The sequence below is a fragment of the Ruegeria sp. H7 genome (assembly GCF_056532945.1).
The window spans coordinates 1-55,267 of sequence record NZ_JBQFNZ010000007.1 but is presented as its reverse complement, the minus strand read 5'-3'; the positions used below and the strand labels follow the sequence as shown (position 1 = coordinate 55,267).

The 55,267-nt window shown below is 59.7% G+C and carries 56 protein-coding genes and 1 tRNA gene (1 of these 57 cut by a window edge); 31 read left to right on the top strand and 26 right to left on the bottom strand.

Annotated features, from left to right (window positions below; translation table 11 throughout):
• On the top strand, nt 1-981 hold the 3' portion of the coding sequence (gene gltX / locus ACR0AC_RS15215) for a glutamate--tRNA ligase (protein ID WP_480874534.1). Its footprint begins 345 nt before the window's first position; the window shows 981 of its 1,326 coding nt (coding positions 346-1,326); its start codon lies beyond the left edge, outside the window; it ends in the stop codon at nt 979-981.
• 14 nt (nt 982-995) lie between these two features.
• Here the strand turns inward: gltX and ACR0AC_RS15210 are convergent, their stop codons facing one another.
• Nucleotides 996-1,607, bottom strand: a complete 612-nt coding sequence (locus ACR0AC_RS15210; RefSeq protein WP_480874531.1) for a gamma-glutamylcyclotransferase family protein — start codon at nt 1,605-1,607, stop codon at nt 996-998.
• Nucleotides 1,608-1,700: 93 nt separating this feature from the next.
• Between ACR0AC_RS15210 and ACR0AC_RS15205 the strand changes: the two genes are divergently transcribed.
• A complete protein-coding gene (locus ACR0AC_RS15205) occupies nt 1,701-2,147 on the top strand; it encodes an Rrf2 family transcriptional regulator (RefSeq protein ID WP_170455522.1) in 447 nt (148 codons plus the stop codon).
• A 2-nt stretch (nt 2,148-2,149) separates the two neighbouring features.
• Here the strand turns inward: ACR0AC_RS15205 and ACR0AC_RS15200 are convergent, their stop codons facing one another.
• Together ACR0AC_RS15200 and ACR0AC_RS15195 are read right to left on the bottom strand one after the other, a co-directional pair.
• Nucleotides 2,150-4,678, bottom strand: coding sequence for an ABC transporter permease (locus ACR0AC_RS15200; RefSeq protein ID WP_480874528.1), 2,529 nt, complete (start codon nt 4,676-4,678; stop codon nt 2,150-2,152).
• Nucleotides 4,675-5,370 (bottom strand): ATP-binding cassette domain-containing protein, encoded by a 696-nt coding sequence (locus tag ACR0AC_RS15195; protein ID WP_170455518.1) that lies wholly within the window; start codon nt 5,368-5,370, stop codon nt 4,675-4,677. Before ACR0AC_RS15195 ends, ACR0AC_RS15200 begins: the two co-directional genes overlap by 4 nt.
• A 12-nt stretch (nt 5,371-5,382) precedes the next feature.
• Here ACR0AC_RS15195 and ACR0AC_RS15190 point away from each other — a divergent pair, with 12 nt between their 5' ends.
• Nucleotides 5,383-6,063, top strand: coding sequence for an arylesterase (locus tag ACR0AC_RS15190; protein ID WP_480874524.1), 681 nt, complete (start codon nt 5,383-5,385; stop codon nt 6,061-6,063).
• 3 nt (nt 6,064-6,066) lie between these two features.
• Entirely contained in the window at nt 6,067-6,681 is a 615-nt protein-coding gene (locus ACR0AC_RS15185; RefSeq protein ID WP_480874522.1) for an SOS response-associated peptidase, read from the top strand.
• 8 nt (nt 6,682-6,689) lie between these two features.
• Here ACR0AC_RS15185 and ACR0AC_RS15180 read toward each other — a convergent pair whose 3' ends face one another.
• The 5 genes from ACR0AC_RS15180 to ettA form a co-directional block, all read right to left on the bottom strand.
• Entirely contained in the window at nt 6,690-7,244 is a 555-nt protein-coding gene (locus ACR0AC_RS15180) for a L,D-transpeptidase (RefSeq protein WP_170455512.1), read from the bottom strand.
• A 163-nt stretch (nt 7,245-7,407) separates the two neighbouring features.
• On the bottom strand, nt 7,408-7,614 hold the full coding sequence (locus ACR0AC_RS15175; protein WP_170378838.1) for a cold-shock protein: 207 nt from the start codon (nt 7,612-7,614) through the stop codon (nt 7,408-7,410).
• 217 nt (nt 7,615-7,831) lie between these two features.
• Nucleotides 7,832-8,611, bottom strand: coding sequence for a hypothetical protein (locus tag ACR0AC_RS15170; RefSeq protein ID WP_480874520.1), 780 nt, complete (start codon nt 8,609-8,611; stop codon nt 7,832-7,834).
• Entirely contained in the window at nt 8,608-9,036 is a 429-nt protein-coding gene (locus ACR0AC_RS15165; protein ID WP_480874517.1) for a hypothetical protein, read from the bottom strand. Before ACR0AC_RS15165 ends, ACR0AC_RS15170 begins: the two co-directional genes overlap by 4 nt.
• Nucleotides 9,037-9,111: 75 nt before the next feature.
• Nucleotides 9,112-10,779 (bottom strand): energy-dependent translational throttle protein EttA, encoded by a 1,668-nt coding sequence (ettA, locus tag ACR0AC_RS15160; protein ID WP_170327107.1) that lies wholly within the window; start codon nt 10,777-10,779, stop codon nt 9,112-9,114.
• 138 nt (nt 10,780-10,917) lie between these two features.
• Here ettA and ACR0AC_RS15155 point away from each other — a divergent pair, with 138 nt between their 5' ends.
• The 3 genes from ACR0AC_RS15155 to dacB all read left to right on the top strand — a co-directional run bounded on the left by ACR0AC_RS15155 (nt 10,918) and on the right by dacB (nt 13,586).
• Complete coding sequence (locus ACR0AC_RS15155; protein WP_480874514.1) at nt 10,918-11,388, top strand: MOSC domain-containing protein; 471 nt, start codon at nt 10,918-10,920, stop codon at nt 11,386-11,388.
• Between the two features lie 32 nt (nt 11,389-11,420).
• Complete coding sequence (locus ACR0AC_RS15150) at nt 11,421-12,041, top strand: nicotinate-nucleotide adenylyltransferase (RefSeq protein WP_480874511.1); 621 nt, start codon at nt 11,421-11,423, stop codon at nt 12,039-12,041.
• A gap of 66 nt (nt 12,042-12,107) precedes the next feature.
• Complete coding sequence (dacB, locus tag ACR0AC_RS15145; RefSeq protein ID WP_480781289.1) at nt 12,108-13,586, top strand: D-alanyl-D-alanine carboxypeptidase/D-alanyl-D-alanine endopeptidase; 1,479 nt, start codon at nt 12,108-12,110, stop codon at nt 13,584-13,586.
• Nucleotides 13,587-13,591: 5 nt separating this feature from the next.
• Here dacB and ACR0AC_RS15140 read toward each other — a convergent pair whose 3' ends face one another.
• The 5 genes from ACR0AC_RS15140 to ACR0AC_RS15120 form a co-directional block, all read right to left on the bottom strand.
• Nucleotides 13,592-14,014: a tellurite resistance TerB family protein gene (locus ACR0AC_RS15140; RefSeq protein ID WP_170455499.1), complete on the bottom strand. Its 423-nt coding sequence runs from the start codon at nt 14,012-14,014 to the stop codon at nt 13,592-13,594.
• Nucleotides 14,015-14,162: 148 nt separating this feature from the next.
• The gene (nagA, locus tag ACR0AC_RS15135; protein ID WP_480874507.1) at nt 14,163-15,302 is read right to left on the bottom strand and encodes an N-acetylglucosamine-6-phosphate deacetylase; all 1,140 of its coding nucleotides are present in this window, start codon (nt 15,300-15,302) and stop codon (nt 14,163-14,165) included.
• Nucleotides 15,299-16,327: an SIS domain-containing protein gene (locus ACR0AC_RS15130; RefSeq protein ID WP_170455496.1), complete on the bottom strand. Its 1,029-nt coding sequence runs from the start codon at nt 16,325-16,327 to the stop codon at nt 15,299-15,301. The genes nagA and ACR0AC_RS15130 overlap by 4 nt, the downstream gene beginning before the upstream one ends.
• A gap of 19 nt (nt 16,328-16,346) precedes the next feature.
• Complete coding sequence (locus ACR0AC_RS15125) at nt 16,347-17,096, bottom strand: GntR family transcriptional regulator (RefSeq protein WP_480874504.1); 750 nt, start codon at nt 17,094-17,096, stop codon at nt 16,347-16,349.
• Nucleotides 17,093-17,971 (bottom strand): glucosamine kinase nucleotide-binding domain-containing protein, encoded by an 879-nt coding sequence (locus ACR0AC_RS15120; protein WP_480874501.1) that lies wholly within the window; start codon nt 17,969-17,971, stop codon nt 17,093-17,095. Before ACR0AC_RS15120 ends, ACR0AC_RS15125 begins: the two co-directional genes overlap by 4 nt.
• A 161-nt stretch (nt 17,972-18,132) precedes the next feature.
• Here ACR0AC_RS15120 and ACR0AC_RS15115 point away from each other — a divergent pair, with 161 nt between their 5' ends.
• The 6 genes from ACR0AC_RS15115 to ACR0AC_RS15090 all read left to right on the top strand — a co-directional run bounded on the left by ACR0AC_RS15115 (nt 18,133) and on the right by ACR0AC_RS15090 (nt 24,135).
• A complete protein-coding gene (locus ACR0AC_RS15115) occupies nt 18,133-19,017 on the top strand; it encodes an N-acetylmuramic acid 6-phosphate etherase (RefSeq protein ID WP_480874499.1) in 885 nt (294 codons plus the stop codon).
• Nucleotides 19,018-19,038: 21 nt separating this feature from the next.
• A complete protein-coding gene (locus ACR0AC_RS15110) occupies nt 19,039-20,292 on the top strand; it encodes an ABC transporter substrate-binding protein (RefSeq protein WP_480874496.1) in 1,254 nt (417 codons plus the stop codon).
• 69 nt (nt 20,293-20,361) lie between these two features.
• Nucleotides 20,362-21,276, top strand: a complete 915-nt coding sequence (locus ACR0AC_RS15105; RefSeq protein WP_170455486.1) for a carbohydrate ABC transporter permease — start codon at nt 20,362-20,364, stop codon at nt 21,274-21,276.
• Nucleotides 21,273-22,112 (top strand): carbohydrate ABC transporter permease, encoded by an 840-nt coding sequence (locus tag ACR0AC_RS15100; protein ID WP_480874493.1) that lies wholly within the window; start codon nt 21,273-21,275, stop codon nt 22,110-22,112. Before ACR0AC_RS15105 ends, ACR0AC_RS15100 begins: the two co-directional genes overlap by 4 nt.
• The gene (locus ACR0AC_RS15095; protein WP_480874491.1) at nt 22,109-23,143 is read left to right on the top strand and encodes a Gfo/Idh/MocA family protein; all 1,035 of its coding nucleotides are present in this window, start codon (nt 22,109-22,111) and stop codon (nt 23,141-23,143) included. Before ACR0AC_RS15100 ends, ACR0AC_RS15095 begins: the two co-directional genes overlap by 4 nt.
• Entirely contained in the window at nt 23,140-24,135 is a 996-nt protein-coding gene (locus tag ACR0AC_RS15090; protein WP_480874488.1) for an ABC transporter ATP-binding protein, read from the top strand. The genes ACR0AC_RS15095 and ACR0AC_RS15090 overlap by 4 nt, the downstream gene beginning before the upstream one ends.
• Before the next feature lie 7 nt (nt 24,136-24,142).
• Here the strand turns inward: ACR0AC_RS15090 and ACR0AC_RS15085 are convergent, their stop codons facing one another.
• The 3 genes from ACR0AC_RS15085 to ACR0AC_RS15075 are packed head-to-tail and all read right to left on the bottom strand — an operon-like array spanning nt 24,143 to nt 26,198.
• A complete protein-coding gene (locus ACR0AC_RS15085) occupies nt 24,143-24,937 on the bottom strand; it encodes an iron chelate uptake ABC transporter family permease subunit (RefSeq protein ID WP_170455477.1) in 795 nt (264 codons plus the stop codon).
• Nucleotides 24,937-25,683, bottom strand: coding sequence for a metal ABC transporter ATP-binding protein (locus tag ACR0AC_RS15080; RefSeq protein ID WP_480874485.1), 747 nt, complete (start codon nt 25,681-25,683; stop codon nt 24,937-24,939). Before ACR0AC_RS15080 ends, ACR0AC_RS15085 begins: the two co-directional genes overlap by 1 nt.
• Before the next feature lie 2 nt (nt 25,684-25,685).
• The gene (locus tag ACR0AC_RS15075) at nt 25,686-26,198 is read right to left on the bottom strand and encodes a transcriptional repressor (protein ID WP_170455473.1); all 513 of its coding nucleotides are present in this window, start codon (nt 26,196-26,198) and stop codon (nt 25,686-25,688) included.
• A gap of 56 nt (nt 26,199-26,254) precedes the next feature.
• Between ACR0AC_RS15075 and ACR0AC_RS15070 the strand changes: the two genes are divergently transcribed.
• The 8 genes from ACR0AC_RS15070 (at nt 26,255) to ACR0AC_RS15035 (ending at nt 35,783) form a co-directional block, all read left to right on the top strand.
• Nucleotides 26,255-27,406, top strand: coding sequence for a zinc ABC transporter substrate-binding protein (locus tag ACR0AC_RS15070; RefSeq protein WP_480874482.1), 1,152 nt, complete (start codon nt 26,255-26,257; stop codon nt 27,404-27,406).
• Nucleotides 27,407-27,649: 243 nt separating this feature from the next.
• Entirely contained in the window at nt 27,650-28,810 is a 1,161-nt protein-coding gene (locus tag ACR0AC_RS15065) for a LacI family DNA-binding transcriptional regulator (protein WP_480874480.1), read from the top strand.
• Nucleotides 28,807-30,162, top strand: a complete 1,356-nt coding sequence (locus ACR0AC_RS15060) for an extracellular solute-binding protein (RefSeq protein WP_170455467.1) — start codon at nt 28,807-28,809, stop codon at nt 30,160-30,162. The genes ACR0AC_RS15065 and ACR0AC_RS15060 overlap by 4 nt, the downstream gene beginning before the upstream one ends.
• A 66-nt stretch (nt 30,163-30,228) precedes the next feature.
• The gene (locus ACR0AC_RS15055; RefSeq protein WP_170522410.1) at nt 30,229-31,464 is read left to right on the top strand and encodes a carbohydrate ABC transporter permease; all 1,236 of its coding nucleotides are present in this window, start codon (nt 30,229-30,231) and stop codon (nt 31,462-31,464) included.
• Nucleotides 31,464-32,672 (top strand): carbohydrate ABC transporter permease, encoded by a 1,209-nt coding sequence (locus ACR0AC_RS15050; RefSeq protein WP_170455463.1) that lies wholly within the window; start codon nt 31,464-31,466, stop codon nt 32,670-32,672. The genes ACR0AC_RS15055 and ACR0AC_RS15050 overlap by 1 nt, the downstream gene beginning before the upstream one ends.
• Before the next feature lie 5 nt (nt 32,673-32,677).
• Nucleotides 32,678-33,925, top strand: coding sequence for an MGH1-like glycoside hydrolase domain-containing protein (locus ACR0AC_RS15045; RefSeq protein ID WP_480874476.1), 1,248 nt, complete (start codon nt 32,678-32,680; stop codon nt 33,923-33,925).
• Complete coding sequence (locus ACR0AC_RS15040) at nt 33,925-34,977, top strand: sn-glycerol-3-phosphate ABC transporter ATP-binding protein UgpC (RefSeq protein WP_170455459.1); 1,053 nt, start codon at nt 33,925-33,927, stop codon at nt 34,975-34,977. The genes ACR0AC_RS15045 and ACR0AC_RS15040 overlap by 1 nt, the downstream gene beginning before the upstream one ends.
• 131 nt (nt 34,978-35,108) lie before the next feature.
• The gene (locus ACR0AC_RS15035) at nt 35,109-35,783 is read left to right on the top strand and encodes a glutathione S-transferase (protein WP_480874473.1); all 675 of its coding nucleotides are present in this window, start codon (nt 35,109-35,111) and stop codon (nt 35,781-35,783) included.
• Nucleotides 35,784-35,823: 40 nt separating this feature from the next.
• Here the strand turns inward: ACR0AC_RS15035 and ACR0AC_RS15030 are convergent, their stop codons facing one another.
• The gene (locus ACR0AC_RS15030) at nt 35,824-36,837 is read right to left on the bottom strand and encodes a helix-turn-helix domain-containing protein (RefSeq protein WP_480874470.1); all 1,014 of its coding nucleotides are present in this window, start codon (nt 36,835-36,837) and stop codon (nt 35,824-35,826) included.
• Nucleotides 36,838-36,962: 125 nt separating this feature from the next.
• Between ACR0AC_RS15030 and ACR0AC_RS15025 the strand changes: the two genes are divergently transcribed.
• The 4 genes from ACR0AC_RS15025 to ACR0AC_RS15010 are packed head-to-tail and all read left to right on the top strand — an operon-like array spanning nt 36,963 to nt 41,618.
• On the top strand, nt 36,963-38,360 hold the full coding sequence (locus tag ACR0AC_RS15025; protein WP_170455453.1) for an amidohydrolase family protein: 1,398 nt from the start codon (nt 36,963-36,965) through the stop codon (nt 38,358-38,360).
• A 26-nt stretch (nt 38,361-38,386) separates the two neighbouring features.
• Nucleotides 38,387-39,151 (top strand): DUF3299 domain-containing protein, encoded by a 765-nt coding sequence (locus ACR0AC_RS15020; protein ID WP_480781284.1) that lies wholly within the window; start codon nt 38,387-38,389, stop codon nt 39,149-39,151.
• Nucleotides 39,148-40,326, top strand: coding sequence for a carbohydrate porin (locus tag ACR0AC_RS15015; RefSeq protein WP_170455449.1), 1,179 nt, complete (start codon nt 39,148-39,150; stop codon nt 40,324-40,326). The genes ACR0AC_RS15020 and ACR0AC_RS15015 overlap by 4 nt, the downstream gene beginning before the upstream one ends.
• A 50-nt stretch (nt 40,327-40,376) precedes the next feature.
• Nucleotides 40,377-41,618: a dipeptidase gene (locus ACR0AC_RS15010; protein WP_480874465.1), complete on the top strand. Its 1,242-nt coding sequence runs from the start codon at nt 40,377-40,379 to the stop codon at nt 41,616-41,618.
• 256 nt (nt 41,619-41,874) lie between these two features.
• Here ACR0AC_RS15010 and ACR0AC_RS15005 read toward each other — a convergent pair.
• Nucleotides 41,875-41,950: transfer RNA gene (locus ACR0AC_RS15005), tRNA-Val, on the bottom strand.
• Nucleotides 41,951-42,196: 246 nt separating this feature from the next.
• Between ACR0AC_RS15005 and modA the strand changes: the two genes are divergently transcribed.
• The 4 genes from modA to ACR0AC_RS14985 all read left to right on the top strand — a co-directional run bounded on the left by modA (nt 42,197) and on the right by ACR0AC_RS14985 (nt 45,264).
• Nucleotides 42,197-42,976 carry a molybdate ABC transporter substrate-binding protein gene (gene modA, locus ACR0AC_RS15000; RefSeq protein ID WP_170455445.1) on the top strand — a complete coding sequence of 260 codons (780 nt, stop codon included), beginning with the start codon at nt 42,197-42,199 and terminating at the stop codon, nt 42,974-42,976.
• 5 nt (nt 42,977-42,981) lie between these two features.
• Nucleotides 42,982-43,674: a molybdate ABC transporter permease subunit gene (gene modB, locus ACR0AC_RS14995; protein ID WP_170455694.1), complete on the top strand. Its 693-nt coding sequence runs from the start codon at nt 42,982-42,984 to the stop codon at nt 43,672-43,674.
• Nucleotides 43,671-44,771, top strand: coding sequence for a molybdenum ABC transporter ATP-binding protein (gene modC / locus ACR0AC_RS14990; RefSeq protein ID WP_480874461.1), 1,101 nt, complete (start codon nt 43,671-43,673; stop codon nt 44,769-44,771). The genes modB and modC overlap by 4 nt, the downstream gene beginning before the upstream one ends.
• 85 nt (nt 44,772-44,856) lie before the next feature.
• Nucleotides 44,857-45,264 carry a hypothetical protein gene (locus ACR0AC_RS14985; RefSeq protein ID WP_170455441.1) on the top strand — a complete coding sequence of 136 codons (408 nt, stop codon included), beginning with the start codon at nt 44,857-44,859 and terminating at the stop codon, nt 45,262-45,264.
• Between the two features lie 3 nt (nt 45,265-45,267).
• Here ACR0AC_RS14985 and hemF read toward each other — a convergent pair whose 3' ends face one another.
• Genes hemF through clpS form a run of 4 tightly spaced genes read right to left on the bottom strand, consistent with a single transcriptional unit; the run spans nt 45,268 to nt 48,334 of the window.
• On the bottom strand, nt 45,268-46,152 hold the full coding sequence (hemF, locus tag ACR0AC_RS14980; protein WP_480874458.1) for an oxygen-dependent coproporphyrinogen oxidase: 885 nt from the start codon (nt 46,150-46,152) through the stop codon (nt 45,268-45,270).
• Nucleotides 46,153-46,158: 6 nt separating this feature from the next.
• Nucleotides 46,159-46,959 (bottom strand): SDR family oxidoreductase, encoded by an 801-nt coding sequence (locus ACR0AC_RS14975; RefSeq protein WP_170455437.1) that lies wholly within the window; start codon nt 46,957-46,959, stop codon nt 46,159-46,161.
• Between the two features lie 37 nt (nt 46,960-46,996).
• The gene (locus tag ACR0AC_RS14970; protein ID WP_480874456.1) at nt 46,997-47,962 is read right to left on the bottom strand and encodes a class I SAM-dependent methyltransferase; all 966 of its coding nucleotides are present in this window, start codon (nt 47,960-47,962) and stop codon (nt 46,997-46,999) included.
• A gap of 30 nt (nt 47,963-47,992) precedes the next feature.
• Nucleotides 47,993-48,334: an ATP-dependent Clp protease adapter ClpS gene (clpS, locus tag ACR0AC_RS14965; protein WP_170455433.1), complete on the bottom strand. Its 342-nt coding sequence runs from the start codon at nt 48,332-48,334 to the stop codon at nt 47,993-47,995.
• 93 nt (nt 48,335-48,427) lie between these two features.
• Between clpS and ACR0AC_RS14960 the strand changes: the two genes are divergently transcribed.
• Nucleotides 48,428-49,129, top strand: coding sequence for an HAD family hydrolase (locus ACR0AC_RS14960; RefSeq protein ID WP_480874452.1), 702 nt, complete (start codon nt 48,428-48,430; stop codon nt 49,127-49,129).
• Between the two features lie 282 nt (nt 49,130-49,411).
• Nucleotides 49,412-50,806, top strand: a complete 1,395-nt coding sequence (locus ACR0AC_RS14955) for a D-alanyl-D-alanine carboxypeptidase family protein (protein WP_170455430.1) — start codon at nt 49,412-49,414, stop codon at nt 50,804-50,806.
• A 69-nt stretch (nt 50,807-50,875) separates the two neighbouring features.
• On the opposite strand, the gene ACR0AC_RS14950 is transcribed toward ACR0AC_RS14955, so the two are convergent.
• From ACR0AC_RS14950 to ACR0AC_RS14935, 4 genes are all read right to left on the bottom strand, one after another.
• A complete protein-coding gene (locus ACR0AC_RS14950; RefSeq protein ID WP_480627301.1) occupies nt 50,876-52,123 on the bottom strand; it encodes a hypothetical protein in 1,248 nt (415 codons plus the stop codon).
• Between the two features lie 141 nt (nt 52,124-52,264).
• Nucleotides 52,265-53,026, bottom strand: a complete 762-nt coding sequence (locus ACR0AC_RS14945; RefSeq protein WP_170455425.1) for a 5-oxoprolinase subunit PxpA — start codon at nt 53,024-53,026, stop codon at nt 52,265-52,267.
• Complete coding sequence (locus ACR0AC_RS14940) at nt 53,027-54,037, bottom strand: 5-oxoprolinase subunit C family protein (protein ID WP_170455423.1); 1,011 nt, start codon at nt 54,035-54,037, stop codon at nt 53,027-53,029. It abuts the gene before it with no gap.
• Nucleotides 54,034-54,783, bottom strand: a complete 750-nt coding sequence (locus ACR0AC_RS14935) for a carboxyltransferase domain-containing protein (RefSeq protein WP_170455421.1) — start codon at nt 54,781-54,783, stop codon at nt 54,034-54,036. Before ACR0AC_RS14935 ends, ACR0AC_RS14940 begins: the two co-directional genes overlap by 4 nt.
• Nucleotides 54,784-55,267: the final 484 nt, after the last annotated feature.

The following is a 55,267-nucleotide window of genomic DNA, read 5'->3' as shown; positions in this document are numbered from 1 at the left end:
CCGCCGGTCTATGACCGCGCTGCGCTGAATCTGTCGGATGCTGAAAAAGAGGCGCTGCGGGCCGAGCGTGGCAATGGCGTCTGGCGGTTCAAGCTGGATCATGAGCGGATCGAATGGACCGATGGCATTCTGGGTGACATTTCCATCGATGCGGCGTCCGTTTCGGACCCGGTGCTGATCCGTGGCGATGGTCAGGTTCTTTATACGATTGCGTCGGTGGTGGATGATACCGAGATGGGTGTGACGGACGTGGTACGGGGTTCGGACCATGTGACCAACACCGCGACGCAAATTCAGATCATCGAGGCGCTGGGCGGCACTTGCCCCCGCTTCGCGCATCATTCGCTGCTGACCGGCCCGCAGGGTGAGGCGCTGTCGAAACGTCTGGGCACGCTGGCGTTGCGCGATCTGCGCGATCAGGGCGTGCAGCCGATGGCGCTGCTGAGCCTGATGGCACGGCTGGGGTCGTCTGATCCGGTCGAACTGCGCTCGGACATGGCCGAGTTGATCGATGGGTTTGATGTGAACCGCTTTGGGGCTGCGCCGACCAAGTTTGACGTGCAGGACCTGTTCCCGCTGACTGCGAAACACTTGCAATCGCTGCCGCTGGCGGAAGTTGCTGATGCTGTGACCGATGCAGGCGTTCCTGCCGAACTGGCCGAGCCGTTCTGGGCCATGGCGCGTGAAAATATCACCACGCTGTCCGATCTGAAAGGCTGGTGGGAACTGTGCCGGGATGGCGCCGAGCCTCTGATCGCGGATGAAGACCGGGCGTTCATCTTGGACGCCATGGCGCTGCTGCCCGAAGGCCCGTTTGATGGTGAAACCTGGGGTGTATGGACCAAAGCGGTAAAAGAGGCGACGGGCCGCAAAGGCAAGGGCCTGTTCATGCCGCTGCGCAAGGCGCTGACGGGGATGGAGCGCGGGCCGGAAATGGCGGCGCTGCTGCCCTTGCTGCAGGTGATCCGCGCGCGGGGCTGAATGCCCCTGAAAATTTAGAACTTGAAAGAGGCAGGCAGTTCGTCTGCCTCTTTTTGTTGTTGTGGTTGGATGATCTTCACCGACGCGCGCTGCAGGCGGTCATCCACAAAGGCGATCTCGTCCGGTTTGAGTTGTTGGTGGCGCGGATACCTCGGTTCGGCCCGGTCATTCAACACAGGTGCGTCCCAGCCATCGGTTGTGGCAAAGAACCGGTCCACCCCGTCTGGTCCGAAAATACGCAGGTACCCTTGCACGACAACGTCAATGTAGCTGAGCAGTAAAGGATGGTGATTGGTCGGTGCATTATGCCGGGCTTGCGGGACGGCATAGACCGCGATTTCAACGTCATGGGTCAGCGGATGTGTGACCGATTGCGTCACGGGTATCCGGTCATAGGCCCATTCTCTTTCATCTAGCGCGACCCAGTCGTTCTTGGGAACATGCGCGATCATGCCTTCGATCTCGGACTCGGGGTCCGGGACCGCCGTCAGAAAGGCGACCGGGCGCAGTTCGGTGTGTTTCCAGGCCCGCCGCCAGCCCTTCAGTTTTGCCGGTCGTGGGTCGGGAAAATCATGGGTGGCCAGGTTCACAAGGCTGCCATAGCCAAAGAAATAGGGGTCTGCCATCTGCGAACGCGCCTTTCGATCGATTGATGTATGTCAAACCGCTTTTTTCCCGGACATGCAATAAGGCTGCATCATTATGTGAGGGAGGCCCATATGCGGATTACCAAACGAACGAATATTGCTGTGCGCCTGCTGATGTATTGCGCGGCACACCCGGAGCGGCTGGTGACGAAATCCGAGATCGCCGAAGTGTGCAACATCTCGGAAAACCATCTGGCGCAGGTGATCAATCAACTGGGTCAGTTGGACTATCTGAGCACGCAGCGCGGCCGGAATGGTGGCATGTCTCTGGCACGCCCGGCGGATCAGATCCGCATTGGTGCCGTATTCCGGCATGTGGAAGGATCGCTGCCGATTGCCGAGTGTTTTGCGGATGCCGACAATACCTGTCCGCTGACCGACGCCTGCCGCTTGCGGGTGGCCTTGCAGGACGCCGCCGAGGTGTTTTACGCATCGCTCGACGACATCACGCTGGATGCGCTGGTCTGCGATAATGATCCGCTGCTGAAAATCCTGCAGCCGGTCGCCTGTATGCGTTAAGCTCAGTCGCTGGCGCGCAGAATGCGGGCGGGTCGGACGGATAAGGGGCGCAGCGCAAAGATCAGCCCCGCGACAAGGGTGACGATGACCCCTGTGATCACGATGCCCAGTGCCGAGGGCCAGATCACCGCGAACCCGGTGTCGAAGATATAGGTCGCCACAGCCCAGCCGCCCAAGATACCGACCAGCAGGGCGACGAAGCCTGCCGCGGCACCCAGCAACATCGCACGCAGGGTGAAGCTGAGCAGAATGCGGCGACGGTCGGCCCCGATTGTTTTCAGGATTGCAGCCTCGTACCGTCGGGCCGGTTCACCGGCAGCGGCTGCGCCGATCAGCACCAGAAACCCAGTCAGCAGCGACACCCCGGCCCCGTAGGATGTCGCCGAGGCCAGCCCTACCAGCAGGCCCGAGACACGGTCTATGGCATCGCGCACCCGGATGGCGGTGATATTGGGAAACTGACCTGCCAGATCGCGCAGGATCGCGGCCTCGGCCTGCTCCTCGGCATAGACGGTGGCGATGAAACTATGTGGCGCACCGGCCAGCGCCGACGGGTTCATCGACATGATGAAGCCGATGCCGGCGGTCGAAAAATCAACCTCGCGAAAGGATGTAATCGTCGCGGTGATGTCGCGGCCCAGAATGTTCACGGTCAGCGTATCGCCAAGTTTCAGGCCCATTTCCTCGGCCTCTTCGGCGGCAAAGCTGATCTGGGGGTCACCTGCATAGCCCTCAGCCCACCATTCGCCCGCCGTGATGCGCGCATTCTCGGGCGGGAGGGCAGAGTAGGTGATGCCCCGGTCTCCCTCCAGTACCCAGTGGCTGCCTGCAACCTCGCGGGCGGGCTGGCCGTTGATCCGGGTGATGATCCCACGCAGCATCGGGGCGCTTTCAAGGCGACTGACAGCGGGGTCGGTTTCCAGACGCTCGGTAAAACCGGGCATTTGATCCTTCTGGATGTCGACAAAGAAATACGAGGGCGCAACGTCCGGCAGATTGCCCGAGATGGCATTGCGCAATGTACCATCGATCTGGCCCACGGCGGCAAGCACAGAAAGGCCCAGACCAAGGGACAGAACCACAGACTCCGCGCCTTCGCGTGGGTCCGAGATGGCGGCCAGCGCCCATCGCAGTGGCGGGCGGCCGCGCGACCACGGAACGCCCTTGCGGGCCAGCCAGCGAATTGCGAAAGCGGCCAGTGACAAAAGGAACAGCGCCCCGACCAACCCGCCACTGGTCCAAAGCGTCAGCCGCGCCGAGCCGCTGAACCACGCCGCCGCTGCGATCAGAATGGCCAGACCCAGCCCGGTTGCCAGAACGTAAATCAACCGGGGTATCTGCCGGGCCGAGGTCAGGGCGTCGCGGAACAGGGTGGCGGCGCGCACCTTCTCGGTTCGGGCCAGCGGCCAGAGGGTGAACAGAAACGCTGTCAGCAAGCCATACAGGGCAGCCTCGGCCAGGGGTTGGGGATAGATCGAAAACACCGCCGGGACGGGCAATTGGCTTTCGATGATGGGGGCCAGCAGGACAGGGGCCAATCCACCCAGGGCCAATCCAATGACGATGCCGATCCCGGACAACAGCCCGATCTGGATCATATAGGTCTGAAACACGGTCGCCCGATCCGCCCCCAATGTGCGTAGTGTGGCGATGGTTTCCGTTTTCTGCGACAGGTACGCCCGTACGGCGGCGGACACGCCGATACCGCCCACGGCCAAGCCAGACAGGCCCACCAGAACCAGAAAGGCGCTGAGCCGCCCGACGAATTCGGCAATGCCGGGCGCTCCGTTTCGGGCATCCGTCCAGCGCATTCCGGTGCCTTCAAAGGTCTGGGCGGCCTCGGTTGCGGTTACCTCAAGATTGGCTGTTTCCGGAAGGTCCAACCGGTATTTGGTCGAAAACAAAGTGCCGGGTTCCAACAAGCCAGACGCGCTAAGATCTGCGGTGCGAACCAGCGTTCTGGGGCCAAGGCCAAACCCGTCTGCGGCCCCGTCAGGCTCGGCGGTCAGGGCGGCCCTCAGAACGAAATCCTGCGTTCCCAGCGCAAATACATCGCCCACCGAAAGGCCAAGCCGGTCCATCAGGACCTGTTCCATCACCGCGCCCGGTAGATCGTTGTGCCCCTCCAACGCATCAGACAGCTGCATGTCAGGGTTCAGCCCGACCTCACCAAGCAAGGGATAGGCGGCATCAACGGCCTTCACCTGCGTCAACGCGCGCTCGGTGCCCGTTTCAAGCGGGGCAACCGCCAGTGATCGGAAATCCACAACCTCCGAGACCGCCTCGGCGGTGTTTTCCATCCATGCACGCTCTTCTGCGGTGGCAAAACGGTAAGTGAATTCCAACTCGGCGTCGCCGCCCAGCAGTGCCGCGCCTTCCTGTGTCAGCCCGGTCTGGATGGCGTATCGGACCGATCCCACAGCGGCGATAGCCGCGACCCCAAGGGCCAGACAGGCCAGAAAGATACGAAATCCGCGCAGGCCTCCGCGCAGTTCCCGCCGCGCCAGCCGCCCGGCCAGTCGTAGGCTCATTCTGCAGCCTCTTTCCGTGCATCCTCGGCAATGCGCCCGTCGCGCAGGCGGACAACGCGGTCGCACCGGTCGGCCAGTGTATGGCTATGGGTCACGAGGATCAGCGTCGCGCCGTGTCTGTCGCGCAAGCCAAACAGCAAATCGACAATGGCGGCCCCGTTTGCCTCATCCAGATTTCCCGTGGGTTCATCCGCCAGCAGGATCTGCGGGCGCGGGGCCGAGGCCCGGGCCAGTGCCACGCGTTGCTGCTCACCGCCCGACAACTGCGCCGGATAGTGGTCGCGCCGATGCGACAGGCCAACCGAATCCAACTCGGCCTCGGCCCGGGCAAAGGCATCCTTGTGACCGGCCAGTTCCAGTGGCGTGGCTACGTTTTCCAGCGCAGTCATGGTCGGGATCAGGTGGAAGTTCTGAAACACCACACCCATCGTATCGCGCCGGAACCGCGCCAGATGATCCTCGTCCATCCCGGTCAGGTCCTGCCCCAAGGCCGTGACGGAGCCTCCGGTCGCCTGTTCCAGCCCACCCATCAGCATCAGAAGGGATGACTTGCCCGACCCGGATGGCCCAACCAGCCCCAAGGTCTCACCCTGCTTTACCGACAGCGTGATGCCATGCAGAATATCCACACGCCCGGCATTGCCATCCAGCGACAAAGCGGCATTTTGGAGCGAAAGAACAGGCTGAGTCATAGGTCTTTCCAAATGGAGGCAACACTTGTGGGATATGGAGCGGATACGACTTTGCGCAAGACTTTGATCGCAGGCCTTTTTGCAAGCTGCGGTTTTGCGGCCACAGCCGAACCTGTGATTATCGCCGCATTGGGGGACTCGCTGACGCAAGGCTATGGGCTGGTTGAAGAGGACGGGTTTGTTTCGCAACTGGAACGGTGGCTGCAGGCGCAAGGCGCGGATGTCCGGTTGATCAATGCGGGTGTTTCGGGCGATACCACGGCCGGTGGTGCTGCGCGAGTGGACTGGACCCTGACGCCCGAGGTGGATGGGATGATCGTCGCGCTGGGCGGCAATGATCTGCTGCGCGGGATCGACCCGGATGTGTCTCGATCAAACCTCGAGAAGATCCTGACCACCGCGCAAGCGGGGGAGGTTGAGGTGTTACTGGTGGGCATGCAAGCCCCCGGCAATTATGGCCCGGACTACAAGCAGAGCTTCGACAGCATCTATCCCGATTTGGCGCAGCAGTATCAGACGCTTTACGCAGACAGCTTCTTTGAAGGGCTGACGGCGGTTGACGATCTGAATGCTGTTGGCGCGTTCATGCAGCCCGATGGCATTCATCCCAACGCCAAGGGCGTCGCCCTTATTGTCGAGGCTTTGGGGCCAAAAGTGCTGCAACTGGCCAACGAGGTCGCAGAACAAGGGTAGCTCATGCCGGGACGGTTCTTTCTGACGCGACCTATCGCCGAAATCGCCGATTTGCTTGGTGTTTCGGCGGATGTCCCCGAACAACCGCCCCGCAGCAACATCCAGCCTGGTCAAGAGATGCTGGTGCTGACGCAATCCGGGCTGGTACCCATGCGCTGGGGCATGATCCCCGTCGGTCGGGTCAATGCCCGAGGGCGCCCGGTGATGGAGACCATCATCAACGCCCGCTCCGAGACCGTCTTCGACAAGACCGCGTTTGAGGGCGTTGGCCGCGCAGTTATCCCGGTGGATGGGTGGTACGAATGGACCGGAGAGAAACGCCGCAAGACAGCGTGGCGTATCTTGTCGGCTGACGGTGCGCCACTGTTCTTCGCGGCGATTACCGATACATGGCAGGCCCCGGGCGGGTTGCAGGTCGATCAGTTTGCAGCCGTCACCTGCGAGCCGAATGGCGACGTGAAACCCATCCACCACCGGATGGGTGTGCTGCTGGATCGCGCAGGCATCGATTCATGGCTGACCGGCTTGGAAGATCAGGCCAAACAGTTAACGCGCCCGTGGCCAGACGGGCTGTTGCATATCGAAGAAGCAACAGATGTTGACTGGGCCGCGCCCTGACCAGCCGGTCAGACCACGGTTACAACCGTTCCAATCGGAACCCGGTTATACAGATCGACCACATGTTCGTTCAGCATACGGATGCAGCCGTTCGAGGCCGCCCGCCCGATGGTCTGCGGCTGCGTCGTCCCATGAATGCGGAAATAGGTATCGACCCCGTTCTGGAAAAGATAGAGTGCACGAGCGCCCAGAGGATTGTCCCCTCCGCCCGGTTGCACATAGTCGTTGTCCTTGAACTTGGCGTAAGCCACCGGATCACGTTCGATCATCTCATCGGTGGGCCGCCACGTGGGCCATTCCTTCTTGACGTCGATGGTTGCGGTGCCCGTGAACTCCAGTCCCGCCTTGCCCACACCGCAGCCGTAACGGATCGCCTTGCGCGGTTCGGTCACGTAATAGAGGTAGAAGGATCGGGGCACGACCAGCAACTGACCGGGGACGAATTGCTTCTTGATCCGCACAAATTGCGGTGTCGGATCATACTCGACCGCCTTCTTGGCGCTGGCGATACCCGGCAGCAGGCTGGCAGCCGTTCCGGCAAGAAACACACGGCGTGTGAACATGGGTGAGCCTCTTCAAATGACCAATGCAATCATGACTATACTGTCAGGATGATAGCAAATCTGGTCATTTCTAGGGCAAATATAACGAAAACGTGATGTGTTTCGCTCGCGCGCTGCGCCGCACGAAAAAAGGGTGAGGATTGCGCCTCACCCTGTGACCGGCTTAGGCCAGCTCGATATTGTCTGCGCTTTCGCGCCCGTCACGACCCGAGCGCAGCTCGTATGTGACTTTCTGGTTGTCGGCCAGACCTGTCAGGCCCGAACGCTCGACAGCCGAGATGTGAACGAAGATGTCTTTGCCGCCATCTTCGGGTGCGATAAAGCCGTAGCCTTTGGTGGTGTTGAACCATTTTACGGTGCCTGCGGGCATATCCGTTGTCTCCTGATTGGTGCTGCCCACGTGGATGCGGCAGCCTGGCGTCGTAGTCTGGATCGAATGACTGAGCGCCGTGGAAGGAGACAGTAGGTCGAAATAGAAAAACGTAAGCCCTTTGCATATGGCATTGGGGTGGGCATGTGGCAAGGGTGGATTCCGTTGATCTGCAACATATTGATGACATACAAGGCGCTACCGGACTTTACTTTTCTTATCTAATCTCTTGCTGAGAAATTGGCTGTAGCCACTTTGATCCTATGTCATCACCAAACGGAATAATTTTATTGTTAAAGTCCTTTGCGAGCCACCAAAATTTTTGAAAAATGTGTGGAAGGTCCTGATTGCTATCAAGTCCAAGGATTATGTTATTTCTCACGTTTGATAGGCGTCGGAATGGAGGTTCTTCTCTAAAGTCTCCTTGAATTTCGTCTTGAACTATACTGCGGGCAAATTCTTGGTACTTCCAAAAAGGGTTTATTGTGCACGGTCCATCTGCTGATCTAAAGATTAGCTTTTCACGTTGAATTTTACTCTCGGCAAGAAACTTTGACGCCTCTTTGCCGAGAATTATCCGTGGGTAGTTTGCGATACGCGCTTCCAAATGGTAGGCGCGATTAATTGCAGGGCCGAAAATCTTGTTGCCTTGGTGATAAGCCGGTCCTATCGCGATACCGCCACGAACTAAGAAACCCCTCGATAGCATTTCCTCTGAAATCGATTGGGCAGCTGCCAGCACAAAATGAAAGTTTTTTTCTGAGCGTTCGTTTGTTGCTCTCGTCAACGGAGCGCTAATAAAACAAGCATCAGAGAAGATGCAGTATTGGACATCTTCAGCATCGAATTCAGAAGCACTGTCAGCGAAATCAGAAATGTAGTCTAGCGTGGATTTTATTGTTGAAAACAGGTCTTCAGCTTCAAGAGTAAGCTGGTTGACTTGGCTTTCGAAGCCAAGAATGTCTAGGAAAGCAATGGCTCGATTCCCAATGCTCAATGTGCCACCGTTGTCATATCGTACAATACTTCGCCATCGTACTCCAAACGGTAGATACAATAAGTATCTTCCCCAACCGGTTGCTCGAAACGCCTAACAACCATTTCTCCAACCGACGAGTCTGGCGTAGTCTCTTCAACTATACTAAACACAAAGAAGCGCTTTCTGTATCGACCCATTACCTGAGTTCGGTCTTTCGAGCGGTCTCTCACGAGTTTATAAATCCCATCTTGCGTAGAAATTTGAGTGAGCAGTTTGGTTATTCCAAGGTTGCCGCTATCGAGCAGACGGACAAGCGTTGGCATTTTGTTGGAGTTTGCCCCTGTCAGAACACCAACGCTCTTAAACTCTCTGGCAACAAATGCTCTCTCGTGATTGCGAAAACCCTTTGAAAACTTTGTCTGCTTTAACAAACGCTTTGGCATACGGCGAATCCCCCAATGAACAATTCGATTACGTATACAGTGTTTGCGGAAAAAAAACACTAAGTTTGGGTTAACCTACCGCGCAAACTTCTTATGCTTCAACCGCTTGGGCTCTAGCGCATCCGGTCCCAGCCGCCGCTTTTTGTCCTCTTCGTAATCCTCGAAGTTGCCCTCGAACCATTCCACATGCGCGTCCCCCTCGAAGGCCAGAATATGCGTGCAAATCCGGTCGAGGAAGAAGCGGTCGTGCGAGATGACGACGGCGCAGCCGGCGAAATCGACCAGCGCGTCTTCCAGCGCGCGCAGGGTTTCGACGTCGAGATCGTTGGTCGGTTCGTCGAGCAGCAGGACGTTGCCGCCCTCTTTTAGCAGGCGGGCCATGTGGACGCGGTTGCGCTCACCGCCTGACAGCAAGGAGACCTTTTTCTGCTGGTCGCCGCCCTTGAAGTTGAAGGACGAGCAATAGGCACGGGAATTGACCTGCGCGTCGCCCAGTTGGATGATCTCGGCACCGCCGGTGATCGCTTCCCACACGGTGTCGTTGTCCTTCAGGTCGTCGCGGGACTGGTCGACATAAGACAGCTCGACCGTGTCGCCCAGCGTGATGGTGCCGCTGTCGGGCTGTTCCTGACCTGTCAGCATTTTGAACAGCGTCGATTTACCCGCGCCGTTGGGGCCGATGACGCCGACAATGCCGCCCGGGGGCAGGGCGAAGTCCAGCCCTTCGATCAGTTGCTTGTCGCCCATATGTTTCGACAGGCCCTCGACCTCGATCACCTTGCCGCCAAGGCGCTGGCCGTTGGGGATAACGATCTGGGCGCGGGTCAGCTTTTCGCGCTCGGACTGCTCGGCCAGCTCGTTATAGGCGTTGATCCGGGCTTTAGATTTGGCCTGTCGGGCCTTTTGACCCTGACGCATCCATTCCAATTCGCGCTGCAGGGTCTTCTGCTTGGACTTGTCCTCGCGCGCTTCCTGCTCCAGCCGTTTGGCTTTTTGTTCCAGCCATGCAGAGTAGTTGCCCTCGTAAGGGATGCCGCGGCCGCGGTCGAGTTCAAGGATCCAGCCGGTGATATCATCCAGGAAATAACGGTCGTGGGTGACGATCAGGATGGTGCCCTTGTAGTCGATCAGGTGCTGTTGCAGCCAGGCGATGGTCTCGGCGTCCAGGTGGTTGGTCGGTTCGTCGAGCAGAAGCATGTCGGGCGCTTCCAGCAGCAGCTTGCACAGCGCCACGCGGCGTTTCTCACCACCCGAAAGGTTGGCGATATTGGCATCGTCCGGCGGGCAGCGCAGGGCCTCCATCGAGACGTCGATCTGGCTGTCGAGGTCCCACAGGTTTTCGGCGTCGATGGCGTCCTGCAGGGTGGTCATTTCCTCCATCAGCTCGTCCGAGTAGTTCTCGGCGATCTCCATGGCAATTTCGTTGAACCGGTCGACCTTGGCCTTTTTCGCGGCCACGCCCAGCATGACGTTTTCGCGGACGGACAGGGATTCATCCAACTGTGGTTCCTGCGGCAGATAGCCGACCTTGGCGCCCTCGGCGGCCCATGCCTCACCGGTGAAGTCGGTATCCAGGCCAGCCATGATCTTCATCAGCGTCGATTTACCCGCGCCGTTGACGCCGACGACACCGATTTTCACACCAGGCAGAAAGCTCAGGTGGATGTTTTCAAAGCACTTCTTGCCACCGGGATAGGTCTTTGAGACACCCTGCATGTGGTAGACATATTGATAGGCGGCCATGTCGCGTCCTCTGGGTCGGGGAAATTGGGTTGGAACGCTGGATATCTGAGGCGGGCGGGCGGGGCAAGCTGGTGGTTTTGTGAATTTTGTTCGCGGATCGTGGCGGTTACTGTGGTCAAGTCCGAAAGGGAGAGTGATTTGTCACAACTGGCAGAGTTGATTGCGGGGTGGGCGCAGCCGGGGCGCGTTGAATGGATCGGGCTGCGCCCTGACCGGCGGGCCGCAGTGGTCACGGCGAAAGAAGCCGTGATCTCTGAGGCCGGGCTGGAAGGCGACCGCAGTCGCGCAGGCAAGCGGGCCGTGACTCTGATCCAGCAGGAGCATCTGGCGGCGATTGGAGCCTATCTGGGGCAGGGGGCGGTTGCGCCGGAAATCCTACGACGCAATCTGGTGGTGTCGGGGATCAATCTGGCAGCACTCAAGGGCCGCGAGGTGCAGGTGGGAGAAGCCATTCTGCGCTTTACCGTGATCTGTGCGCCGTGCAGCCGGATGGAGGAGGCGCTGGGCAAAGGGGGTTATTCTGCCGTGCGGGGGCATGGTGGTTGGTGTGCGGTAGTCCTCCGGCCCGGGCGCGTCAAGCTGGGCGATGCGGTGCAACCGGTTGATTGACAACGCCCCCCAGTTCTGAACATCAGCGAGGGATGGAGCGATACCATATTCCATATGCGCGGCCCGGGCAGGTGATTGGGTTGTTCGGCGGGTCCTTTGATCCGCCGCACAAGGGCCATGTGCATGTGACGCTTGAGGCGATCAAGGCGTTTGGGCTGGATCGGGTGTGGTGGTTGGTGTCTCCGGGAAATCCGTTGAAGGAGCGCGGACCGGCCCCTCTGGCGCAGCGGGTCAAGGCCGCGCGGGGGGTTATACAGCACCCGGATGTCGAGATCACGGATATCGAGGCGCTGACAGGAACGCGGGCGACGGCGGACACTCTGGCGGCGCTATGCCGGTTATATCCGCAGGTCAAATTTGTCTGGCTGATGGGGGCCGATAATCTGGCGCAGTTTCATCGCTGGAAAGACTGGCGGCAGATCATGGACAGCGTGCCGGTGGGTGTGGTGGCGCGTCCGGGGGATCGGATCAGTGCCCGGATGTCGCCTGCGGCGCGACTCTATGCCCGCTACCGGATCGACGGGCAGGCGCGGCATTTGCTGGGGCGGGCACAGGCTCCGGCCTGGTGTTTCGTGAATGTACCGATGGTCGATGTCAGCTCGACCGAGTTGCGCAATCGCGGCGATTGGCGCAACGGAGTGTTGCCGGAATAGCCACATCACCTGCATATTATCATGCGATGGTTGTCTGATTTTAATCTCTGGGATTTTAATTGCCCCATGGTTGATCGCATTTCACGACGGTTTTTTCTGGGGGGTATCGGGGCGTCCCTGATCCCGGCGACGGGATTGGCGCAGGCCCCTTTGGTCTCGCTTCGGCCGCAGGCGCGCGGGCCGCAGCTGACCGGCGCCGAACGTCTTGTCCGGGCGGCCGGTCTGAAAGGCGACGTCGTGTTCGCGGTGGCCGATGTTGGCACCGGTGCGCAGCTTGAGGCGTTTCAGGGCGAGATGGGATTGCCGCCCGCCAGTGTGGGCAAGGCGCTGACCGCGCTTTACGCGCTGGACGTGCTTGGACCCGATCATCGCTTTGAAACAAGCCTGATCGCGGCTGGGCCAATTGAAAACGGCATATTGCAGGGGGATCTGATCCTGGCCGGCGGAGGTGATCCGTTGCTGGACACCGACAATCTGGCCTCGATGGCGGCCAATCTGCGCGAGGCGGGCATTACCGAGGTGCGCGGCGCGTTCAAGGTTTATGACGGCGCGCTGCCTTTCGTGTTCAGCATCGACCCCGGACAGCCGGATCATCTGGGCTATAGCCCGGCCATCAGCGGTATTTCACTGAATTTCAACCGGGTTCACTTTGAATGGAAACGGGACGGCACCAATTACGACGTCACAATGGACGCCCGCACCGCCAAGTATCGCCCGGATGTTGACGTGGCGTCGATGCGGGTCGAAGGGCGCAGCCTGCCGATTTACACTTATCAACCCAGTGCGCGGCAGGACCGCTGGTCCGTCGCCAAAGGAGCCTTGGGCAACGGCGGTGCCCGTTGGTTGCCGGTGCGCAAACCTGCACTTTATGCGGGGGATGTGTTCAAAACTCTAGCCCGTGCCAACGGGATCGTTCTGGACCGGGTTGAAGTCACGCGCGAGGCGCCGCAAGGCACCACCCTCATTGTCCATCAAAGCGATCGTTTGGACAGTATCCTGCGCGGAATGCTGAAATACTCGACCAATCTGACAGCCGAGATGGTGGGAATGGCAGCGACCAAGGCGCGCGGAGTGATGCCGCAGGACCTTGCGGAATCGGCGGCAGAGATGAACCGCTGGGCGCTTGAGGTCTATGGGGTCGATCAGATTGCAATGGTGGATCATTCCGGGCTGGGCGACGCATCGCGCATGGCACCGGAGGCTTTGGTTGCGGCCTTTGTTCAGGCGCGCAAGGCCGGGGCGCTGCGCCCTTTGTTGAAGCCGTTTTCCCTGACCGACAAGAATGGCACGCCCGTAAAGGATCACCCGATCAAAGTGGATGCCAAAACGGGAACGCTGAACTTCGTTTCAGGTCTGGGCGGCTTTCTGACAACGGCGGATGGATCGGAGCTGGCCTTTGCGATCTTTACTGCAGATGTCGATCACCGCGCGACGATCCCTCGTGCCCTTCGCGAACGCCCCGAGGGCGCGCGCGCCTGGAACCGGCGGTCGCGCAAATTGCAACGGGCGCTGATTGAGCGCTGGGGCGCGCTTTACGGCAGTTGAAACCGTCAGACCACGTGACGGGCGCGTGCGCCACGCTCGATGGCGGCGGCGTGCAGGCGGTCAATGCTCAGCTCATACCGGATTTCTTCCAGCAGGCGCAGCTCGGTCTCGGCCAGTGATCCGTCGGCAGCGGCCACGTCGCAGGCCAGCGCATAGGCGGTTTCGTTCAGACGCTCGGGCAGGTTGTCCCGGATCAGGCCAAACAAGGCGTCCAGACCATCCTCTTGCTCGAACAGGTCGAACACGATTTGCGAGACATGCCGGGTGCGGTCCGCGTCATACCCGGCAAAGACCGGCAGCATGTTCACCGCGCCCTGGATCTTGACCAGCTCAGCCGTGCGGATGTTTTCGTCCGATGCGGAGACCGCGACCATGATCGCCACAAGGCAATCCTGCGGGGACATGGGATGAGGGGTTTGATCGGTCATGAGCTACGTCCTGATTGAAGGCCTTCAGAGGCGCACGATAGGCACCGCTGCGCGCGGGTTCAACAGCTTGTTTGGTCGCAGATCGAGTACCGATAAGAATTGATAAGGACCTGAGCGGGATGGGTCATCCCGGTCTTGCGCGTCATTGTCAGTCGAACGTGGAGACTGATGAGAAGTCCGAGGCGACGCGGATCATACCCGACAACTTGCCCTCACCGATCTTGAGGTCCTCGCATTGCTGTCCAATCAAGGCGGCAGGGACCGAGGTTGCAGCTTGCAAGGCGTCCTCCGGCGGGATGCCGACTTTGTTGACCATCACGCCCAGTGCTGTGGTCAGATCCAGATCAGCGCCCGCCAAAGTGCCATCCAACAAGGTGAGGATCCCGTCACGACGCAGGATCGTGCGCCCGTTCAGTTGGAACTCAGTTTCGCTTGTCCCGGCCACAGCCATGGCGTCGCTGACCAGATACAGCCGACCCGGCCCGCTTTTGGCCGCCCACGCGGCGCGGATTGTCTCCGGGTGAACGTGGACGGCATCGGCAATCAACCCGGACGAGGCCGCACCATTGGCCAGAACCGCGCCAACCAACCCTGGTTCGCGATTGCCCAGCTGGCTCATGGCGTTGAACAGATGCGTCGCACAACGCGCACCAGCCGCGAAGTAGCGCATGCAGGTGTCGAAACCGGCGTCTGTGTGCCCCAGCGAAACCAGCACCCCGGCCTCGATCAACGTGCTGACCTGCTGTTCGGACACAGATTCCGGGGCGATTGTGACTTTGAGACACGGCAATTGGGCGGCGGCAGACAACAAGGCATCAAGATCGTGCTGCTCCATCGGTCGGATCAGGCTGGCGTCATGCGCGCCTTTTCGGGCAACCGACAAATGCGGCCCTTCCAGATGCAAACCCGCAATGCCGGGAATACCCGCGCGAACGGCTTGGATGGCAGCATCTATGGCAGCCTGAGTTTTGTCGGCGGTATCCGTAATCAGTGTCGGTAGCAGCGAGGTGACCCCCAAACGACGATGGGTGCGACCCATTCGGCGCAGCGTGTCTACCGAGGGATCGTCATTGAACAACAGCCCATCGCCGCCATTGACCTGCAGATCGACATAACCGGGGCTCAGAATATCTCCGCCAAGGTCAACGACATGTCCCGCGTCAGAGATGCGCGTATCCGGCCCGAACTCTGCCACGTGCCCATCGACGACCCGTAACGCGTGGTTCTGCCACAGCTTTGACCCGTCAAAAACAAGCCCGTTCCGGAATGTCACCACATCCTGTGTCATACCGTTTCCGTCACCTTGTTCAGGTGCCGCGGCGTGTCAGGATTGATCCCGCGCTGGACCGCTACGGTTTCAACCATCCCGTAGAACGAAACGATGGCCGCAATCGGGTCGGTCAGCCAGTGATCTGTTCGCACATAAGGCAGACGCGTCGCCGTGTTGACCTTGTCGGACAAGGCAAAAACGCGCGCGCCCTTGGCGGCCATTGCGTCCGCCGTCTGCGCGACGCTGTCTTCAGCGTCGTCTGCGGCAGCGAAGGCGATCACGGGAAAATCCTGCTCGACGATCGAGACCGGGCCGTGCAGAACCTCGGCCGAAGAATAGCTTTCGGCGTGGATCAGGCAGGTCTCCTTGAACTTCAGCGCGGCCTCGTTCGAGATCGCCCAGCTTGGCCCCCGGCCCAGCGTAAACAGCGACCGGCCGTCGACGGCCTCTGCCGCAGCGGACCAATCGCATTGGGTCGCCGCCTCCAGCCTTTCCGGAAGGGTCTTGATCGCAGCGATCAGCGCGGCGTCCTTTTTGATTTCGGCTATCAACCAAAGGCCCGCGACCAGCGAGGTGACGAAGGTTTTTGTTGCCGCGACGCTCAGCTCGGGGCCTGCATGGATCGGCAGCGTGGTGTCGGCAATTCCGGCCAGTCGGGAGGCCGAGTCATTGGTGATCGCAACCGTAAATCCGCCAGTCTTTCCCAGCGCTTCGGTCATGCGCGCAATGTCGGGGCTTTGCCCGGATTGCGAGATCGAGATGCACAGGGCACCTTCGGCCTGCAACGCGACATCGTAGATCGAACTGACGGATGGGCCGACCGATGCCATGGGGCGTTTCAGGATCAACTCGCTGGCGTATTTCAGATAAGTGCAGGCGTGATCCGAAGACCCCCGCGCCACGGACAGCAAATAGCGCGGGTCGATCTGCCGCGCTGTATCGGCGGCTTGCGTGATCGCGTCACCGCCCTGGGTCAGAAGCCTGTCGACAGCGCCGGGGATTTCCAGAATCTCGCGGCGCATCTGCGTGGTTTGATGTGGCATTCAGATCGGCCTTTCCGGTCTACAAGCGCAATTCGGCGACGAAATCGTAGGCATCGCCGCGATAGATGGAGCGGGTGAGTTCCGCGACCCGCCCACTGTCAAGGAATGAGGTGCGTTCGATCCTCAGTCCGGCATCCCCTTCGGCAACATCCAGCAACTCGGCCTCGCGCGCTTCCAGATTGATGGCCGAGATTTTCTGCACCGCGCGCGTCGGGCGGTTGCCGGACTTGGCGAGCAGATCATACAGGGACGTGGACACCTCGGTCGGATTGGGCAGCAAATCCAGCGGCAGCGCTGCGCGTTCCAGCGCCAGCGGGCGTCCATCCGCCTCGCGCAGGCGATAGATGCGCGAGACCTGATCGCCTGCTGCAAGGTCCAGCACCGACACTTCCTCAGGTGTGGCCATGAATACCCCGCGTTCCAGCCAGCGAGAGGTCGTCTCCATCCCCCGCCGGGTCATGTCTTCGGTGAATGAAGTCAGTTGCTTGAGCGACTGTTCCATCCGGGTCACCGGTTCGCGAATGAAGGACCCAGAGCCCTGCCGCTGTTCGATCAGCCCTTCGCGCACAAGTTCCTGAATGGCTTTGCGGACGGTGACGCGGGACAGGTCGGTAATCTCGGCCAGTTCGCGTTCGGGCGGCAGGGACGAGTTCGGTGGTAGGATTCCCGAGGCGATGCCCTCTTCCAGACGCCGCCTGAGCTGCACATAGCGTGGCCCGCCGGTTTCGCCGAGCCAGGTTTTCGACCGCAGGAATTCGATGGCGCTCATGCGATGACCTCCTCAGCGAAATCACGGGCCAATGACAGAGCACCGTCCAGAGGCGACTTGAGCGGTTGGGTCACGCAGTCCTGCATCACGGCCGGTAAATAGGCGCGGAATTCCGGGCCGATCCCGCCGGTCAGGCAGACGGGAAGTCCGGGTGCCCAGCCAATCTGTTTCAGGCTGCGTTCAATCTCATCCGCGCCGGCCTTCATGGTGGATTGGGCTAAATGATCGCCTTCTGCCGCGAGTTCGGTGACGGTTTTCGCCAATTCGCCAAACTCATGTGGGCGGGCGGTTGCGGCGAAGCGAACAAGCCCAGCTGGGGATTGGAATTGGGTCAGAAAACGTTGGGCCATGGGGGCGTCGGGAATGCGACCATCCACGCTTTCCAACGTCAGGCGCAGGGCGTTTCGGCCGATCCATTGTGCCGAGGCTTCATCCCCAAGAACAGGGCCCCAACCGCCTGCGAATTTCGCGGTTGCACCAAACTGTGCGGCATAAAACGACCCCGTCCCGCAATGGGCCAGAACGCCGTCTTGCCGTCCCAATGCGCCGCGCAAAGCGGCGCGCCGGTCGTCTTCGATGCGCAGGTATGACAAGGGCAGGGCCTGTCGCAACCGATCCGCGATGGCTGGCCCGGTCACGCCTGCCAGCCCGACAAAGGCCGGTGTGTTGTGGATCACGTCTTGGGGCAGGCCGGATTTGGCTGCCAGCAAGTCCAGACCTTGCACAATCGAAAGGACGGTGCCGTCAAAATCGCTGGATACATTGGCCGAACCAGTCTCGACCGAGGTCACGGTTTGCCCCTGCGCCAGCGCGATCCGGCACCGGGTGCCTCCGCCATCGATGGCGAGAATTGGGGTTTGAGATTCGGCAGCCATAGGAGACTCCATTAAGATACCTGTGCGGGTAAGTAAATACCTTTTAAATACCAAAATCGCGAAAATCGCCTGTATTTTACCGCCAAACAGGTCTCAAAAAGATTCTTGTGGACAAAAGGTATTATAAAGGTATTGTTTCCGGAGTTGGAGGGGGGAATCAGGTGCATTCCACACAGACAGAAGCGTTGCACGGATTGGCAAAGGGGCTGGATGCACGCCCGTTGGCCGATGTTGCGGCTGTGCTGGCGGATGCGCAGATCGAGGCCGCGACGGCGGCCCGGGCTGCTGTTCCCGAAATTGCTGCCGCAGCCGCGCAGATGGCGGAAACCATTCGCGGCGGAGGCGTTCTGCACTATGCGGCGGCCGGATCGTCCGGGTTGATGGCGGCTGCGGATGCGCAGGAGCTGGGCGGAACCTTCTCGATCCCGCCTGCGCAGTTGCAGATCCATTTCGCGGGCGGTTTGCCAACGGGCGTCGAAATGCCGGGCGCAACCGAGGACGATACCGCCGGGCTGGACCGTGACCTTGAGACCCTGACGGCGCGTGACCTGCTGATCGGCGTCTCGGCCAGCGGCACGACGCCCTTTACCGTCGAAGCTGCCCGGATCGCCCGGTCCCGTGGGGCCGCCGTTGTGGGGATCGCCAATAATGCGGGCTCTGCCTTGCTGGAGCTCGCGGATCACGCGATTTGCCTGAGCACGCCGCCCGAAGTGTTGTCCGGCTCGACCCGAATGGGCGCGGGGACGGCACAGAAAATTGCGCTGAACATGCTGTCGACGCTGATGGCGATGGAATTGGGTCATGTTCATGACGGGATGATGGTCAACCTGCGGGCGGATAACGCAAAACTGCGGGCGCGCGCGGCGTCGATGGTGGCGCGGATCGCGGGCGTTGATGTTGCTGCGGCATCCGCCGCGCTGGATCAGATCGGGGGGCAGGTCAAGCCCGCTGTTCTGGTGGCAAACGGGGTTGCCCCCGATGCGGCCCATGCGCTGCTTCATGAAACCGAAGGAAACCTGCGGGCCGCGCTGTCGCGGCTTGAATGACAATAACCTGGGAGGACTATGATGAAACGCAATTCACTAACGCTGGCGCTGGCCACCACTGCCCTTGTGGCAACGGGGGCCTATGCCGAGGACGTCACGCTGACCATTGAAAGCTGGCGCAACGATGACCTGACACTGTGGCAGGACAAGATCATCCCGGCCTTTGAGGCCAAGCATCCCGGTATCAAGGTCCAGTTCACGCCCTCCGCACCTGCCGAGTACAACGCGGTTTTGAACTCGAAGCTTGACGCGGGGTCTGCGGGTGATCTGATCACGTGCCGTCCCTTCGATGCCTCTTTGGCGCTGTATGAGTCGGGGCACCTGACTGACCTGTCCGATCTGGATGCGATGGGGAACTTCTCGGACGTGGCGAAATCGGCATGGCAGACGGATGACGGATCGGCCAGCTTCTGCGTTCCGATGGCGTCGGTGATCCATGGGTTTATCTACAACAAGGATGCCTTCGCCGAACTGGGTCTTGAGGCACCGACCACCGAAGATGAGTTCTTTGCGGTGCTCGATGCGTTCAAGGAAGACGGCAATTACATCCCGATGGCCATGGGCACGAATGACCAGTGGGAAGCGGCCACTATGGGTTATAACAATATCGGCCCGAACTATTGGAAGGGCGAAGAAGGCCGTCTGGCCCTGATCGCGGGCGAGCAGAAGCTGACTGACGCCCAATGGACTGCGCCTTACGCGACACTGGCGCGCTGGGCGGACTATCTGGGCGACGGGTATGAGGCGCAGACCTATCCCGACAGCCAGAACATCTTTACCCTTGGGCGTGCGGCGATCTATCCTGCCGGTTCGTGGGAGATTTCGGGCTTCAACGCGCAGGCCGATTTCGAGATGGGCGCGTTCAAGCCGCCGGTCCAGAATGCGGGCGACACCTGCTATATCTCGGACCACACCGATATCGGCATCGGCATGAACGCGGCCAGCGAAAATTCCGAGGCCGCGCGCACCTTCCTGGCCTGGGTTGCCAGCCCGGAATTTGCCGAGATTTTCGGAAATGCCCTGCCGGGTTTCTTCCCGCTGTCCTCGACCCCGGTCGAGTTGGAAGACCCGCTTGCAAAGGAAATCGTCGGGTGGCGTGGCGAGTGTGAAAGCACGATCCGTTCGACCTATCAGATCCTGTCGCGCGGTACGCCGAACCTTGAGAATGAAACCTGGGGTGCCTCGGTTGCCGCCATCAAGGGCAGTGCCTCACCGGACGAGCTGGGCCAGCAGCTTCAGGATGGTCTGGCCAGCTGGTACGCCCCGCATCAGTAAGCCCACCGCTGTTGCACACATCCCGGGCGCATCTGTCGCCCGGGTCCTTCTACCCCCGGAGATCGAACCATGAACCCCGGCCGCATTCGCTGGCATATCGTCGTATTCCTTGCGCCAGCCGTGATCGTCTACACCGCCGTGATGATCTTTCCCCTGTTCAACACCCTGCGTCTGGCGCTGTATTCGCGCATCGATCAGGAGAGGGTGTTTGTCGGGCTCGACAATTTCAGAACGCTGTTTTTCGATCCCATCTGGGCCGAGCAATTCTGGAACGCGCTGGGCAACAATTTCTGGTTCTTTCTCATCCACATGCTGGTACAGAACCCGATCGGCATCGCGTTGGCTGCGCTGCTCAGCCATCCGCGCCTGCGCTTTGCTGCGCTTTATCGGTCGGCCATCTTCATCCCAACGATCCTGTCTTTTGTGATCGTCGGGTTCGCCTGGAAGCTGATCCTGTCACCCATCTGGGGCATCGCGCCATCAATGCTGGATGCGGTCGGGCTGAAATTTCTGTTCGCGCCGTGGCTGGGCAAAGAGGAATACGCCCTGACGACGCTGGCGCTGATCTCGGTCTGGCAGTTTGTCGGTATTCCAATGATGCTGATCTATGCCGCGCTGCTGACCATACCCGAAGAGATTCTTGAGGCCGGAGAGATTGACGGCATCACCGGAATGTCTGCGTTCTGGAAAATCAAGCTGCCGCTGATCCTGCCCTCGATCGGGATTATCTCGATCCTGACTTTCGTGGGGAACTTCAACGCGTTTGACCTGATCTATGCCGCGCAGGGCGCGCTGGCCGGGCCTGACTTTTCAACCGATATTCTGGGCACCTTCATGTACCGCACCTTCTTCGGTTTCCAGTTGCAACTGGGCGACCCGCATATGGGATCGGCCATCGCCGGGGCCATGTTCGCGATCATTCTGGTGGGCGTCTGTATCTATCTGTTTGGTATCCAGACCCGGATGCGGAGGTATCAGCTATGAGCAAAGCGCGTACGAATCCATTGAACGCATTCGGTATGCACGGGGCGTTGATCCTGTACACGCTGATCGCGCTGTTCCCCGTCTTTGTCATCCTGATCAACAGTTTCAAAACCCGCAAAGCGATCTTTCGTCAGCCGCTGGCCTTGCCCGATGCCGACAGTTTCTCGCTGATTGGCTACCAGACAGTGATGAAACAGGGGGATTTTTTCCTCTACTTCCAGAATTCGATGATCGTGACGGTCGCGTCGCTGTTCCTCATCCTGCTGTTCGGCGCGATGGCGGCCTACGCGCTGAGTGAATACCGTTTCAAAGGCAACCTGCTGATGGGCCTGTATCTGGCGCTGGGCATCATGATCCCGATCCGCATCGGCACCGTTGCGATCCTTGAGATGATGGTGGCCACCGGTCTGGTCAATACGCTATGGGCGCTGATCCTGGTCTACACGGCGCAGGGGTTGCCGTTGGCGGTGTTTATCCTCAGTGAGTTCATGCGGCAGGTTTCAGACGATCTGAAAAACGCGGGCCGGGTCGATGGGCTGTCGGAATACGCGATCTTCTTCCGGCTGGTCCTGCCACTGGTGCGCCCGGCCATGGCGACGGTTGCGGTGTTCAACATGATCCCGATCTGGAACGACCTCTGGTTCCCGCTGATCCTTGCCCCGGCTGAGGAAACCAAAACGCTGACGCTGGGCTCTCAGGTCTTCATTGGCCAGTTCGTGACCGACTGGAACGCAGTCTTGTCGGCCCTGTCGATGGCGATCCTGCCGGTGTTGATCCTGTACGTAATCTTCTCGCGGCAATTGATCCGCGGTCTGACTTCGGGGGCTGTCAAATGATCCGTGTTCTTGTTGCCGGTCTTGGGAATATGGGCCTGAGCCACGCGCTGGCCCATCACCACCACCCGAAGGCCGAGATTGTTGGCCTGGTGAACCGCAGCGGAGAGGTCTCGCATCCCGATCTGGCCGGGTATCCCGCGTTTGACGATTTCGAGGCGGCGCTGGCGGACACCACTCCGGACCTTGCCGTTATCGCAACCTATACCGACACCCACGTGGACTATGCCTGCAAGGCGATGGAGGCAGGGGCGCATGTGTTTGTCGAAAAGCCTCTGGCCATGACCGTGGCCGATGCCAAACGGGTTGTCGAAACCGCGCAGCGCACCCGGCGCAAACTGGTCGTCGGGTACATCCTGCGTCATCACCCGTCGTGGATTCGGTTGATCGAAGAGGCGCGGGGGCTGGGTGGGCCATATGTCTTCCGCCTGAACCTGAACCAGCAATCCTCGGGCGCGGAGTGGGAGACGCATAAGGCGCTGATGCAGACCACCAGCCCGATTGTGGATTGCGGCGTGCATTACGTCGACGTCATGTGCCAGATCACCGATGCCGATCCTGTCCGCGTGCATGGCATGGGCCTGCGCCTGACCGACGAGATACCGGAAGAGATGTACAATTACGGCCAGTTTCAGGTCGTCTTCGCGGATGGCTCGGTCGGGTGGTACGAGGCTGGCTGGGGTCCGATGATGTCCGAGACAGCGTTTTTCGTAAAAGACATCGTCTCGCCCAACGGATCGGTCTCGATCACGGACGGCAACAAAGGCGCGTCTGCAGATATCGACGGTCACACCAAGGTTGGCAGCATTCTTGTGCACAGACCGGATGGTGACACCACCGTCGAGATGCCGGATGAGCCGGGCCATCAAGAGCTCTGCGATGCCGAGCAGGCCTACATGTTGCGCGCCATCACGGACGACATCGACCTGACCCGCCACATGAACGACGCCGTGCAATCGCTGGCCATATGCCTGGCCGCGGATGAAAGCATTCGCACCGGCCACCCTGTATCTCTGAAGGAGGACGCCACATGACCGCGCTGACCCTGAAAGATGTGAACAAGTCCTTTGATGAGGTTCACGTTCTGAAAGACATCAATCTTGACGTCGAAGAGGGCGAGTTCGTCGTTTTCGTCGGCCCCTCGGGTTGCGGCAAATCCACCCTGCTGCGTGTGATCGCGGGGCTTGAGGATGCAACCTCGGGCGAGGTGCGGATCGGCGATGAGCTGGTCAATCTGACCCCACCGTCCAAACGCGGGATCGCAATGGTGTTCCAAAGCTATGCGCTCTATCCGCATCTGAACGTGCGCGGGAACATGACGCTGGCGCTGAAGCAGGAAGGCCAGTCCAAGGCGGTGATCGAAGAGCGTATCGCCAAGGCCAGCCAGATGCTGGATCTGGGTCCCTATCTGAACCGCTACCCATCCGAGTTGTCCGGTGGACAGCGTCAGCGCGTGGCTATTGGCCGGGCCATTGTGCGCGAGCCCAAGCTGTTCCTGTTTGACGAGCCTTTGTCCAATCTTGATGCGGCGCTGCGCATGAATACGCGGTTGGAGATTGCAAACTTGCATCGTCAGCTTGGCGGATCGATGATTTACGTCACCCATGACCAGACCGAGGCGATGACCCTGGCCGACAAGATCGTTGTCCTGCGCGACGGGCGCGTCGAACAGATAGGCTCGCCGATGGAGCTGTATAACAACCCGGCCAACCAGTTCGTTGCCGGGTTCCTGGGCTCACCTTCCATGAACTTCTTCCCCGCCGGGCTGATGCAGGAAGGGGATGACAGGACCATGGGTGTGCGCCCCGAGGATCTGGTGCTGGACGACAACGGCGCGCTTCAGGCACGGGTCAGCCATGTCGAGCATCTGGGCGGTGACACCAACGTCATTGCCAAGGTTCAGGACCACCAGATCACCGCCCGCCTCTTCGGGCAGCATCGGGTCGAAGAAGGGCAGGACATCCGCCTCGCCTTCGATCCGCAGAGCGTTTACATGTTCGACCAAAGCGGCGCGCGGTTGTCCTGAGCTTTGATCAGGTCTTGCGCCCTTGCCAGCCCAGCAGGCTGAAACAGGCGAACAGCACAGCCGCCACGCAGACGATTGAGGGGCCGGCTGGCGTGTCGAACACATAAGCCGCCCTCAGGCCGACGATCGATGAGGTCGTCCCGATAAGGGCGGCAATCACGGCCATGGACTCGGGCGATCGCGCCAGACTGCGCGCGGCGGCAGCGGGGATGATCAGCATGGCGGCGATCAGCAACACGCCGACCACCTTGATCGCAACCGCGACTGTTACCGCCAGCGACAGGGTCAGGATCAACTGCTCGCGTTTGGGGTTGTAGCCGCTGGCATAGGCCAGTTCTTCGTTCAGCGTCGCGGTCAGCAGGTGGGACCAACGCCAAGAAATCAGGGCCACCACCAAAGCGGCTCCACCCCAGATGACGGCCAGATCGCTTTTGGAAACGGCCAGAATATCGCCAAACAGATAGGCCATCAGGTCGATCCGCACCCCGGACAGGAACGATACGGCGACAAGGCCGAAAGCCAGTGCGGAATGGGCCAAAACACCCAGCAGAGTGTCCATGGCATAGCCTTTGCCGGACAGCAGCGTGACTGCCAGCGCCATCACCAAAGCAACGGCCAAAGCCCCGGTGAACACAGACATCTGGAAGGTCAACGACAAGGCCACACCCAGAATTGCGGCATGGGCGGTTGCATCGCCGAAATAGGCCATTCTGCGCCAAACGACGAAACAGCCCAGCGGGGCGGCGGCAAAGGCCACACCAACGCCAGCAAGCGTTGCGCGGGTCATGAAATCATCAAGCATTATTCTGCAGCTTCCTGAGAGTTCGGGCCATGATCATGTTCGTGATCATGATCATGGTCATGACGATACAGCGCCAACGCGCCCCCCGTGCCTGTCCCAAACAACGCCCGGTATTCAGGGGCCGAGGCGACCACGGCGGGCGAGCCTTCGCAGCAGACATGACCGTTCAGACAGATCACGCGGTCCGACGCGCTCATGACCACATGCAGTTCATGGCTGATCATCAGGATGGCGCATCCGGTTTCCCGGCGCACGTCTTCGATCTGGCGGTAAAAGGCGGCAGAGCCGGGTTGGTCCAGCCCTTGAGTGGCTTCATCCAGCAGCAGAACTTCGGGTCGGTTGATCAGCGCACGCGCCAGCATGACCCGCTGAAACTGACCGCCAGATAGCTGCGACATCTGCCGTTTCAGCAGGTCCGAGACACCGGCGGTTTTCAAGGCCGCCGCGCAATCCTGTTTTGAAACCCGATCCGTCAGGCGCATGAACCGCTCGACCGAGATCGGCAGCGTCGGATCGATATGCAGCTTCTGCGGCACATACCCGATCCGCAGCCCTTTTTTGAGCGTGATATGCCCCGCAGCGGGTTGGGTCGCGCCGATGATGGCGCGCAGCAGGCTGGTTTTGCCCGACCCGTTCGGACCCACGATGGTCACGATCTCGCCCGGCTCGACGGCCATGTTTACGTGGCGCAATACGGTGTTTGCGCCGTAGCGGACGCTGAGATCCTTTACAGAAACCAAAGTCATGATCAGGCTTTCTCGGTGCAGTCGGGGCAGATGCCTTCGGCTTCGACGACGGTGCGTTCGATCTCGAACCCGACGGCGCGCGCGGCAGCACCAAGCGCGCCTTTGGCGGGGGCAGAATACGCCTCGGCCACGGCATCGCATTTGCGGCAGATCATGAAGGCCGGGGAATGTGAAGCCCCGGGATGCGCGCAGGCGACAAAGGCATTCAGTCGCTCGATCTTATGGGCAAACCCATGCTCGACCAGAAAGTCCAGCGCGCGATAGGCCACCGGCGGTTGCGACCCGAAGCCTTCTTCGCGCAAACGGTCGAGAATCGCATAGGCCCCAAGCGCCCGATGCTCTTGCAGCAACATTTCCAGAACCTTCTGCCGCACAGGTGTCAGGCGCAGCCCTTCTGCCTGACAATGCGCCTGGGCATTGGCCAAACCGGTTGCAACGCACGAGGCGTGGTCGTGCTTGTTGAACCCAAGCAGAGTGGCTTCTTCGGCCGTGGCGGGCGGTGTCTCACTTGTCATGTTATTATATATCATGTATTTCGCTGGTAACGTTATAAAATCACATAGGGTTCCCGATGTCCAGAAAGCTCCTTCCCGTTTCGATCACAGCCGCGTTGATGGGGGGCACGGCGATTGCCGATGTGCCGAATGTGGCAGTTGATATTGCGCCGGTGCATTCGCTTGTGGCGCGGGTCATGCAAGGCGTTGGCGAGCCGGACTTGATTATCCCGGCCGGGGCCTCGCCGCACGAATACAACCTGCGCCCATCCGAAGCTGAGGCGCTGCAAGAAGCGGATCTGGTGTTCTGGCTGGGTGAGGATCTGACGCCCTGGATGGAAAGCGCGGTGGAAACACTGGCCGAAGGTGCAACTGTTACGGCGTTGCTTGAGGCCGATGGCACCGTTCTGCTGGATTTCCGTGAAAGCGCGCTGTTTGAGGCGCATGATCACGGGGACCATGATGATCATGATGATCATGACCACGAAGACCACGCGGATGACGATCATGACGACCATGATCACGACGATCATGAAGATCACGCCAAAGACGAAGACCATGACCATGATCACGAAGATCATGCGGACTCGGATGGTCACGACGACCACGATCACGACGACCACGATGATCATGCCGACGCCAAGGATCATGATGACCATGACCATGAAGACCACGCGGGACATGATGACCATGACGATCACGACGGCCATCACCATGGCGCGCATGACCCGCACGCCTGGCTGTCGCCCGAAAACGCCGGAACTTGGTTGAACGTGATCGCGGCCCAACTGTCGGCGGCAGACCCTGACAATGCCGGTGCCTATTTCGCCAATGCGGCCGCCGGCCGGGAAGAGCTTGAGGCGCTTTCGGCCGAAGTTGCACAGATGTTGGACCCCGTTCGCGGTGGCAGTTTCATCGTCTTCCACGATGCCTATCAGTACTTTGAGGACGCGTTTGATTTGCCCGCCTCGGGTGCGATCTCGATTGGCGACGCAGCCGATCCCAGCCCCGCGCGGATTACCGAGATTCAAGGCCGGATCACGGAAGAGGGGATCGATTGCGTTCTGGCCGAGCCGCAGTTCAACCCGGGGATCATTGAAACCGTTCTGGGCGGCACCGACGCAAATACCGGCGTCATCGACCCGCTGGGCTCGGACCTTGAACCCGGCGCGGACCTGTACCCTCAGGTCATCCGGAACATGGCAAAGACCCTGGCCGAGTGCCTTTAATTCCTGATCATTCCGGACAATGCCGAGAGAGTTGTCCGGGATATCCAAAGTTGGGGGTGACGCGGGTTAATTGTTCCATTTCGTCAAAAGTGGCGTTGCCCCCAACAACCGGCTGAGGCCGGCTGATAACCCCGGCAAATCCTGCATTCCTACCACGTGAAGTTGTGCCCTTGATTGGCGCGACAGCGCGGCTGATAAGATTTTCTGTTGCCGAAACCGGTTTCGGAAACAAAAAATGAAGACATGGGAGCGAATCTTACAAATCGGCAATACGAAGCGGCGGGTGAAAATCCGCAATCTTCGCGCCGTGTAAAGATCGATGAACTTGCGGCCCGTCTGGGCTTGTCCAAAAGCACGGTTTCGCGGGCTTTGAACGGTTATCCGGACATTTCCGAAACCACCCGAAAGCGGGTCGAAACCATGGCGCGCAAGCTTGGGTATCGTCCGCTCAGCCACGCGCAGGCCATTCGGACCGGGCGTGTTCGGGCGCTGGCCATGGTGCTCAACACAGATGAGCCGGACGGTCACAACCCGTTCCTGCAAGAGTTTCTGGCAGGCGCATGTGAGGCGGCCAGCGGTTTCGGCTGGACCATGACGATCTCAACGGCGCATTCGGAGCAGGACACGCTCAAGGTGCTTGGCCGTCTGGTCGAGGAACACAAGGCAGACGGCTTTATCCTGCCGCGTACCGCCGTCAACGACGCGCGGGTTCGGTTCCTGCGTAATCTGGGCGTGCCGCATATCCTTTATGGGCGCACCGGCTATGGCGGGGCCAAAGTGCCGGATGATATTTCGTGGTTCGATATTTCGGGCGAATCCGCGATGCTCAAGTCGGTTCTGCGGCTGGCAAGCCATGGGCATACGCGCATCGGCTATGTCGGCAGCGATCCCAAGTTCAACTACAGCCATCTGCGCCGGGACGGGTATATCGAAGGGCTGCGCATCGCCGACCTGCCATTCGACCCCGATCTGATCCGTGAAGGCGCGCGGACACGCGAAGAGGGCGCAATCGAAGCGCGTGCCCTAATGGCGCTGGACCGTCCGCCAACTGCCATCATCTTTGCCACCGATCTTGCGGCGTTGGGCTTCTATCCCGTTGCCGCCGACCTTGGCTTGCAGATTGGCCGGGATGTTTCGGTGACCGGATATGACGGCGTTCCGGAGTGCCAATACGCCAACCCGGCCCTGACAACCTTCAGCGTCGATTCTCGCGCTGCGGGTGAGCGTCTGGCCACCCTGCTTATCCGTCAGATAAGGGGCGAAGCACCGGGCACACTGCGCGAGCTGGGTGAGGCGATGCTGATCGAACGGGCCTCGGACGGTCCGCCGCTGCTTGGCTCGGACGCGCTGGCAACGAAAATCAAAGAGACGACAGAAAGCAAATTGGGAGGAAACCAATCATGAAACTCACGCCGAAAGCAGCCAAGCTGATGTTAGGCTCGTCCCTGGCATTGGCGCTGACCGCGCTGTCCGTGCAGGCGGATACGATCCGCTTCTGGACCACCGAAGAACAGCCCGAGCGTCTGGCCAAGCAGCAAGAGATGGCCGATCAGTTCAAGGCCGAAACGGGTACGACGGTCGAGGTCATTCCGATCACCGAAAGCGATCTGGGCACGCGCGCAACAGCCGCGTTCGCCGCTGGGGATCTGCCCGATGTGGTCTATCACCCGCTGCAATACGCGCTGCCCTGGGCCGAGGCCGGAATTCTGGACACCGAAGCCGCAACCGAAGTGATCGAAGAGCTGGGGGCAGATACGTTCGCTCCTGGCGCGTTGGGAATGGCGGCGTTTAACGATGAAACCGCATCTGTTCCGGTGGATGGATGGACCCAGATGGTGGTCTATCGCAAGGACCTGTTCGAAGGGGCCGGTTTGGATGCACCGGACAGTTTTGCGGGCATTCAGGCCGCGCTGGAGGCTTTGCATAACCCGCCCGAGATGTATGGCTTTGTCTCGGCCACCAAGGTTGACGAGAACTTCATGAGCCAGGTGCTGGAGCATGTCTTCCTGGCCAACGGCGTCTCGCCAGTTGGTCCTGACGGGTTCCAGCCGCTGGATGAGGCCAAGACCACCGAGGTTCTGGATTTCTACAAAGCGATCTCGCAAGCGTCTCCTCCGGGTGAGCTGTATTGGAAGCAGTCGCGCGAGCTGTATTTTGACGGCAAGGCCGCGATGATCATCTGGTCGCCCTTCATTCTGGACGAACTGGCCGGCCTGCGTGACAGCGCCCCGCCGACCATCAACGACGATCCGACCTCGCGCGATCTGGCCAGCAAGACCGGCATCGTGACCAAACTGTCCGGCCCGTCGAACCCTGACGGTGCGGCTTGGGGTGATGTGCGGTACTTCGGCATCACCAACGACGCGGATACCGACGCGGCGATGGAGTTCGTGAAATTCGCGATGGACGAAGGCTATACCCAAACGCTTGCCATCGCGCCCGAGGGCAAATTCCCGGTCCGTCGCGGCAACGCCGACAACCCGACCGCGTTTTCCGAGGCCTGGGCAGACCTGCCCGTGGGTGTCGACCGCAAAGCGCCGCTGGGTGAGCTGTACGAACAGGCCATGATCGACGAGATCGTCGGCGGTCTGGACGTGGCACAGCGTTGGGGCGTGGCCGAAGGCCAACTGGCGCTGGCCTCGAAAATGGTCAACAGCCAAGCGATTAACCGCGTTGTCCGTCAATATATCGACGGCGAAATTGACGCCGCAGCTGCTGTTGCAGCCATGAACGAAGAACTCGCCAAGGTCGAGTAACGCCACCTTCCAATGGCACTGCAGCGGCGTTCGCGCCGCTGCCCCCATCCCTTCGAGGTATCCCAAATGTCTTCGGCCACCCCACCGACCGGAACCGGGGCGTTAGCCAAACGCGAGGCGCGTCTGGCCTGGACGCTGCTGGCTCCGACCGTGATCAGTGTATCGCTTGTGGTGATCCTGCCTTTGCTGGCGATCATCTGGATCAGCTTCAAGCCTTTCACACTGTCCGACCTGCGCCCACCCGCGCCTGTTGTCCGCGAAAGCCTGCGCGGATCGGGCGACGATCTGCAAATCGAATACCGCCTGCGCAATTCCAGCCAAGAGATCGCCATCGACGGCGTGACCCTCAGCGATGTGTTGCCGGATGGCGTTGCACCAATTGGCGAGGTCGCAGCGCCCTGTGCCCTGAACGGGCAAGAGTTGTTCTGCGATTTCGGAACGCTGGAAGGCGGTCAGCGCGAGCGCATCCGCATCCCTGTCTCCGTCGATGGCGACCCGGACGTGTTCGAGGATCTGGTCGAAGGATCCGAACCGGCCACCACCGGCAGCGGGCCGAGCGTTCTGACGAATTTCGAATTCAGCCTTGAAAACTTCGCCCGCGTATTTGATGGGTCTGAATTCTGGGGCGTGCTTTGGGTCACCCTGTTCTACACCGTCTTTGGCACCATCGGCGCATTGGTCATGGGCCTGTTCGCGGCGCTGCTGCTGAACAAGAGCTTTCGGGGGCAGGGCTTTATCCGCGGCCTATACCTGTTCCCCTATGTGGCGCCTGTCATTGCCGTGGCCTTTACTTGGGTGACGCTGTTCGATCCCTTCTCGGGCTCGGCCAATGCGCTGCTGGTGCAGATGGGCCTGACCAGTGATCCGATCAACTTCTTCGGCGAACGCCCTCTGGCCCTGATCATGGTCACGGTGTTTGAGATATGGCGCTATTTCCCGTTGTCTTTCCTGTTCATCCTCGCGCGGATGCAATCCATCGACTCCAGCATGTATGAAGCGGCGGATATGGATGGCGCTTCGCCCTTCCAGAAGTTCTGGCTGCTGAGCATACCGCAACTGCTGGGCATCCTGTCGGTCCTGTTCCTGCTGCGCTTCATCTGGACGTTCAACAAGTTCGACGACATCTTCCTGCTGACCGGCGGCAATGCGGGCACCCGCACGCTGACCGTGAATGTTTACGAGCAGGCCTTTGCGGTCTCGAATATCGGGGCGGGCGCGGCGGTGGCCGTGGTGATCCTGATGTGCCTGATCGCGTTCAGCTTTGTTTTCTTCAAATTCATCAGCCGTGAGGAGGGTTTGTGATGCGCAACGGCTTTGTCACCGGCCCCGTACTGGGCGCGCTTTGGTTGGTGGTGATTGCCACCACCATCGCGGTCACCATGTCCTTCGCAACAGGGGCGGCCTTCCGCCCACAGGTTCTGCTGAGCCTGATCTGGGGCGCGGTCGCGGGTCTGGCCTATGTCCGGTTCCCGGAACGCCATGCCCCGGCACGTCTGGGCGTGTCGGCCCTGTTGGGCCTGTCCTGCCTGACCGGCTTTGGCCCGGTTCTGATCGGATCGGACACCACCCTGCAAGCCACGCTGATCACCGTGATTTCGCTTGCGGTGGTGATGCACCTGTCGATGGCGGAAATCCTGAAAGAGCTGCCGTTCGGCGAACTCACCCGCCATGAATTCGAGGACGCGGTGATCCGGTTCTGCACCGGCTTTGGCTACATCTTTTTCACCGCCATTGTCATCATCCCATTCTACGTCATGGTGATGACCAGCCTGAAATCACAGCAGGCATTGCTGCAAAACCCGCTGGATTTCTCGGTTGATCTGTCACAGGGCTGGGCGCTGTTGCGCAGCTATACCGAGCTGTTCCGGGACTTCAACTTCGGCACCTATCTGTGGACCTCGTTCTACGTTTCGGTCCTGACGGTGTTCATCACGCTGGCCTTCAGTGTTCCGGGGGCTTACGCGGTGGCGCGGTTCCGGTTCAAAGGGCAAAAGGCGTTCTCACGCTCGATCCTGCTGATCTATATGGTGCCGATGATCGTTCTGGCGTTGCCGATCTACATCGCGTTCTCGCTGACCGGCCTGCGCAACTCGATCCTTGGCATCGTGATGATCTACCCGGTCACGACGATCCCGGTCGCGCTGTATATGCTGCAAGGCTACTTCCGAGGTCTTCCGACTGAGGTGGAAGAGGCCGGTCTGATGGATGGCCTGTCGCGTCTGGCCGTGATCTGGAAGATTACCTTGCCGCTGAGCCTGCCTGCGCTGGCATCTGTGTCGCTTTACGTCTTCATGATCGCCTGGAATGAATTCCTGCTGGCCTTCATGCTGCTGGACGATCCGTCGAAATTCACCCTGACCCGAGGGGTGACGATGCTGAACTCTTCCGAAATCCCCCGACAGCACCTGATGGCCGGTGCGGTGATTGCCACAGTCCCGATCATGGCGCTGTTCCTGGGGCTTGAACGTTTCATGACCAAGGGCCTGACTGCGGGGTCTGTCAAAGGATGACCGAAATGAACCAACATACCAACCCCGACCGCGAGGCGCGCAACATTCTGGTTGCCAATGATCGCGGCGGTTACACCATCCCCACCGAAGGGCTGTATCCCTATCAGTGGAACTGGGACAGCGCGATTGCCGCACTTGGTTTTGCCGAGTTCGACATCGACCGCGCCTGGGTCGAGCTTGATACGTTGTTCTCGGGCCAGTGGGATGACGGCATGGTGCCGCATATCCTGTTCCACCAACAGGATGACGGCTATTTCCCGGGTCCCGATGTGTGGGGCTGCCACGGGCCGATCCCGTCCTCGGGCATCATCCAGCCGCCGATTGCCGCGACGATGGCGCGCAAAATCTGGGAACAAGACCCAGACGCGGGTGAGGCGCGCATCCGGGCGCTGTTTCCGGCCATGCTGGCGTGGCATCGCTGGATCGTGAAATGGCGTCTGGACGAGCATGACGCCGTATGCACAACCCATCCCTGGGAGGCCGGTCGCGACAATGCGCCCGACTGGGACAAGACCATGGCGCGCATGGACGCATCCGATGTGGGTGAATACCAGCGCCGCGATACCGCCCATGTGAACAGCGAGGATCGCCCAACCAAGTTCGACTATGACCGCTATATCAAACTGGTGCAGATTGGACGCGATGCCCAATGGGATCAGCAGAGATTGCTGGCGGACAACCCGTTCCGCGTGGCCGACCCGACCATGACATTCACCACATTGCGCGCCGCCCGGGATTTGCTGGCGGTCAGTGAGGCGTTGCATCTGAACTACGATGGTTTGGCGGATGACATAGCGCGGCTTGAGGCCGGCGCGCTGTCGCTGTGGAACGAGGATCTTGCGTCCTTCGACTCGCGCGATGCCCATTCGGGTGAATGGTCGGGCACTGTGTCTAACGCGTCCTATATGTGCTGGTTCGCGGGTGTCCACTCGGATACCATGCTGGACCGGATCAGGACGGTGCTGAACACCGTCCCGCATCCGGTGCCAAGCTACGATCCAACCATGCCCGGCTTCGACGCCCGCCGCTATTGGCGCGGGCCGACCTGGGCAATCATGAACATGATGATCGGCTTTGGCCTGGAAGACATGGGCCATACAGCCGAGGCAGACCACTTGCGCCGCAAAACGGCCGAGCTGATCTCGACCTTCGGGTTTGCCGAGTACTTCGATCCAACAACCGGCAGCCCCGCTGGTGGTAACGCATTCACCTGGACAGCCGCTGTCTGGCTGCACTGGGCAGGGAGGTCCTAATGGGTAGCATCGAACTTAAAGGCGTCGAAAAGTGGTTTGGCACCGCGCAGGTCATCAAAGGCATCGACTTGCAGATCGAGGAGGGCGAGTTCGTCGTGTTTGTCGGCCCGTCAGGCTGCGGCAAGTCCACGCTGTTGCGCATGATCGGCGGGCTTGAAGATATCTCGCGCGGTGAGCTGTTGATCAACGGCAATGACGTCACGGATCATCCGCCCTCCAAGCGGGGCCTGACCATGGTGTTCCAGTCCTATGCGCTTTATCCGCATCTGACCGTGGCCGAGAATATGGGCTTTTCGCTCAAGGTCGCAGGGGTCGCCAAGGCCGAAATTCACGAGCAGGTCGGTAGGGCGGCCGAAGTTCTGAAACTGGAACCGTTTCTGGAACGGCGGCCCAAGGATCTGTCCGGTGGCCAGCGGCAGCGCGTTGCCATCGGGCGCTCGATCGTGCGGGATCCGACCGCGTTTCTGTTCGATGAACCGCTGTCGAACCTCGACGCCGCGTTGCGGGTCGAGATGCGGTACGAGATCGCGAAACTGCACCAGAACCTCAAGCGCACGATGATCTATGTGACCCACGATCAGGTCGAAGCGATGACGCTGGCAGACCGGATCGTGGTGCTGGAATACGGCAAGATCGCTCAGGTCGGTACGCCGCGCGAATTGTATGAACGCCCGGCCAATCTGTTTGTCGCCCAGTTCATCGGCAGCCCGAAGATGAACATCATGCCCTGCACAACACGGGATGGTGCCTATCATCTGGATAATGGCGGGTCCGGCACGTTCGACCTGACGGGCGAAGCGACCCGCGTGGGCATCCGCCCCGAACATATCGAGGTGGTCGCCCCCGGTGCAGGTCAGACGGATGGCACCATCGAAGTGGTCGAGTATTTGGGTGCCGATACGTTCCTGATCGTCGATTGCGGCTTTGAAGAGAAAGTGACGGTTCGTCTGAACGGCGATACGGATCTGACCGCAGGAACCGGGATCGGGCTGCATTTCCTGCCCGAAAAACTGCGTTTCTTCGATGCGGACGGGCAGGCTGTCGAGGGTTAGGGCAACGGTATAAATCGGGTACCCCGACGCGCCGATCACCCGGCGCGTCGCTGACACTGATGTCTTGCGGCGGTTGCGCATGGTGTCGCAAAGTGCAAGTTGCGCCTGTCTCCGTTAAGGGTATTTGCATCATGGCCCACCCGCCGATCCTTTGGTCTTTTCGCCGCTGCCCCTACGCAATCCGGGCGCGCCTTGCGATCCTCAGCGCCGGCGTGCAGGTCGAATTGCGGGAAATCCTGCTGCGGGACAAACCCGAGGCTTTTCTGGACACATCTCCCTCGGCCACGGTTCCGGCCCTACGGATGAAAGGCGGGGTGCTGGATGAAAGCCTTGAGGTCATGCTCTGGGCCCTGAACCAGAATGACCCGGCCCGTCTATTGGACATGCCACAGGCAGGTTGGGATTTGATCGAAACCAATGACGGCCCGTTCAAAGCGGCTTTGGATCATACGAAATACGCAACGCGGTATCCGGATCTGAACCCCGCCACCGAACGCGGAAAAGCGTCAGCGCATCTCTTTCAGCTTGATGCGCAACTCACCGGACAGCGCTGGCTGTTTGGCGAGCGTCCAACGCTGGCCGATCTGGCCATTTTGCCCTTCGTGCGCCAATTCGCTTTCATCGACAAACCGTGGTTTGACGCACAGCCCTGGCCGAATTTGATCGGTTGGCTGAACCGGTTTCTGGAGAGCACATCTTTCGAACAGGTTATGACAAAATACCCGACATGGTCAGAAGGGGACGCACCTGTTTGGTTTGGCTTATCGACCCAGCCAATGCCCGGGGCGCGGGAAGCCAGGGTCTGACACGCGCCGACTGACGCCGGGGCGCTATGGCTGCTGTGCGTTACGGTCCAAGGCGGAATTTGGTCGGCGTCATGCCGGTCTGGCCACGAAAGAAACGCGTGAAATGGGACTTGTCTGAATAACCAAGCATGAGACCGATCTCGGCAATTGTCCTCTTGTTTTCTCTAAGATGCTCTTTGGCCACATCGACACGCAGCCGTTTGACCTCGCGGGTCAAGGTTGTCCTTTGGTGCCTAAGGGCTTTCAGTAACCGCTCGGGCTGTATGCCCAACAGCCCGGCCACCACCTCTGGCCCCAGATTGGTTTCGTCCAGTTTGTCCCGCAGGACGGATCGCAATGCAGCCACCACAGTTACGTCCTCGTGTCGCCGGGGTGAAAACTCTGCCATGGTGGATTCTTGTGAGACATGGTGCAAAAACAACCATTCCACAGGAAAGCTGATCTGCATTCCGGGATCGGTTCCAAGACCAACCTCAATCCCCTTGTAGCCAATGGGCAGGCCATTAATGTATCTGCTTTCCCATCGCACCCGGGACGGATCCCATGACGATCCGACGACGGTCTGCAAGAGGCGCACATAGATAGCGGCGCCGAAGCCGGTCACCTGAACAGGTGGGACTGTTGGTTCCTGTTGCCTCTGGATCCGATAGATCGCTTTGTCCGCGTCAACGACAAGGCTGTGCCTTACAGAATTAGACTCGCGCGGGACAAGCCCCACGAAACGGGCGAAAAATTCGAATAGGGTATGTGTCGATTGCAGGGCCTGAGCGAACGGAGGCCACGCCTGCAGGTCGAACGTTTCCCCCACGTTCAACCCAAGATACCGGTCCCCGGCCAAGTCCGCGAAGGCATTTATCAGACCATAGACCAGTTCTGAATGGACATAGACAGATGGGTCAGACAGCAGCTCAGCCTTCAATCCGACCTGATCCAGGGCGGGTTGCGGATTGATTTTGCGGTCAGTGAGATATTGCAAAAACGGAGCCGCCAAAGCGAGACGGATAAAGCCTTCGCTATGTTCCGAAGTCGAGGAGTTGAAAGGCAAGCTTGTCACCCTTTGTCGGTTTGTTCAGTGGCCACTTTTACAGTCACATTCGAACATCCTAATTCGAAACTGGCAACCGGGCCAAGAAATTCCGGGCTACAGTTAGGAATTGGTGAATATGAAAGGGAGACCCTATGCCCGGCTTACAATTGCCCCTTCGCACAACGGTGATCTTTGCGGCGGCCCTGACAGTGTCGGCGCCCGCACAGGCTCAGGACCAAGCGGAACCTCAAACGCTGTTTACCAACGTCCACGTCTTTGACGGTGTCAACGAACAGCGTATCGAGAATGCCAGTGTTCTGGTCGAAGGCAATCTGATCACGTCGGTTTCAACGGATGCTATCGATGCCCCTGATGCCATCGTGATCGACGGCGGCGGGCGCACGCTGACACCGGGCTTTATCGAGAACCACGCGCACCTGATGCTCATGGGGCCATCGATTGCTGAGATGGAAACCAACTCGACCTGGGAGGATTTCGCCATCCACGGGACCCGGATGGCCGAAATGTACCTGATGCAGGGCTTCACGACCGTTCGTGATGCCGGGGGCGCTGGCGGCGGGCTGCGGCGCGCAATAGACGCCGGCCAAATCGTCGGCCCCCGCTTTTATCCTTCCGGGGCATTTCTCGGAACACGTGGTGGTCACGCCGATTTCGCATCCTTCACATCTCCGCCGGGCGGGGTGACCAATTTTGGCACTCTGAATATGGCCCAACAGGTCAACGGTGTTGACGAAATTTACATGTATGGCCGCAACAACTTGCGCATGGGTGCCACGCAACTGAAGTTCATGCAATCGGGTGGGGTGATTTCGGCATTCGATCCATGGCAGTTGCTCGCCGGTTCGAAGGAAGAGATTGAGGCCGCTGTTCAGGTTGCCAACGAGTACGGCACCTATGTCATGGCACATTCCTACCGCAAAGAAGCGATCATCAATGCCCTGAATGCAGGGGTTAGAACCATTGAACACGGATTTCACTTTGACTGCGAAATTTCTGCTTTGATGAAAGAAAAAGGAGCGTACATCACGACGAACATCACGGCATTTGATCCGGGCCTTCTTGACGTTCCGTCCGTGAAAAACAACCCTAACAGTTTGAGGAAAGCCAAATCGGCCTCGGCGACCTTCGAAGCCTATATTCCCAGCATGAAGGAATGCCCGGCGCCGCGCGGATTCCAAACCGATTGCGTGGGCTCAGTCGAAGCGTGCAACATCCAGATCGCCTACGAGAAACATTTGAACAACCATTTCTTCGGCCCCTATGCGTCGATGGTAACCCTGACTTCGGTAGGTGGCGAGATCGCGGCACTTAGCGGTGATTTCATGAACCCCTATCCGGAAGGAAAACTGGGCGTGATCGAGGAAGGTGCCTATGCCGACATCCTGCTGATAGACGGCAACCCGCTTGAGGATTTCTCGGTCGTTGGCACCGGCGACCAGTGGTTCGGCGCAGACCCGAGGCCCGAAAGCCCTGAAACGATCCGTCTGATTATGAAAGACGGCGTGATCTACAAAAACACATTGGATTGATCGGTAGATAGACGTTGGAGAGTTTCATGCGTCAATGGCTCCAAGTTTTTACCATCGCAACGCTAGGAATGGGGTGTCATTCCGCCATGGCGGCATCCGGCACTTCGCTGGACTGGTCTGACCTGCCGGATCCGTCAACACAGATCTTTGACGACCCGTATCGCGATCTTGCCCCCGAACAGTTCGACGATGTCCTTTTCGTCGTGCGCCTGCGCGGCAGACTGCAGCAGAATGTCGGCAGCGTTGAGGAAAGACAGAAATGGCAAGAGCTGCTGACTGAAACCGAAGGCGCATTGTCGGCAGACGGAATTGATGTCGACTGGCTGCTCGATCAGCGAGAGGTTGTGACAGAACGCCGAAGAAAGGCTGGCACACAAGGAAACCCGCAATTCGATGGTCAGACAATCACACTTGCGGGCTTTGCCATTCCAGCCCCGACCGATCCTGACGGGCGATCTGTGGTGTATCTGGTTCCGGAACGTGGGATGTGCAGTCACATGCCCCCGCCGCCGCCGAACCAGATGATCCGCGTGCGGTTGAACGGCGATTGGACGCCCAGCTATTTTCATGAACCGGTGAGACTTACAGGAACGCTGACGATTGACCCCTCGGTTCAAAACATGATGGTCGTGGATGGCTTGATGCCCATGAGTGCGACTTTCCAGTTGGAGACGGATACAGTCGAAACGCTGGAGACTGAGGCAGACAGGCTGGAATGGAAACAACGTGCCGCCGATCGCATTCGCGCGGCGGAGAATCGCAAGACGGGTGGGGCGCGCGCATCGGAATGATCAGAAGCCTGCTTGCCTTATTTTGTTTTGCCTTTGCTGGTTCAGCTTTGGCGCAGGGATTATCCGGGCCCTCTTCCGTTGAAGCTGATCTTGAGCCCGGAGATGGTCTGACCGACCCGCAGTATCGCTCGGATTTTCCGCGCAACATCGCTGCTGGCTGGTTCCAGTGGAAGGACAGGCTGGCCGAGGACGGGTTTCGGTTCAACATTGATTACCTGGCGTTGGGCCAAACAACGAATGCCGATCCGGGAACCGGCGAAGCGGCCAGTGGAATTGCGCGTATCTATGGCAGTTGGCGGGCGACGGAACGGGGTTTGCTGACGTTCAAGATCGAAGACCGGCACAGTTACACGGATGTTTCCCCGCAGTTTCTTGGCTTGGATGGCGGCGCGCGCGCGATTACGGGAACAGCATTCAACGACAACGGTTTGCTGTTGACCAACCTGTTCTGGACCCAAAGGGCCAGAGATGGCTCTTGGACATTGCAAATCGGGCAAATCGACGTGACGGACTTTGTGGATATCTACGGGCTGGTCAGCCCTTATAGTGGGTTCCAGAACCTGTCCTTCAACACCAACCCGACCATTAACACGCCCAATCAAGGTCTTGGCGTTGCCGGTGGGATAAAGCTCAGCAAAAACGTCTATGCCGTCGCCAGTGTCTCTGACGCAAACGCCGACCCGTCTGATCCAAATTTTGATGTGTTCAGCGATGGCAAACTCTTCAAATCACTCGAACTTGGCTACACCTCTGGCTTTGATCGCATCTATTTCGACAATATCCACCTGACCCTCTGGCATGCGGATGCCGCCGACGATGGCAGCCGTCCGGAAGACTATGGTGCCGCGTTTTCCGCGGCCTGGTTTGTCGACAACAGATGGATGCCATTCTTTCGGGCCGGGGCCTCAAAAGGGACGGCCGCGCTTTATGACCGGTCCGTCTCGGCCGGTTTGGGCTATTACGGTCGCAATACCGATCTGGCCGGGCTTGGCCTGAATTGGGCCGAGGCAAGAGGCATAGACGGCACACAGTTCACGCTTGAGGCATTCTATCGCTTTTCAATCTCACCCGGGCTGCAGATCACACCGTCGCTGCAGTTCATTTCCAACCCGCTCGATAACCCCGATCAGGACAGCATCACGCTGTTAGGTCTACGAACCCGGATCGTTTTCTGATGCCGGTATCACGCAGCATCTGTCTTGGATTTCTGTCTGGAGGTACCGCAATGAAGACCCTGTTGACCGCAAGCATAGTCGCTTTTGCTTTTGGTGGCGCATTGCACGCAAGCGAAGAAAGCAAGACATGGGACGCATCAGATGAAGCGAAGCAATTTGTGCAGGACACAATCGTGCTTGGCATGTTGGCCAGCCCTTACGGGACCGGTTGGACCGAGTATGAGCAGCTTCATACTTATTTCGCACGCGCTCGGGACAGCGGCATCACGGGGCATGAGATGACGCTCGCTGCGGCGGATATGTCCTTTGAGACTTTTCTTGAACAGCATTACCATTTCCGCGCGGCGATGGCGCAGCAGCCGGAAAACTACCTGATCGTGAACGAAACCCGCGATATTGAAGCCGCCCATATTCAAGGAAAGACGGCGGTCATCTGGAACAGCCAAACGGCCACGATTCTGGACGGCGATCTGACGAAGATCGCCCTGCTCAAGGATATGGGGATCAAGAGTATGATCCTGGCCTACAATGACATCTTCCGAACCGGATCAGGGCAATTGGCGGCCTACAACGGGCGCGACATCGGGCTGACCCCTTGGGGGAAGTCTGTCATCGATGAAATGGTGCGGTTCGGTATCCTGCTGGACCTCAGCCATACCGGTTCCAAAACGGCCAATGACGCCATGGATTACATGGATGAGACCTACCCCGGTGTACCCTATGTTTACACGCATTCAGTCCCTGCCGGTCTTTATGCGAACGAACCCAATGCCACGCCGCGCGGGTGTTATCGGGCCATTCCCGATGATGAGGCGCTGCGCGCGGCCAAATCGGGGGGATATGTTTCTCCGACATTCACCGAATGGATGATGGACGGTGTCTGGCCCGAGGATATCTCTCCCAAACAAGCCGCTGATATGATCGACTACTACGTTCAACTTGTGGGCGTCGACCATGTCGGGATCGCAACGGATGACATGTTCTCGCTCGAACTGGTCGTGGAGTTCGCGACTGCAAACGCGAGCATGTACGATGACGGAGGGTACATGATCGATGCCTTCAACAAAGGGGCGACCGGCAACGGCGAACTTGCCAAAATTCTGGCCGCGATTACCGATGATCTTTGGGCGCGTGGCTATTCCAACGAAGACCTTGCAAAGATCTATGGCGGCAACAAGATGCGGGTCTACGCGCAAGTCTGGGAAGGCAAACCGCCCGAGCAGTTTCTGAAGGAATACCCCGAGCGTTTGCGCCTCAGGCAAGAGCTTCGTGATGGGTTCTATTCGCGATAGAAACGCAAGCGTGTGCATGAAGCTGGTCGACTAGGCGTGGCCAATTTCATTTTGGGCAAGTTGGCCCGGCTCTCAGCCTTTCAACGCATCGACAGCCGTTTTCAGCCGCGTGTTCGCCCACAGGTTAGCTGCCGCCGCGGAACGGATATCAGAGTTGAACAAACCCATCGGACCCATCACCGCGGGCCGGAACCCGCGCGCAGAAACCGGCGAGGTGACTGTCAGGCAATCCACTGGTGCAGTGCTGGGATGGGGATGGTGGGTGATGAGAGACTCGAACTCCCGACATCTTCGGTGTAAACGAAGCGCTCTACCAACTGAGCTAATCACCCGTGACGGTGCATGTAGCCAAGCCTGCGGGCGGGCGCAAGAGGGTGGGGTGGAATTTCTTGAATAGATTTGTTTCACCGGGAACGGTGGGAGGACCGCACGCCCAATGCCTGGGCCTTTGGCCAAAAACGTTGTCCGATCGAAGTTTTTTCTACCTTATCCAAAGTGCGTCAGGAAACGCGCTTGCGTGGTCCATGCAGCCTCCGATATTCCCAAACAGGATGGTAACTTTCCAGTCGGGAGTTTTAATGGCCCTTTCAATGGCCCGCCGAACAGTTTTTGCCTCTATGGTTCTGATCGCAGTTCTGCTGGCTCCGATACGGGCTGGGGCAGAGGGGATATTGGTATTCGCTGCAGCCAGCCTGAAAACCGCGCTGGATGAGATTGCGTTGGACTACACGCAGCAGACGGGCGTGGATGTGATCGTGTCATATGCGGCCTCGTCGGTCTTGGCGCGCCAGATTCAATTGGGTGCGCCGGCGGATGTGTTTATTTCCGCAAACCGGGATTGGATGGACGCGCTGCAAGGGGGCGGATGGATCGACCCTAAATCGCGGGTGGATCTGTTGGCAAATGGGCTGGTTCTGATTGGACCGGCGGACCGGGCGTCGGATGGACAGCTTGCCCCCGGATATGATCTCTCGGGTCAACTGGCGGGCGGTTATCTGGCTATGGCTTTGGTGGACGCGGTGCCTGCGGGCATTTACGGCAAAGAGGCGTTGCGGACTCTTGGCTTGTGGGATGCGGTGCAGGGGCAGGTGGCGCAATCGGACAATGTCCGCGCGGCGCTGGCTTTGGTTGCAACCGGCGCAGCCCCGCTGGGGGTTGTCTACCGATCTGATGCTATCGCTGAAACGCGTGTCGGCGTTGTGGGCACGATACCGTCCGAGGCGCATCAGCCGATTGTCTACCCTGCTGCTTTGACCGGTGCTGCCAACAAAGACGCCGCAGGGTTTCTGGATTATTTACAGACCAAGGACGCTGAGGTCGTGTTTCTGAACCAGGGCTTTGCCCTGCCGGGCGAGTGACGCAGATGGAGTGGTTGGGTCCGGCAGAGTTGGAGGCGTTGAAGCTGTCATTGCGCGTGTCTTTCTGGGCGACGCTGGCAACTTTGCCCTTCGGCATATTTGTGGCCTACGCGCTGGCGCGCTGGCGGTTTCCGGGTCGTCAGGTCCTGAACGGGTTGGTGCATTTGCCGCTGATCCTGCCGCCTGTCGTCACTGGATACCTGTTGTTGCTGACCTTCGGCATTCAAGGCCCGATGGGCCGGTTTCTGGCCGAGTTTGGAATTGTCGTCGCGTTTCGCTGGACCGGGGCGGCTTTGGCCGCAGGGATCATGGCCTTTCCACTGATGGTCCGCGCCATTCGCCTGTCGATCGAAGCTGTGGACCCACGGCTGGAACAGGCCGGGTCAACGCTTGGGGCCTCGCGTCTGATGGTATTCGCGACTGTAACTCTGCCGATGATCCTGCCGGGGATCATCGCGGGCTCGATCCTCGCGTTCGCCAAAGCGATGGGAGAGTTCGGGGCAACCATCACCTTTGTGTCCAACATTCCGGGGCAGACCCAGACCTTGCCCTCGGCCGTATACGCCTTCCTGCAGGTTCCGGGCGGTGAGGCCGCTGCGACCAGATTGGTGATCATTTCGATCATCATCGCCATGTCTGCGCTGCTGCTCTCGGAATATGTAGGGCGGCGCGCCGCTGCCCGGGTGGCCGGGACATGAGCCTTTCTGTTCGCCTGCAACACAGCCTGCCGGGGATCGATCTGGATCTGACCTTTGACGCGCCGCCGGGGGTGACGGTTCTGTTCGGACGCTCCGGGTCGGGCAAAACCACGGTGGTCAACGCCGTCGCCGGGTTGCTGCGGCCACAGGCCGGTCGGGTCGCCGTGGATGATTGGGTTTTGTTCGACACCGATCACCAGAACTGGCTGCCCCCGCACAAACGGCGTCTGGGCTATATCTTTCAAGAGGGGCGCCTGTTCCCGCACCTGACCGTGCGCCAGAACCTTGCCTATGGCCGCTGGTTTGCGCCGCGCAGGGCAAAGCGGGAAAACCCCGACAAGGTCATCGAGATGCTGGGCATCGGTCATCTGCTGGATCGCCGTCCGGCCATGCTGTCGGGCGGTGAGAAACAGCGCGTTGCCATCGGTCGGGCCTTGCTGGCCAGCCCGCGCCTGATCCTTGCGGACGAGCCTCTGGCCGCGTTGGATGACGCGCGAAAGGCTGAGATCCTTCCCTATTTCGAACGCCTGCGCGATGAAGTGTCGGTCCCGATCCTTTATGTTACCCATTCGGCGGCCGAGGTTGCGCGTCTTGCGACGTCGGTGGTCGCGCTGCAGGACGGCAAGGTGGCGCGTCACGGTCCGGCGTCCGAGGTTCTGTCCGACCCGTCCGTCGCCCCTGCCGGTATTCGCGCCGTGGGGGCCGTGCTGCAGGTGCGGGTGCGGGAACATCATTCTGACGGTTTGACCGAGTTGGATGCCGGTGGCGAGCGGTTGTTCCTGCCGCGCATCGCGCATCAGGTCGGGGAAACCCTGCGCATTCGTATCCCCGCGCAAGAGGTTATTCTGTCCAGCAACCCGCCCGAGGGTCTGTCGGCCCTGAATGTGCTGAGCGGGCAGGTGGATTCGATCCGCGCGGGTGATGGGCCGGGGGCGATTGTGTCGGTAAAAACGCCAGCGGGCATTGTTCTGGCGCGGGTCACGCGACGCTCGGTCTCGGCGTTGGGTCTGCAACCCGGCGTGGCGTGCCATACGGTGATCAAAACCGTTGCGCTGGCACCGCAGGATGTTGGCGGGCGGATCTTGCAGGACAAATGACAGGGGGTCCTCTGACCGCTTTACTCATGCTGCACGACATCTATGTTATTGACAGAGAACGGAGTTCATTCAGGGTGTTTTGCCTATGAGACTTTTATCAGCTCTTTTGGTCACAGGCGGGATGGTTATGCCCGATTTGGCGCAAGCTGTCGGATTTGGCCTGAGCGTTCAGCCCCAGTACCGGACCGAGATCACTCAGGTCGGTGAGGGAACCTACAGCGTCAAAGCCATCGGTTCGTCCGCCCCTGTGAACTATTGGTGTGGCATTGGCGATTTTGCGATCCGTTCGCTGGGCGTGCCGAACAACCAGCGGATTTACATCTCGAAAGCCTATGAGCCGGGTGTGCGGACGGTTGAGTTCTCGCTGACCCCGCCGCCTGGTGCGGATACGAACCCCGGATACTCGATCACCGTCAAACGGGTGGGCGAGAATATGTCGGCATCCTCGGCGCAGAACTACTGCTATGACAACTTCATAGATTTCGGGTTCTGAGCTTTAGATCCATTTCGCCAGAGGCGGCAGGCTCATAAGCACGGCATCCGGGTCATGCCCGGTCTCCAGACCGAATTTCGTGCCTCGGTCATAGACCAGATTGTATTCGGCGTAGAGGCCGCGATGCACCAGTTGCGTCTCTTTATCGGCGTCCGAGAATGACTGCACCCGGCGCTTTTCAACCAGCGGCAGGAAGGCAGGCAGAAAGGCTTTGCCGATGTCCTGCGTCAGGGCGAAATCGGCCTGCCAGTCGCCAGTGCAGTAATCATCCATGAAGATACCGCCAACGCCGCGGGCGCGTTTGCGGTGGGGGATGTAGAAATATTCGTCGGCCCAGTCTTTCAGGCGCGGGTAATGGCCGGGGCCGTGCGGGTCCAGATGGGTCTTTTGCGCCGCGTGGAAATGGGCCGTGTCCTCATCATACTCGATGCAGGGGTTCAGGTCTGATCCACCGCCGAACCACCAGGCGTGCGGGGTCCAGAACATGCGCGTGTTCATATGCACCGCCGGGACATGCGGGTTCTGCATATGTGCAACCAGACTGATGCCCGATGCCCAGAACCTTGGGTCTTCGGTCATTCCGGGGATACCCTTGCGCGCCGCCATTGCCTGCTGCGCACGTTGGCCCAGCGTGCCATAGACGGTCGAGACATTGACCCCGACCTTTTCAAAGACACGCCCACCGCGCATCACCGACATCAGGCCGCCGCCTGCGTCCGAGCCATCCTCGGAGTGGCGAGTGGTTTCCTTGACCTCGAACCGGCCCGGTTGGGCGTCCGAGAACGGGCCTGTGTCGTGGCTGTCTTCCAGCGCTTCAAAGGCGGCAACAATGTCATCGCGCAGTTGACGGAACCAGGCAGAGGCAGCGGTTTTTTCTGTATCGAACATTGGGTCTTAGTGCGCTGGCGCGGCAACAGGATCCAGCAGGGTCCGGCCACCGTCGATTGTCAGGATTTGCCCGGTTATGAAGCCGGCTGCGTCGGATGCGAGAAACTGGGCCGTTTCCGTCAACTCGGTGGGTGCCGCAATGCGGGCCAGCGGGGTATGTTTTTCAATGTCATCCCGAAAGTCGCGGTTTTCCTTCAGGGTGGACTGCAAGGATGCACTCATGACCGATCCCAGCGCGATGGAATTCACGCGTATCCGGTTCGGGGCCAGTGCAACGGCTAGCGAGCGTGTCATCTGATCCAGCGCAGCCGTAGACACCGAATAGGCCATCAGATCGGGATGGGTTCGGCGGGCGGCAATCGAGGACAGGTTTATGATCGATCCGGCCGGGTTTTCGTCCTCGTCCCCGGCCTGTTTGATCATGCGCTTGGCCACCAACTGGCTGAGACGCAACGCGGGCATCAGGTTCTGGTTCAGCAGCGAGCGGACCGAGTCGTCATCGGGGTCCAGCGGATCGGACGGGATCACCTGCCGTGCGCCGTTGATCAGAATGTCCACCTGATCGAACGCGTCCAGCGTGGCCGAAAGAAGGTTGGCGATGGTCAGCTTCTCGCGCAAATCGCCTGCAAAATAGCGAATATTGCTGTCATCTGCCTGCTCGCCCAGTTCCTCGACCAGACGCTTTTCGTCCATATCGGCGAACATCACATTCGCCCCGGCATCGGCAAAGTGGCGTCCGATGGCCAGCCCGATCCCATTGGCCCCGCCTGTGACGATTGCTGTCTTGCCAGCTATGGAAAAGGACATCCGAATCCTCCTGAGTTGGTGGGCAGGTTAACGGGCCTCAGCGTCGAGGGCGAGAGGCATGAAAGACCTTGAACCGATTGTCACCGGCAACCTCTTCCACATGCGCGAAAGTCTCGGCCAGCGTGGCTTCGTAGGGCAGGTGGCGATTGGCGACCATCCACAGATTGCCATTGCGCGTCAGGTTGCGGGCGGCAGAGGTGATAAAGCCCTGACCCAGCGCGGGATCAGCGCTGCGCGAGGTGTGAAAGGGCGGGTTCATGACCACGGTATCGCAAGGCTCGCTGGCCTTCCACGTCACGGCGTCTGCCCAGTGAAATGCAGCCCGGTCGTCGGTCACATTCGCGCGGGCACAGTCGAGCGCCGTGTGATCCGCTTCGACCAGATGCAAGGATGTGATGCGGTCGCGCTTTAGCAATTCGGCTGAGAGATACCCCCAACCGGCCCCCAGATCGGCAACGCGTGGCCCCAGTTTTTCGGGCAGGGCATGCAACAGAAGCGCCGAGGCTGGATCGATGCCGTCCGCTGAGAATACGCCGGGTGCGGTCCGGTACCCGTCGACCAACTGCGCCTTGGGCGCGGCCCAATCGGCAAAGGCCTGAGGCTCGGATTGGAACCAGAATATCTTGCCATGTGCCTTGGACAGCGGCCCTTCGACAGACACACGCTTGCGCACGTCTTTCAGGATACTGTCCACGCCATTGGTTTTGGCCCCGTCAACAACAACCAGACCACTGGCACGGGTGCAGGCCTGATGGATCAGCGCGCGGGCCAGAGCCTTGGCGCGGGGCAGGAAAACAACTGTGTCGTTGCAGGGTGTGCCCGCTTCGGGCACTGCGGCAAAACCCAGCGACGCAAAGTGATCGTGAAATGGTTTGAACGACTGCACGACCTGCGTATCACGCGGCAGGTCGGACAGATCCTGTTCGGGCGTCGGGCCGATCACTGTCAGCGGGTGCGACAGCGTCAAACCGCTTTGCAGTGCGAGATCGAGGCGAGGGGACATCTTCGAATGCGTCGAACAGCAGCGCGGGGCTTACTCTTCGCGCTCCATTGTACATTGCAGCGGGTGCTGATGGCGGCGGGCAAAATCCATCACCTGACCCACCTTGGTTTCGGCAATCTCGTGGCTGAACACGCCGACAACGGCGACGCCCTTCTTGTGCACGGTCAGCATGATCTCGAACGCCTGCGCATGGGTCATGCCGAAGAAACGTTCCAGAACGTGAACCACAAACTCCATCGGAGTGTAGTCGTCATTCAGCAGCAACACCTTATACAGCGGAGGGCGCTTGGTCTTTGGCCGCGTCTGAACCAGAACGGACGAGTCGGCGTCGTCATCCGATTTGTCAGACATCATCCAGGGGTTTTCCAGCATCGCGCGCTTCTGTCCGATTCAGGCATTGGGTTTATCTGAGCGCTTATATAACGTCGATGGGCGCAGAGAAAAGAGGAAGAGAGCGTATTCTGAATGGTGGAAAAACTGACCACAATCGGGTTCGACGCGGATGACACCCTTTGGCATAACGAGCGGTTCTTTCAACTGACGCAGGCGCATTTCGCCAGCTTGCTGAAAGACCACGCCGACCGCGATCACCTGATGGAGCGTCTTCTGGCCGCCGAGAAACGCAATATCCGTCACTATGGTTACGGCATCAAAGGCTTTGTCCTGTCGATGATCGAAACGGCGATTGAGGTGACTGAGGATCGTGTGCCTGCATCCGTGATCCGTCAGTTGATCGAAGCCGGGCAAGAGATGTTGGCCTATCCGATCGAGTTGCTTCCCCATGCCCGCGAAGCCGTTGAGGCGGTCACCAACGAATATTGCGTTGTTTTGATCACCAAGGGCGATCTGATTGATCAGGAGCGTAAACTGGCCCAGTCGGGGTTGGGCGACTTGTTCGACGCGGTCGAAATTGTCTCGGAAAAGACAGCCGACACATACCGGTCGATCTTCACCGCGCATGGCGATGGCCCGGCATCGGCGATGATGGTCGGCAACTCGATGCGGTCAGATGTTGTGGCCCCGATTCAGGCTGGTTCCTGGGGCGTTTACGTGCCGCATGGTCTGGTGTGGGAGGTCGAGCATGCCGACGCCCCTGTTGATGATCCGCGATTCCGCGAGCTGCGGGATTTGGGCGATCTCAGCGATCTGATCCAGGAACTCGGGTGATGTTGCCATTCGGCCTCAGTTCCGAAAAATCCGCTTTGGGATACGCCACGTTCCCGCCAGCTTCGCCGATGTAGTAGGGTCAAGGTCGCGTCGCGCCTAGATATAGCTGCGGGCGCGGGCCATAACGAAACTGCGAAAACCGCAGCTTTCGGTTTATTTCACACGGCCCCTGTGTTAGCCTTTCTGACAAGCAGAATAAATTTTAGCTGACCGGGAAAACCCGGCGGCGCGAGGCAGACAGAGGCAAAGATCGTGCAGATTCGGCGGACAGTTCCGGCCCGAATGGGCTTATTTCTCATCGCATTGTTGATGGTGCTTTCTTTTGCGCCGCTTAAATCTTTGGCCGCACCCTACGCTGCCATGGTGATCGATGCCCGCACGGGCGAGGTTCTTCATTCCCGCAACGCGGACACCCGGCTGCATCCGGCATCGCTGACCAAGATGATGACGCTGTATATCGCGTTCGAGGCGGTGCGGAACGGCGAGATTACATTGGATACCCCGGTTCGTATCACGCGGGCCGCAGCGGCAGAGCCACCTTCGAAACTGGGCCTGCGCTCGGGCCAGACCATCGCCTTCCGGTACCTGATCCGCGCGGCGGCTGTGAAATCGGCCAACGACGCAGCAACCGCCATCGGCATCGCGCTCAGCGGGTCCGAGGCCGCCTTTGCGCGTCGCATGACCCGCACGGCCAAGGCCATGGGCATGAGCCGCACGACCTTCAAGAACGCACACGGGTTGACCGAGTCGGGGCATTTGTCCACCGCGCGCGACATGACCACGCTGGGGCGGCATCTGCTGTATGATTATCCGCAGTACTACAACCTGTTCTCGCGCCAATCGACCCATGCCGGGATCAAGACGGTTCCCAATACGAACCGCCGCCTGCTGGCTGCATACCGGGGCGCGGACGGGATCAAGACAGGCTACACCCGTGCTGCGGGCTTCAACCTTGTCGCCTCGGCCAAGCGTAAGGATGAGCGTATCATCGCAACCGTGTTTGGCGGCAAATCCAGCGCCTCGCGCAACGCCAAGGTGGCCGAACTGCTGGATATGGGCTTCCGCCGTGCGCCGTCACGCGCACCGATCCGCAAACCTGCGCGGCCCTCTTACGCGGGCAATACGGGGCTTGGCGGCTCGACTCAGGTGGCCAGCATCAGCGGCGCGCCCAAAGCCAGCCTGCGCCCGGTTCTGCGTCCAAGCGCGGCCACGCAAGTTGCCAGCGCAATCGCCGAGACGGCAGATCAGGATCGTGACCGTATCCAAAGCGGCATCGCTGCGGCAATTGCCGAGGCTGATATTGCACCCACCGCTCCTCCGGTCGAAAGCTCGGACACACGCCCTGCATTGCGGCCCGACAACCTGGTTCTGGCATCGACACAACCTGCGGAACAGCCCGAACCCGAGCAGGAGGTCGTCACCCGCCTGTCCACATCCGGCGGGCATCTGTGGGGCGTCAATGTCGGTCGCTACACCACGCGATATGAGGCCGAGAAGATCTTGCTGAAAACAGCGCTGTCGGAAATGACCACGCTGGAGGGCACGCTGCGCAAGGTTAACCAAAGCTCGAAAGGGTTCGAAGCAACGTTCCAGGGCATGACCCGCGAACAGGCCGATCTGGCCTGCCGCCGGTTGCAGGCGCGCAATGTTACCTGTTTCATGATCGGGCCGTCATAAGACCCGGCATATTCTCTCCTGATGGGTCTGGGCTGCGAGGTTTCGCAGCCCTTTTTTCATCCGGGAATGTCAGTCGAACACATGCCCATGTTCATACTGCTCGTCCTGCCCGGCAGCCGCCGTTAGTGCGGCCACGTTGTCCTTGGTAAAGAACCCGTCATAGTGGTGGCAGCGTTCGATATATTCGGTGATCAGCAGCGTGTTCTTCGAGTGTTTTGAGAAGATCTGTTTCAGGTTCGGATCATCTTTGCACTCACCCACCACATGCGCCAGGAACGGCACGCCCTTGTCTTTCAGCGTGTTGACGACGAAATCGACATTCTTCTCGCCCGCGCCATGATCGCCGTCTTGTATCTCGACCGCCATGTGGTGCAGGCGACGGCCGAAATTGCGCACGAAATCCTCGGTCGGCATCGGCAGCTTGGCGAAGGAATTCACAAAGGACGGCGTGTTGTTGGCGGTGAACACCTTGGCCGGGGATTTCTTGTCGTCATCCACATTGGCGTTGCGGTTCACATTGGTGGACGAGTTCATGTCGAAGATGTTGTATGCGCCCCAGAAATAATAGGGCACCATGGTCAGAAATTCGAGGATCGCATCCTCACGCTCACCCGCCAGAACCCGCGTGGCAAGGTGGTCGATCCCCAGCATCAGTGGCCCAATCTTGCTGTCCTCGGCAAACGCGGCCGCCTCATCCAGTTTCGCTTTCTCGGCATCGCTGAGCAGAACGCGATCCCCGAGGCCCAGACTGTCTGGATCATTGAAATCCAGCGTCGAGTAACCGACCCGATTGCAGGTGAAATCGGACGGGGTCGTAAACCGAAACCCGTCCCGCGTGTAAAAGGGGTTTTCCGTGTCGCCGGGATATTCGAACCGGATATTCTGATCCTCCAGCGTTTTGCTGAGCGCAGTCAGATCGCTTGCTGCAAAAACCTCGCCCACATACCGGGTCTGTGGGGTGTTGCGGGCCAGCGGGTACATGCGGTTGATACGCGGGATGAAGTCTTCAAATGTTTCGCTCAGTGGTGCCATCACGATCAGTGCCGGGTAATCGGCATGTGAATGCAGGACCGAGAACTTGTGTGTCCGCCCCAAATAGCTGGCCGAGTGGCGATAGGGCGTCATCACATACAATTCGACCAAGGTATCGAACAGAGCGGTGGTTTCGACCTGTATGACAATCGCCCGCATGGGGCCAACCTGATCCGCGATCCCCGAACTTGTCCTCCGCTCGTAGATCATCGGCAAGTATTCGTGAAAGAAGTCCGAGTTCTTCTTATCGCCTCGGGGTTCATAAGACATCAGATCGAAAGACATTGGCGCCTCCTTGCGGAAATCTGGCTGCAAGCGTGTTGCTGCAATAACGGTATTCAGAACATGCACTTGCAGGCATGCTAGGCGCTGAACCCCGTTCGGGCAACAGCCAGACCCTGGACCGCCTGGATTACGGCCAGATGGCTATCTGGTGAACTTTGTCACCTCGACCTCGCCCGCAATCAGGTTTTCCCGGACCGAGTGGGCAATCTGCACAGCCGTTGGCCCGTCGCCATGCAGGCAGATCGTATCGATTGAGGTCTCAAGGTGTTTGCCGGATTCAGTGATGATCGCGCCCTCGCGAACCATGTTCAGGATGCGCGGCCCGGCAACTTCGGGGTCATGGATCACCGCGCCGGGCAAGCTGCGATCGACCAGAGTGCCGTCGTCATTATAGGCGCGGTCGGCAAAAATCTCGCCCACCCATTTGCAGCCAAGCTCGCGCACGGCCTCTTCCTGTTTCGTAACCGCCAGTACCATGATGATGATGTCGGGGTCCACATCCAGCGCCCCCTGATAGCAGGCCCGCGCCATGTCGATATCGACCGAGCACATATTGGCCAACGCCCCATGCAGTTTCAGGTGCCGGACCTTGGTGCCAACAGCCGCCGCCATCCCCATGGCTGCGCCCAGTTGGTACCGCACCAGATTGCGCAGGCTGCCATGGGGCACTTTCATATTGCGGCGGCCAAAGCCCTGAAGATCGGGAAAGCCGGGATGTGCGCCAATGCCCACATCGTTCTCGGCGGCCAACGCCATCGTCTTGGCCATCACGTCCCAATCACCGGCATGAAACCCGCAGGCGATATTGGCAGAGGTGATGATCTTCAACAGGCTTTCGTCATCGCCCATCTTCCACGGGCCAAAGCTTTCGCCCATATCAGCATTCAGATCCACGCGCGGCATCTAACGGTCTCCTTGCTCGGTGGCAGAGATCACTCCGCCGATCAATTGGTAGGACAACAAGTCCGGAATGTCATGCGGGTCGCGCACCAGTGGCTCAACACGCCCCGGCAGGCGGGCAAGATCCGCCCGAAAGGCCGCATCCAGTTCCATCGCCTGATCCATCGTCACGAATTCGAACCGGACCGAGCCACCTGCGAGGGTTTGCGCGGCACGCGGCATATCGCAGGGCAGTACGGTTGCAATCCGGGGGTAACCGCCGGTCGTCTGGCACTCGGGCAGCAGGATGAACGGGTTGCCAGTTCCGGTCATCTGGATGTCGCCGGGGGTGATCACTTCGGACAGGATGTTCAACTGCCCCTTCGCGGCGAACCCCTCACCGTCGCTCTCCATCTGCATGCCCATCCGGTTGGCGCGGGCACCCCGCCGGAACTGGGTTTGCGTGAAACGGCCCAGCGTCGTGTCATCAAACAGTGGGGTCTGAAAGCTGGCCACAACGCGCAATGTGCCGCCGTTGAACCGGTCGCTGGGGGGCAGCTTGCGCCCGGGCTCGCCTGCATCCGGCCCCGCGGGAAGCGTATCGCCCGCCTCGACCGCGCGCCCGATTTTAGCCGTCAGATGGGTCGCGCGTGAGCCAAGAAACACCTCGGTATCGATGCCACCACCCACATGAAGGTAGCCATAATTGCCTTGCAACGTCGCACCAATCGTCAGGCGTTGCCCGGGTTCCAGATGATGGGATGCGTTCCAGACAACAGGCGCGCCATCGATACTGGCTTGCATAGGCGCGCCGGTCAGCGCGACCCGCACGGGCTGAGTGGCTTCGAACTCGCCCCCCATGCCTGCCATTTCCAACGCGGCCAAGTCCGGGCTTTGCCGCAACAAGGCCGCGCCTTCATGCAGCGCCAGAATGTCGGCCGCCCCGGACCGGGACAGTCCCTGATCCAGGTACCCCGTGCGCCCCTGATCCTGAATGGTGCATGCGGGGCCGATACGTCTAACAATCAGGCTCATGACGCAATCTCGTGACAGGTTGCGCCGCCAAGGCCGTCTTCGTTGTTCGTGCGAATGCTCTGCAATTCGTCACGCGAAATGGGATCAAACTGCAATTCGTCGCCGGGTCTCAGGGTGAAGGTCTCTTCCATCTCGGGCCGGAAGCACCGGAACGCAGTTTGACCGATATGCCGCCATCCGGTCGGGGTGGGGCCGGAAAACAGAACAAACTGCGAGATCGCAAGGACCAGAGCCCCCTCAGGCACCATCGGGTTTAATTCTTGCAGGCGCGGTATTTCGAACTCGGGCCCAAGGGGGCCGAGGTAAGGCTGACCGGGCGCAAAGCCAATCGTCAGAACCCGCACGCGGGACTGGCTGAGGCGGCGAATGGCCTCGGCGGTGCTCAATCCGGCGGCGGCTGCCGCTTCATCCAGTTGCGGGGCAAGATCGGTACCGTACACAGTCGGAACCCGCCACAACCTGCGCCCCGTCGGCAAGGGCGTCGCATACCAATCCTGCTGTTCCAAAAGCTGATGGAGGCTGGCTGTGATTTCACCGTAGGTCAGCTGCTGCGGATCATACCGCACATAAGCCGACCCAAGAGACGCCGAGGTCTCAACAATCCCGCTCAGGCCCAAGGCATCAAGCGCGGCCCGAAACGCCAGCGCGGCCCGGTTTGCGGTATCCGACATAGTGTCTGCAAACGTCACCAGGGCTCCGTCAAAGCCGACATTGCGTATAGCAGGAAAAGTGGGGGTGAGGGTCATGTCCGTCCCGCATCATCGTCATTGCTTGTTCCCTGGGAACCAGAGCGCATCGCGCAGAGATGCGCAAGGTCGGGTGCGGTGTCAGGGTGGCTTTTCAATGCCATCCAAATCTTTCCTGCGCACTTCATGCCGTTGGGCGCGGGAAACTATCCCGATTCATCGATTCATGCGGTGTTGAGCAAGGCCGATTCACCACACCGAGTCGCGTAGCCTAGTAGTCGGTGGCCATCGATGCCCTATATATAGTGGTGGACTGTGTAGGCCTTGGTTCGGAACAGCGACTGCGAGGCCCCACAAGTACCCCGCAGGTGCAGAGATTGGTGTTTGGTGGGTTGCTAAACAATTGAAAAGTATATATTTTCCCTGAGTATGCAAAAAAATGCGCCAGAATGCATTTTTCTGCTTGCGGCTATGAAAGGTTATGCTTAGAACGCCCTTCACCGGCGCTGCTGAGGCGCTCGGGACGCGGCGGGAGCGGCGGAGA

Excerpts from the sequence above, each read along its gene's own strand:
- ACR0AC_RS15195 (WP_170455518.1), bottom strand. The coding sequence starts at position 5,370 with ATGACTCAGCCTGTTCTTTCGCTCCAAAATGCCGCTTTGTCGCTGGAT.
- modB (WP_170455694.1), top strand. The coding sequence starts at position 42,982 with ATGGAGTGGTTGGGTCCGGCAGAGTTGGAGGCGTTGAAGCTGTCATTG.
- clpS (WP_170455433.1), bottom strand. The coding sequence starts at position 48,334 with ATGCTGGAAAACCCCTGGATGATGTCTGACAAATCGGATGACGACGCC.
- modC (WP_480874461.1), top strand. The coding sequence starts at position 43,671 with ATGAGCCTTTCTGTTCGCCTGCAACACAGCCTGCCGGGGATCGATCTG.
- ACR0AC_RS15185 (WP_480874522.1), top strand. The coding sequence starts at position 6,067 with ATGCCGGGACGGTTCTTTCTGACGCGACCTATCGCCGAAATCGCCGAT.
- ACR0AC_RS15120 (WP_480874501.1), bottom strand. The coding sequence starts at position 17,971 with ATGGCTGCCGAATCTCAAACCCCAATTCTCGCCATCGATGGCGGAGGC.
- dacB (WP_480781289.1), top strand. The coding sequence starts at position 12,108 with ATGGTTGATCGCATTTCACGACGGTTTTTTCTGGGGGGTATCGGGGCG.
- ACR0AC_RS15020 (WP_480781284.1), top strand. The coding sequence starts at position 38,387 with ATGCGTCAATGGCTCCAAGTTTTTACCATCGCAACGCTAGGAATGGGG.
- ACR0AC_RS14955 (WP_170455430.1), top strand. The coding sequence starts at position 49,412 with ATGGGCTTATTTCTCATCGCATTGTTGATGGTGCTTTCTTTTGCGCCG.
- ACR0AC_RS15205 (WP_170455522.1), top strand. The coding sequence starts at position 1,701 with ATGCGGATTACCAAACGAACGAATATTGCTGTGCGCCTGCTGATGTAT.
- ACR0AC_RS15210 (WP_480874531.1), bottom strand. The coding sequence starts at position 1,607 with ATGGCAGACCCCTATTTCTTTGGCTATGGCAGCCTTGTGAACCTGGCC.
- ACR0AC_RS15090 (WP_480874488.1), top strand. The coding sequence starts at position 23,140 with ATGACCGCGCTGACCCTGAAAGATGTGAACAAGTCCTTTGATGAGGTT.
- ACR0AC_RS15050 (WP_170455463.1), top strand. The coding sequence starts at position 31,464 with ATGCGCAACGGCTTTGTCACCGGCCCCGTACTGGGCGCGCTTTGGTTG.
- ACR0AC_RS14935 (WP_170455421.1), bottom strand. The coding sequence starts at position 54,783 with ATGACCCTCACCCCCACTTTTCCTGCTATACGCAATGTCGGCTTTGAC.
- ACR0AC_RS15175 (WP_170378838.1), bottom strand. The coding sequence starts at position 7,614 with ATGCCCGCAGGCACCGTAAAATGGTTCAACACCACCAAAGGCTACGGC.
- hemF (WP_480874458.1), bottom strand. The coding sequence starts at position 46,152 with ATGTTCGATACAGAAAAAACCGCTGCCTCTGCCTGGTTCCGTCAACTG.
- ACR0AC_RS15130 (WP_170455496.1), bottom strand. The coding sequence starts at position 16,327 with ATGCCACATCAAACCACGCAGATGCGCCGCGAGATTCTGGAAATCCCC.
- ACR0AC_RS15035 (WP_480874473.1), top strand. The coding sequence starts at position 35,109 with ATGGCCCACCCGCCGATCCTTTGGTCTTTTCGCCGCTGCCCCTACGCA.
- ACR0AC_RS15025 (WP_170455453.1), top strand. The coding sequence starts at position 36,963 with ATGCCCGGCTTACAATTGCCCCTTCGCACAACGGTGATCTTTGCGGCG.
- ACR0AC_RS15070 (WP_480874482.1), top strand. The coding sequence starts at position 26,255 with ATGTCCAGAAAGCTCCTTCCCGTTTCGATCACAGCCGCGTTGATGGGG.
- ACR0AC_RS15100 (WP_480874493.1), top strand. The coding sequence starts at position 21,273 with ATGAGCAAAGCGCGTACGAATCCATTGAACGCATTCGGTATGCACGGG.
- ACR0AC_RS15060 (WP_170455467.1), top strand. The coding sequence starts at position 28,807 with ATGAAACTCACGCCGAAAGCAGCCAAGCTGATGTTAGGCTCGTCCCTG.
- ACR0AC_RS14985 (WP_170455441.1), top strand. The coding sequence starts at position 44,857 with ATGAGACTTTTATCAGCTCTTTTGGTCACAGGCGGGATGGTTATGCCC.
- ACR0AC_RS14945 (WP_170455425.1), bottom strand. The coding sequence starts at position 53,026 with ATGCCGCGCGTGGATCTGAATGCTGATATGGGCGAAAGCTTTGGCCCG.
- ACR0AC_RS15045 (WP_480874476.1), top strand. The coding sequence starts at position 32,678 with ATGAACCAACATACCAACCCCGACCGCGAGGCGCGCAACATTCTGGTT.
- ACR0AC_RS15150 (WP_480874511.1), top strand. The coding sequence starts at position 11,421 with ATGGAGCGATACCATATTCCATATGCGCGGCCCGGGCAGGTGATTGGG.
- ACR0AC_RS14960 (WP_480874452.1), top strand. The coding sequence starts at position 48,428 with ATGGTGGAAAAACTGACCACAATCGGGTTCGACGCGGATGACACCCTT.
- ACR0AC_RS15200 (WP_480874528.1), bottom strand. The coding sequence starts at position 4,678 with ATGAGCCTACGACTGGCCGGGCGGCTGGCGCGGCGGGAACTGCGCGGA.
- modA (WP_170455445.1), top strand. The coding sequence starts at position 42,197 with ATGGCCCTTTCAATGGCCCGCCGAACAGTTTTTGCCTCTATGGTTCTG.
- ACR0AC_RS15085 (WP_170455477.1), bottom strand. The coding sequence starts at position 24,937 with ATGCTTGATGATTTCATGACCCGCGCAACGCTTGCTGGCGTTGGTGTG.
- ACR0AC_RS15075 (WP_170455473.1), bottom strand. The coding sequence starts at position 26,198 with ATGACAAGTGAGACACCGCCCGCCACGGCCGAAGAAGCCACTCTGCTT.
- ACR0AC_RS14940 (WP_170455423.1), bottom strand. The coding sequence starts at position 54,037 with ATGAGCCTGATTGTTAGACGTATCGGCCCCGCATGCACCATTCAGGAT.
- ACR0AC_RS15110 (WP_480874496.1), top strand. The coding sequence starts at position 19,039 with ATGAAACGCAATTCACTAACGCTGGCGCTGGCCACCACTGCCCTTGTG.
- ettA (WP_170327107.1), bottom strand. The coding sequence starts at position 10,779 with ATGGCCGCCTATCAATATGTCTACCACATGCAGGGTGTCTCAAAGACC.
- ACR0AC_RS15180 (WP_170455512.1), bottom strand. The coding sequence starts at position 7,244 with ATGTTCACACGCCGTGTGTTTCTTGCCGGAACGGCTGCCAGCCTGCTG.
- ACR0AC_RS14970 (WP_480874456.1), bottom strand. The coding sequence starts at position 47,962 with ATGTCCCCTCGCCTCGATCTCGCACTGCAAAGCGGTTTGACGCTGTCG.
- ACR0AC_RS15140 (WP_170455499.1), bottom strand. The coding sequence starts at position 14,014 with ATGACCGATCAAACCCCTCATCCCATGTCCCCGCAGGATTGCCTTGTG.
- ACR0AC_RS15095 (WP_480874491.1), top strand. The coding sequence starts at position 22,109 with ATGATCCGTGTTCTTGTTGCCGGTCTTGGGAATATGGGCCTGAGCCAC.
- ACR0AC_RS15165 (WP_480874517.1), bottom strand. The coding sequence starts at position 9,036 with ATGCCAAAGCGTTTGTTAAAGCAGACAAAGTTTTCAAAGGGTTTTCGC.
- ACR0AC_RS15055 (WP_170522410.1), top strand. The coding sequence starts at position 30,229 with ATGTCTTCGGCCACCCCACCGACCGGAACCGGGGCGTTAGCCAAACGC.
- ACR0AC_RS14950 (WP_480627301.1), bottom strand. The coding sequence starts at position 52,123 with ATGTCTTTCGATCTGATGTCTTATGAACCCCGAGGCGATAAGAAGAAC.
- ACR0AC_RS15040 (WP_170455459.1), top strand. The coding sequence starts at position 33,925 with ATGGGTAGCATCGAACTTAAAGGCGTCGAAAAGTGGTTTGGCACCGCG.
- ACR0AC_RS15065 (WP_480874480.1), top strand. The coding sequence starts at position 27,650 with ATGGGAGCGAATCTTACAAATCGGCAATACGAAGCGGCGGGTGAAAAT.
- ACR0AC_RS15010 (WP_480874465.1), top strand. The coding sequence starts at position 40,377 with ATGAAGACCCTGTTGACCGCAAGCATAGTCGCTTTTGCTTTTGGTGGC.
- ACR0AC_RS15105 (WP_170455486.1), top strand. The coding sequence starts at position 20,362 with ATGAACCCCGGCCGCATTCGCTGGCATATCGTCGTATTCCTTGCGCCA.
- ACR0AC_RS15015 (WP_170455449.1), top strand. The coding sequence starts at position 39,148 with ATGATCAGAAGCCTGCTTGCCTTATTTTGTTTTGCCTTTGCTGGTTCA.
- ACR0AC_RS15190 (WP_480874524.1), top strand. The coding sequence starts at position 5,383 with ATGGAGGCAACACTTGTGGGATATGGAGCGGATACGACTTTGCGCAAG.
- ACR0AC_RS15080 (WP_480874485.1), bottom strand. The coding sequence starts at position 25,683 with ATGACTTTGGTTTCTGTAAAGGATCTCAGCGTCCGCTACGGCGCAAAC.
- ACR0AC_RS14975 (WP_170455437.1), bottom strand. The coding sequence starts at position 46,959 with ATGTCCTTTTCCATAGCTGGCAAGACAGCAATCGTCACAGGCGGGGCC.
- ACR0AC_RS15125 (WP_480874504.1), bottom strand. The coding sequence starts at position 17,096 with ATGAGCGCCATCGAATTCCTGCGGTCGAAAACCTGGCTCGGCGAAACC.
- nagA (WP_480874507.1), bottom strand. The coding sequence starts at position 15,302 with ATGACACAGGATGTGGTGACATTCCGGAACGGGCTTGTTTTTGACGGG.